At 43.4% G+C, this 57,671-nt stretch carries 46 protein-coding genes, 1 other RNA gene and 2 pseudogenes (2 of these 49 only partly in view); 32 read left to right on the top strand and 17 right to left on the bottom strand.

All coding sequences use genetic code 11. From position 1 onward, the window contains the following. Positions 1–406 carry the start of a sensor histidine kinase gene (locus CKQ84_RS01365; protein ID WP_105249830.1) on the bottom strand. It extends 803 nt beyond the left edge of the window, so the window shows 406 of its 1,209 coding nt (coding positions 1–406); the start codon lies at positions 404–406; the stop codon falls past the left edge of the window. 183 nt (positions 407–589) lie between these two features. Here CKQ84_RS01365 and CKQ84_RS01360 point away from each other — a divergent pair, with 183 nt between their 5' ends. Both CKQ84_RS01360 and CKQ84_RS01355 read left to right on the top strand, forming a co-directional pair. Further along, positions 590–1,096 (top strand): DUF2141 domain-containing protein, encoded by a 507-nt coding sequence (locus CKQ84_RS01360; protein WP_105249829.1) that lies wholly within the window; start codon positions 590–592, stop codon positions 1,094–1,096. Positions 1,097–1,111: 15 nt separating this feature from the next. Next, entirely contained in the window at positions 1,112–2,776 is a 1,665-nt protein-coding gene (locus CKQ84_RS01355) for a carotenoid oxygenase family protein (RefSeq protein ID WP_105249828.1), read from the top strand. Positions 2,777–2,841: 65 nt separating this feature from the next. On the opposite strand, the gene CKQ84_RS01350 is transcribed toward CKQ84_RS01355, so the two are convergent. Further along, positions 2,842–3,564 (bottom strand): YebC/PmpR family DNA-binding transcriptional regulator, encoded by a 723-nt coding sequence (locus CKQ84_RS01350; protein ID WP_105249827.1) that lies wholly within the window; start codon positions 3,562–3,564, stop codon positions 2,842–2,844. A gap of 435 nt (positions 3,565–3,999) precedes the next feature. On the opposite strand from CKQ84_RS01350, the gene CKQ84_RS01345 reads away from it, so the two are divergent. After that, on the top strand, positions 4,000–5,568 hold the full coding sequence (locus CKQ84_RS01345; RefSeq protein WP_105249826.1) for a methyl-accepting chemotaxis protein: 1,569 nt from the start codon (positions 4,000–4,002) through the stop codon (positions 5,566–5,568). 332 nt (positions 5,569–5,900) lie between these two features. Further along, entirely contained in the window at positions 5,901–6,125 is a 225-nt protein-coding gene (locus CKQ84_RS01340) for a TIGR02922 family protein (RefSeq protein WP_028760777.1), read from the top strand. A 176-nt stretch (positions 6,126–6,301) separates the two neighbouring features. On the opposite strand, the gene CKQ84_RS01335 is transcribed toward CKQ84_RS01340, so the two are convergent. Continuing rightward, on the bottom strand, positions 6,302–6,883 hold the full coding sequence (locus CKQ84_RS01335; RefSeq protein WP_028760776.1) for a TetR/AcrR family transcriptional regulator: 582 nt from the start codon (positions 6,881–6,883) through the stop codon (positions 6,302–6,304). A gap of 133 nt (positions 6,884–7,016) precedes the next feature. On the opposite strand from CKQ84_RS01335, the gene CKQ84_RS01330 reads away from it, so the two are divergent. Further along, positions 7,017–8,084 (top strand): alkene reductase, encoded by a 1,068-nt coding sequence (locus CKQ84_RS01330; protein ID WP_028760775.1) that lies wholly within the window; start codon positions 7,017–7,019, stop codon positions 8,082–8,084. Between the two features lie 76 nt (positions 8,085–8,160). Here CKQ84_RS01330 and CKQ84_RS01325 read toward each other — a convergent pair whose 3' ends face one another. Beyond that, the gene (locus CKQ84_RS01325) at positions 8,161–10,578 is read right to left on the bottom strand and encodes a Lon protease family protein (RefSeq protein ID WP_105249825.1); all 2,418 of its coding nucleotides are present in this window, start codon (positions 10,576–10,578) and stop codon (positions 8,161–8,163) included. A 519-nt stretch (positions 10,579–11,097) separates the two neighbouring features. Here CKQ84_RS01325 and CKQ84_RS01320 point away from each other — a divergent pair. Beyond that, a complete protein-coding gene (locus tag CKQ84_RS01320; RefSeq protein ID WP_105249824.1) occupies positions 11,098–13,818 on the top strand; it encodes a bifunctional diguanylate cyclase/phosphodiesterase in 2,721 nt (906 codons plus the stop codon). A 99-nt stretch (positions 13,819–13,917) separates the two neighbouring features. Further along, positions 13,918–15,156: a DEAD/DEAH box helicase gene (locus CKQ84_RS01315; protein ID WP_105249823.1), complete on the top strand. Its 1,239-nt coding sequence runs from the start codon at positions 13,918–13,920 to the stop codon at positions 15,154–15,156. A 346-nt stretch (positions 15,157–15,502) separates the two neighbouring features. Here the strand turns inward: CKQ84_RS01315 and CKQ84_RS01310 are convergent, their stop codons facing one another. After that, positions 15,503–16,117, bottom strand: a complete 615-nt coding sequence (locus tag CKQ84_RS01310) for a hypothetical protein (protein ID WP_105249822.1) — start codon at positions 16,115–16,117, stop codon at positions 15,503–15,505. A 128-nt stretch (positions 16,118–16,245) separates the two neighbouring features. Here CKQ84_RS01310 and CKQ84_RS01305 point away from each other — a divergent pair, with 128 nt between their 5' ends. From CKQ84_RS01305 to CKQ84_RS01265, 9 genes are all read left to right on the top strand, one after another. Next, positions 16,246–17,637 carry a hypothetical protein gene (locus tag CKQ84_RS01305; protein ID WP_158682984.1) on the top strand — a complete coding sequence of 464 codons (1,392 nt, stop codon included), beginning with the start codon at positions 16,246–16,248 and terminating at the stop codon, positions 17,635–17,637. 376 nt (positions 17,638–18,013) lie between these two features. After that, a complete protein-coding gene (locus CKQ84_RS01300) occupies positions 18,014–18,673 on the top strand; it encodes an inovirus Gp2 family protein (RefSeq protein ID WP_105249820.1) in 660 nt (219 codons plus the stop codon). A gap of 427 nt (positions 18,674–19,100) precedes the next feature. Continuing rightward, positions 19,101–20,504, top strand: coding sequence for a SpvB/TcaC N-terminal domain-containing protein (locus CKQ84_RS01295; RefSeq protein ID WP_158682982.1), 1,404 nt, complete (start codon positions 19,101–19,103; stop codon positions 20,502–20,504). After that, positions 20,480–26,155, top strand: a complete 5,676-nt coding sequence (locus CKQ84_RS01290) for an RHS repeat-associated core domain-containing protein (RefSeq protein ID WP_105249818.1) — start codon at positions 20,480–20,482, stop codon at positions 26,153–26,155. Before CKQ84_RS01295 ends, CKQ84_RS01290 begins: the two co-directional genes overlap by 25 nt. Beyond that, the gene (locus CKQ84_RS01285) at positions 26,155–26,859 is read left to right on the top strand and encodes a hypothetical protein (protein WP_105249817.1); all 705 of its coding nucleotides are present in this window, start codon (positions 26,155–26,157) and stop codon (positions 26,857–26,859) included. Before CKQ84_RS01290 ends, CKQ84_RS01285 begins: the two co-directional genes overlap by 1 nt. A gap of 46 nt (positions 26,860–26,905) precedes the next feature. Beyond that, positions 26,906–27,244, top strand: coding sequence for a hypothetical protein (locus CKQ84_RS01280; protein WP_105249816.1), 339 nt, complete (start codon positions 26,906–26,908; stop codon positions 27,242–27,244). 32 nt (positions 27,245–27,276) lie between these two features. Beyond that, on the top strand, positions 27,277–28,107 hold the full coding sequence (locus CKQ84_RS01275; RefSeq protein WP_158682980.1) for an ankyrin repeat domain-containing protein: 831 nt from the start codon (positions 27,277–27,279) through the stop codon (positions 28,105–28,107). A 155-nt stretch (positions 28,108–28,262) separates the two neighbouring features. Continuing rightward, positions 28,263–28,925 (top strand): hypothetical protein, encoded by a 663-nt coding sequence (locus CKQ84_RS01270; RefSeq protein WP_105249814.1) that lies wholly within the window; start codon positions 28,263–28,265, stop codon positions 28,923–28,925. A 75-nt stretch (positions 28,926–29,000) separates the two neighbouring features. Next, positions 29,001–29,387, top strand: a complete 387-nt coding sequence (locus CKQ84_RS01265) for a hypothetical protein (RefSeq protein WP_105249813.1) — start codon at positions 29,001–29,003, stop codon at positions 29,385–29,387. Positions 29,388–29,481: 94 nt separating this feature from the next. Here CKQ84_RS01265 and CKQ84_RS01260 read toward each other — a convergent pair whose 3' ends face one another. From CKQ84_RS01260 to radC, 5 genes and pseudogenes are all read right to left on the bottom strand, one after another. After that, positions 29,482–30,042 (bottom strand): tyrosine-type recombinase/integrase, encoded by a 561-nt coding sequence (locus tag CKQ84_RS01260; protein WP_105252973.1) that lies wholly within the window; start codon positions 30,040–30,042, stop codon positions 29,482–29,484. Between the two features lie 122 nt (positions 30,043–30,164). Next, entirely contained in the window at positions 30,165–30,578 is a 414-nt protein-coding gene (locus CKQ84_RS01255; RefSeq protein ID WP_105249812.1) for a DUF2787 domain-containing protein, read from the bottom strand. A 144-nt stretch (positions 30,579–30,722) separates the two neighbouring features. Then, positions 30,723–31,103 (bottom strand): annotated as a pseudogene (locus CKQ84_RS01250) (type IV toxin-antitoxin system YeeU family antitoxin). Positions 31,104–31,246: 143 nt separating this feature from the next. Continuing rightward, positions 31,247–31,609: a hypothetical protein gene (locus CKQ84_RS01245; RefSeq protein WP_105249811.1), complete on the bottom strand. Its 363-nt coding sequence runs from the start codon at positions 31,607–31,609 to the stop codon at positions 31,247–31,249. A gap of 47 nt (positions 31,610–31,656) precedes the next feature. Continuing rightward, a complete protein-coding gene (gene radC / locus CKQ84_RS01240) occupies positions 31,657–32,163 on the bottom strand; it encodes a DNA repair protein RadC (RefSeq protein WP_158682978.1) in 507 nt (168 codons plus the stop codon). A gap of 480 nt (positions 32,164–32,643) precedes the next feature. On the opposite strand from radC, the gene CKQ84_RS01235 reads away from it, so the two are divergent. From CKQ84_RS01235 to CKQ84_RS01205, 7 genes are all read left to right on the top strand, one after another. Then, entirely contained in the window at positions 32,644–32,844 is a 201-nt protein-coding gene (locus tag CKQ84_RS01235) for an AlpA family transcriptional regulator (RefSeq protein ID WP_105249810.1), read from the top strand. Positions 32,845–33,321: 477 nt separating this feature from the next. Next, positions 33,322–36,171, top strand: coding sequence for a DEAD/DEAH box helicase family protein (locus CKQ84_RS01230; protein ID WP_105249809.1), 2,850 nt, complete (start codon positions 33,322–33,324; stop codon positions 36,169–36,171). Then, the gene (locus CKQ84_RS01225; protein WP_105249808.1) at positions 36,168–37,937 is read left to right on the top strand and encodes a restriction endonuclease subunit S; all 1,770 of its coding nucleotides are present in this window, start codon (positions 36,168–36,170) and stop codon (positions 37,935–37,937) included. Before CKQ84_RS01230 ends, CKQ84_RS01225 begins: the two co-directional genes overlap by 4 nt. Beyond that, positions 37,937–39,691 (top strand): AAA family ATPase, encoded by a 1,755-nt coding sequence (locus tag CKQ84_RS01220; protein ID WP_105249807.1) that lies wholly within the window; start codon positions 37,937–37,939, stop codon positions 39,689–39,691. The genes CKQ84_RS01225 and CKQ84_RS01220 overlap by 1 nt, the downstream gene beginning before the upstream one ends. Then, positions 39,688–40,563, top strand: a complete 876-nt coding sequence (locus CKQ84_RS01215; RefSeq protein ID WP_105249806.1) for a hypothetical protein — start codon at positions 39,688–39,690, stop codon at positions 40,561–40,563. The genes CKQ84_RS01220 and CKQ84_RS01215 overlap by 4 nt, the downstream gene beginning before the upstream one ends. A 272-nt stretch (positions 40,564–40,835) precedes the next feature. After that, positions 40,836–42,374, top strand: a complete 1,539-nt coding sequence (locus CKQ84_RS01210) for a class I SAM-dependent DNA methyltransferase (protein ID WP_105249805.1) — start codon at positions 40,836–40,838, stop codon at positions 42,372–42,374. Between the two features lie 94 nt (positions 42,375–42,468). After that, a complete protein-coding gene (locus CKQ84_RS01205) occupies positions 42,469–43,365 on the top strand; it encodes a hypothetical protein (protein ID WP_105249804.1) in 897 nt (298 codons plus the stop codon). A gap of 174 nt (positions 43,366–43,539) precedes the next feature. Here CKQ84_RS01205 and CKQ84_RS01200 read toward each other — a convergent pair whose 3' ends face one another. Together CKQ84_RS01200 and CKQ84_RS01195 are read right to left on the bottom strand one after the other, a co-directional pair. Next, positions 43,540–43,860, bottom strand: coding sequence for a hypothetical protein (locus CKQ84_RS01200; protein WP_105249803.1), 321 nt, complete (start codon positions 43,858–43,860; stop codon positions 43,540–43,542). Between the two features lie 124 nt (positions 43,861–43,984). Then, positions 43,985–44,176, bottom strand: coding sequence for a hypothetical protein (locus CKQ84_RS01195; RefSeq protein ID WP_105249802.1), 192 nt, complete (start codon positions 44,174–44,176; stop codon positions 43,985–43,987). A 196-nt stretch (positions 44,177–44,372) separates the two neighbouring features. Here CKQ84_RS01195 and CKQ84_RS01190 point away from each other — a divergent pair, with 196 nt between their 5' ends. The 3 genes and pseudogenes from CKQ84_RS01190 to CKQ84_RS01180 all read left to right on the top strand — a co-directional run. After that, a complete protein-coding gene (locus CKQ84_RS01190; RefSeq protein WP_105249801.1) occupies positions 44,373–44,621 on the top strand; it encodes a helix-turn-helix domain-containing protein in 249 nt (82 codons plus the stop codon). A gap of 454 nt (positions 44,622–45,075) precedes the next feature. Beyond that, the gene (locus tag CKQ84_RS01185) at positions 45,076–48,606 is read left to right on the top strand and encodes an AAA domain-containing protein (protein ID WP_105249800.1); all 3,531 of its coding nucleotides are present in this window, start codon (positions 45,076–45,078) and stop codon (positions 48,604–48,606) included. Positions 48,607–48,783: 177 nt separating this feature from the next. Continuing rightward, a pseudogene (locus tag CKQ84_RS01180) lies at positions 48,784–49,100 on the top strand (helix-turn-helix domain-containing protein); the annotation flags it as partial. A 251-nt stretch (positions 49,101–49,351) separates the two neighbouring features. Here CKQ84_RS01180 and CKQ84_RS01175 read toward each other — a convergent pair. The 4 genes from CKQ84_RS01175 to smpB form a co-directional block, all read right to left on the bottom strand. Then, positions 49,352–49,603 carry a helix-turn-helix domain-containing protein gene (locus tag CKQ84_RS01175; protein WP_105249799.1) on the bottom strand — a complete coding sequence of 84 codons (252 nt, stop codon included), beginning with the start codon at positions 49,601–49,603 and terminating at the stop codon, positions 49,352–49,354. 301 nt (positions 49,604–49,904) lie between these two features. Then, positions 49,905–51,152 carry an integrase domain-containing protein gene (locus CKQ84_RS01170; RefSeq protein ID WP_105249798.1) on the bottom strand — a complete coding sequence of 416 codons (1,248 nt, stop codon included), beginning with the start codon at positions 51,150–51,152 and terminating at the stop codon, positions 49,905–49,907. Between the two features lie 268 nt (positions 51,153–51,420). After that, positions 51,421–51,776, bottom strand: a transfer-messenger RNA (tmRNA) gene (gene ssrA, locus CKQ84_RS01165). Positions 51,777–51,847: 71 nt separating this feature from the next. Next, positions 51,848–52,339 carry an SsrA-binding protein SmpB gene (smpB, locus tag CKQ84_RS01160; protein ID WP_006080832.1) on the bottom strand — a complete coding sequence of 164 codons (492 nt, stop codon included), beginning with the start codon at positions 52,337–52,339 and terminating at the stop codon, positions 51,848–51,850. Positions 52,340–52,617: 278 nt separating this feature from the next. Between smpB and CKQ84_RS01155 the strand changes: the two genes are divergently transcribed. Then, positions 52,618–53,055 carry a type II toxin-antitoxin system RatA family toxin gene (locus tag CKQ84_RS01155; RefSeq protein WP_028760728.1) on the top strand — a complete coding sequence of 146 codons (438 nt, stop codon included), beginning with the start codon at positions 52,618–52,620 and terminating at the stop codon, positions 53,053–53,055. Further along, on the top strand, positions 53,045–53,377 hold the full coding sequence (locus CKQ84_RS01150; protein ID WP_006080834.1) for an RnfH family protein: 333 nt from the start codon (positions 53,045–53,047) through the stop codon (positions 53,375–53,377). Before CKQ84_RS01155 ends, CKQ84_RS01150 begins: the two co-directional genes overlap by 11 nt. A gap of 89 nt (positions 53,378–53,466) precedes the next feature. Here the strand turns inward: CKQ84_RS01150 and CKQ84_RS01145 are convergent, their stop codons facing one another. Further along, positions 53,467–53,958: an outer membrane protein assembly factor BamE gene (locus tag CKQ84_RS01145; RefSeq protein ID WP_028760727.1), complete on the bottom strand. Its 492-nt coding sequence runs from the start codon at positions 53,956–53,958 to the stop codon at positions 53,467–53,469. Between the two features lie 428 nt (positions 53,959–54,386). On the opposite strand from CKQ84_RS01145, the gene CKQ84_RS01140 reads away from it, so the two are divergent. From CKQ84_RS01140 to CKQ84_RS01125, 4 genes are all read left to right on the top strand, one after another. Then, positions 54,387–55,178, top strand: coding sequence for an SAM-dependent methyltransferase (locus CKQ84_RS01140; protein ID WP_105249797.1), 792 nt, complete (start codon positions 54,387–54,389; stop codon positions 55,176–55,178). Positions 55,179–55,236: 58 nt separating this feature from the next. After that, positions 55,237–55,449 (top strand): hypothetical protein, encoded by a 213-nt coding sequence (locus tag CKQ84_RS01135; protein ID WP_105249796.1) that lies wholly within the window; start codon positions 55,237–55,239, stop codon positions 55,447–55,449. A gap of 63 nt (positions 55,450–55,512) precedes the next feature. Then, positions 55,513–57,246, top strand: coding sequence for a GGDEF domain-containing protein (locus tag CKQ84_RS01130; protein WP_105249795.1), 1,734 nt, complete (start codon positions 55,513–55,515; stop codon positions 57,244–57,246). Positions 57,247–57,577: 331 nt separating this feature from the next. Continuing rightward, a protein-coding gene (locus CKQ84_RS01125) for a monovalent cation:proton antiporter-2 (CPA2) family protein (protein ID WP_105249794.1) crosses the window boundary here: on the top strand, positions 57,578–57,671 show its 5' end (the start). 1,676 nt of this gene lie beyond the right edge of the window; the window shows 94 of its 1,770 coding nt (coding positions 1–94); the start codon lies at positions 57,578–57,580; the stop codon falls past the right edge of the window.

Genomic DNA, 57,671 nt, shown 5'->3' with positions numbered 1-57,671 from the left:
TGCTTTGTTCATGCAATTGCCATTGCTGCAGTAGGTAATAAACAACATTGACCAACACTAGCTGTGAAATGGCTTGGCGACGACTAAAAAACTCAGGCAACAGTGACGCCCAAATGACGAAGAGGATAGGCAGCAATGCGTTGTTTGCTGTGAGCATTAAGCTCATCACGGTCAACGGCATCACTAGCGTGGTTATGCGGCGAAGTTGAATATTATTATGCGCAACTTTATCGGTAGCTATCAGTATAAATTGCACTAAATACAGCCCATAAAGCGTTGCATTGAGCATGCCTTGCCATGTATGCAATGCGGCTTGGTTTATCCCAACCCAAGCGACTAATGCCCAAGTGAGCACTCCTGCAGCAATCAACATGTTTTCTTCTTTCGCTAATCGATTTTCTAGCACGAATGACGATTCCTTAATCCAATTCTGCCGACCATTCTAAGGTATCACCGCCAGATGTCACTATGCCAAAAGTCATGTTGTTATCATTTTGTTTCATGACTTTTGGCACCTGTTTTTCGTCCTGCGATTTTTTAAGCTAACTCCATCGCAGTTACTTATCAGCGCAAATAACAGGAGTAAGACATGAAACACGTGAACTCGGCTATGACAACTCAGATTCGCCAAGCAAATATGACCAAAAGGACGTTATCAGCGATTTGGGGCGCAGGCTTAGCTTGCTCGCTCTTGTCGGCAGGAAGTGTGTCGGCAGGAAGCATGTCGGCTGAGAGCCAGGCACATACCCTGACTGTGGATATCGATAATATTCAAGTACAAACCGGCGCCTTGATGGTGGAGCTTTACGCCAATGCCGAGGATTACGCCGCAGGCCACAATCCTAGTGCGTCTATGATAAAACCCGTCACTAAGACAGAGCATAGGCTGGTATTTAGCGATCTCGCTGATGGCCAATATGCGGTCAAGGTCTTTCACGATGAAAATGGCAACCACAGCTTAGATACCAATATGTTAGGTGTGCCGAGTGAAGGCTATGGTTTTAGCAATAACGCCGGCAGTTTTGGACCTGCGAGCTTTAAAGACGCCAGCTTTAGTTTGCAGGCCGATGCGCAAATCACTATACACATTCGCTAAGAGGGGCGCTGCACCATGGATAGACGTCAATTTCTAGCAGGCTCAGCCGCCCTCATGACGAGTGCAGTTTGGGCCAGTTCAGTGGATAAATTGCTGGCGCTGGATAACGCACAAACGGTCGCACGTGAGCCATGGGCGATTGGATTTAGTGGTGCTGAAGCTGACTATCAGCCACTGACTATGCAGGTTTCAGGCGAGTGGCCAGCGCAGTTGAGCGGCAATCTATATCGTAATGGGCCAGCGAAAATGTCTCGGGCAGGTAAGGCATATCAGCATTGGTTCGATGGCGATGGCATGGTGCAGCAGTTTAGTGTGAGCAATAGGCAAATTCAGCATCAGGCTAAGTTTATCCAAACAAAGAAGTTTAAAGTGGAAGAGGCCGCTGGCGCGTTTAAGTACACGACTGCAGGCACAGTGATCCCCAATGCTTTACCTATTCGAAATAACGACGATTTGAATGTGGCCAATACTAGTTTATTGCCGCGCCACGGCGAGTTGCTCGCTTTATGGGAGGCGGGTTCACCCTATCGACTTGATGCTCAGACCTTAACCACGCTTGGCGTGAAAAGCTTTGGTGACAAATTTAAGGGCTTGCCCTTTTCTGCTCACCCACTCGATGACGGACAAGGTGGACTATGGAATTTTGGCGTCTGGTATGTCGGTGGTGAGAAGCAATTACTTGTGTATCAAGTGGCAGCCGATGACAGCATTGCCAGAATGGAAGTGATTGAATTACCTCAAGCTAGCTATTTACATGCCTTCGCGCAGAGTGAGAATAAGCTGGTGTTTTACATTTCATCTTGCGTGTATGAAGAGGGCGAAACCTATATTGATGCCTTTAAATGGCGCCCCGAATTGCCATCGCAATTACTGGTTATCGACAAAGCCGACTTTAAAGCGCGCCAGTTACACCCGTTGCCTGCGGGGTTTGTGTTTCACTTTGGTCAAGCCATTGAGAAGAATGACGAACTTTCGGTGCAGCTTTGCCTCTATCCCAATTCAGCTATTTTAACCCAAGGGATGAAGGGGTTACTGACGGGGGAGCGTAAAACTAAGACACCCCATGCAGAGTTAGTGACTATCACAGTACCGCTCACAGTAGCACTTACAGCAACTAGCAAAGCGCAGTTTGCGGAGACCTTGTCTTCCTCTGCACGTATTAACCGCAGCGGCGTGATGATGGAGTTTCCCCAGTTTTCGCAGCACATTATGGGTAAAAAACAAACTAGCGGTGAAAAAACGTTTGCAGAGAAAACAGGCGGGGCTTCGGCGTTTGCTCCGTTATTTGGCGTTGGAGCAAGATCAGATTCAGGTGTTAACTCTGGCTCCAGCTCTAACTTTAAATATGAAGCAGAAGCCGAATCTGAATCAGGGCTAAGTAACACTCTGTATTGTATTCATAATACAAAAGACAGCAGCAAGCACAGTGCGGATACACTTGGCGACGCGAGCTATAGCGAGTTTTATCTTGGCAAAGGCAAAATTGCCGAAGAGCCGCTCTATATCCCCGCCACTGAGCAGCACGAAGCCTATTTACTGATGACTTGGCTCGATTACCATAATGCACAGTCTGGTTTGTCTTTGTTTCGTGCCAGTGATATCAGTGCGGGCCCCATCGCTTCGGCTCAAATGAACAGAGTATTGCCACTAGGGTTCCATGGTTGCTTTATTGAAGCTTAATGTTTTGATCTATAAATAAAAAACGCAGCTCTTAGCTGCGTTTTTGTTTCAGGCGAAAGAAACGTTTAGTCATCAATTTCCGCATTGTGATAGACGTTTTGTACGTCGTCACAATCTTCAAGTGCGGCAATAAACTTTTCAAACATAACGACATCTTCACCTTCAACTTTAGTCATGTCCTGCGGTACGAAGGTGATATTGTCAAATTCAAAGTTAACATCTGGCATCGCTTCGGTCAGCGCAGTTTTGACTTTAAAGTATTCAGTGTGCGGCGCGTAAACTGTGATTAAGCCATCTTCCAGCTCAACATCGCTTACATCAACGTCAGCCATCATCAGCAGTTCTAAAATCGCATCTTCGTCATCACCCGCAAACACGAACACGGCTTGATGATCAAACATGTGGCCAACTGTACCTGGGCCGCCGAGTTTGGCATCGTTTTTCACGAAGGCTTGACGCACTTCGGTGAAGGTACGTTTTACGTTATCGGTTAAGCAGTCAACAATGACCATGCAGTTGCCAGGACCAAAACCTTCGTAACGGGCGGTATCGTAATCTTCACCACCGCCGCCTTTGGCTTTTTCAATTGCGCGTTCAATAACATGCGCAGGCACTTGGTCTTTCTTAGCGCGTTCAATTAAGCGACGCAGTGATAAGTTTCCATCGGGCTCAACGCCGCCTTGCTTAGCGACAACGTAAATCTCTTTACCGTAGCGTGAATAAATGCGGGTTTTTTGACCGGCTGTTTTCGCCATGGATTCTTTCTTGTTTTGATATGCTCTGCCCATCTTGATCTCGTTAGCTCAAAAAAATTGCGCCGATATTAGCAGTTTTCTTGGCATAAGTGCAGTCGTCCCTATGTGATTTATTACCTAGAAGGCGACGGGGCACGCATTTCAGGGCAAAGTTGGTTTTCTCAAGGAAGATCCGCTTTTAGATGGACTAGGACTATATCTCGATAGATTAATACTAATGTCTAATGCCATACGCTCGTGAGACTGTTGATGATAGCTAACTTCTACTTTGTTTATTTAGCGAGATAAATTATCTAGCTTATTCAGAGAAATAGACTAAAACTATAAATCTTGAGCGCTATCATAGTTAGCCCTCCCTCGTCAGTTGTAAGCAATAGCCGCTGTAATTGATAGCAGCTGAACGAAGGCTAATGATTCGACTCTTAGCATTTCCCTTTCATTTTTACCTTGCGCAGTTACGGGAAGTATATGGAAATACAGCACAAAATTTTAATTTTCATCAGTTTCACGCTGGTCACTCTGGGGAGTTTATTATTTGAGGGACTGCATCTTCCGAGTATTGTGCAGGCATTGATCTTGGGCGTTCTTGCCTGTGGCTTAGTGGTGTGGGTGTGTTTGCGCGCATCTAAGGCTAAGCTCGACACCGATGAGGCAAACATTAAGGCATTACAAGAGCAAAGCATTCCCGCCCACGACATTAGTGTGCAAACCAGCAAAATGGCTATCGGTTCGGCTGAGGTGTCGCATTTTATTGATTTATTGAATAAATCAATTGAATCAAATGGCGAGCATGCCAGTGCCATTGCGGTTGCTGCAGGGCAATTGAGCCACACTACGGCCCAACTTGGTGATAATGCCGCCGATATTTTAGGCCAAGCTCAAGAGGCTGAGCGCGTTAGCGTGCAGGGACGAAGTCAAGCTCAGAAAGGTGTTGCAGCCATTCGTTCACTGAGTACGGATATTGATACTGCCGCTGAGCAAGTGCAGGCGCTTAAATCAAGAGCCGAAGAAATCCAAAAAATTACCGAGGTGATTAACTCCGTTGCCGAGCAAACTAATCTGTTGGCGTTAAATGCGGCCATCGAAGCGGCTCGTGCGGGAGAGCAGGGGCGAGGTTTTGCGGTAGTGGCAGACGAAGTACGCAGCCTTGCGGGTAAAACGGCGGGTGCAACCCAAGATATTGGCAAAATGCTATTAGAAATCCGCAGTGAAACGGATAAAACTTCTGGGCTGATGGAAAGGGTCGTAACGCAAACCGCCGATGTGGTCGCCGCCATGGGCGAGTTAGACGCGCACTTCACTGAGATTTCGGCTTCTGTGACCCAATCGGCCCATGCCTTAGGTGATATGGAAGATTCACTCAAACAATATAACAACACTACTAACGACATTAGCCGCTCGGTGACTCAAATACGTGACTCGTTAAATTCGACGGGTAAACAGAGTCATAGCGTATCCGAGCAGGCCTTTACTTTATCCTTGACCACTGAGGGTATTTTTAAAGCGCTGTCTAAATGGGATACACAAACCTTCGATCAGCAGGTTTTGCAATTGGCGAATGTTGCCGCTAAAGCGTGCGGTGACAAGTTAGCACAAGGTTTAGCCAGTGGCAGTTTTAGCGAGGCGGATTTGTTTAATCCTAAATATCAACCTATTGCCAATACTCAGCCACAGAAATACAGCACGGCTTTCGACCGTTATACCGATCAGCATTTTCCAACAATTCAAGAGCCCATTCTGGCAAAACACAGCGAAATTATTTATGCGGGAGCCGTTGATAGGAAAGGTTATTTTCCGACCCATAATAAACGCTTTAGCCAAGCACTGACAGGCAAAGTTGAGGTTGATATGGTGCACAATCGAACCAAACGCTTGTTTAATGATCCGACAGGGATCCGTTGCGGCGCCCATACTGAACCTGTGCTATTGCAAACTTATAAACGCGATACGGGCGAAGTGATGCACGACTTGTCGGTACCCATTTTTGTAAACGGTAAACATTGGGGCGGATTTCGAGTGGGATTTAAAGCTAAGTAGATTACTGATAACTCAAATTTAGGTTATTTACTCTAAAAAATGCATAAAAACGCATCTTTATTTGTGTCTTATATGTGATCGATAGTGGGTAATTGATTAACATAATAGAAATAGATTGGCATCTTTTTGCCGAAGTGCTTAAATAGCCCAAGGTGTACAGTATAAGACAGTATTGTATCCAATAAAAAATCATAAAATTTGAATAAGACCTTAAGCAATTGATTTAAAATGTTTAAAATATCTTTCTGGATATTTTAAAATGTTAAGGACAGGGAGCTCTCTTGCGACGTAAATATAACGCAGTAGATGCTGCTTAATGTGAGTTAAATGTGATGCAAGCAAATCAAGCGACTGTAACTGTTTTATATTATGATGCGCCCGTAGGGTTAATTATGCACAACGCCGTATTAGGTAATTTGCCAGTGAGTGAAGCTGGGCGTGTGATGATACCTGCAAGTTTCCGCAAGGGAAAATCTATCATTGCTGTACTTGAAGGTGAGTGTAAGATATTGAATTCATTAGGCGAGCGAGTGTTTGCTCAAGCTAATATAGGTTAACATTTTAAACTAATCGTCATTCTTGGGACGAATAATTCGCTTTGCTAAATTATCGTCCCGACATCTTCTGCAAAAATTCTATTCAATCCATCTATTTCTATTAATGTTAGCGCTTGTTCGCCTAATCATATTCGGTTAGTCATTCAGATATTTACTGTCCCACAAATTAACGCACTTTAATGGCAGACTTCTGCCAATAATTGGTCTGCAAGGTACTGTAAGGTTTCGGCATTAGGATGGGTGTGGGCGAAGGTTCTTAAACCATAAATTCCCATCATTAAATATTGGGCTCTTTGCTCGCTGCTGCGATTGCCTTGGAGGAGTCCTTGTAACGTTGCGGTGGCAAATTGTAGTGTGAGTGCTTGCTGCCAAGATTGTAGATACTGATTGATGATGTCCCGGATCTCAACATCTTGCTCTGCAATTTCATTTAACGCTTTTGTCAGTAAGCAAGCTTGGGCGCTATCGCAACTCAGACATTCAATAACGAGATGATCTAAGTAGGTTTTCAAATTAGTCAGCACATTCTCGCCATTGCCGAATAGATTGTTGAATTGCTCGTTTCTGTCGAGTTGATATTGCTCAATGGCCGCGATTAATAACCCGCGTTTATTAGTGAAGGCGCAGTAAATCGACCCCGGATGTAATCCCGTGGCTTGAGTAAGATCTTGCATGCTCGTTTTGGTGTAACCCTTGTGCATGAAGGCGGCCATAGCGCCGCGAAGTACCTGTTCTCGGTCGAACTCTGCATTACGCATCGAATTTAATTCACTTGTATAGAAACGCTTAGGCCAGATTCTACCTAAATTTGAACAAACATTCAAAAATGAACTTGAATGATCGTTCAAATAATAATATCTTGAATGCATATTCAAGAATGGGACTGAGAAAATGACCACACAAACCACGCCAAATTCATTGGTAAATCTGTTCGATACCTACTCACTTAATGACACTATTACCTTAAATAATCGTATCTTAATGGCACCTTTAACCCGTTGTATGGCGGATGCCGATTTAGTGCCGACCGATGATATGGTTGCCTATTATGCACGCCGCGCCGAAGCGGGTTTGATCATCACAGAGGCGACGATTATTCGTCCCGATGCCCAAGGTTATCCAAATACCCCTGGTATTTTTACTCAAGCGCAAATTGCTGGCTGGCGTAAAGTGACCGATGCGGTACATGCCAATGGCGGTAAGATTTTTGTGCAGTTATGGCATACGGGCCGTGTTGCTCATCCACACTTTTTCGGTGGTGGTGATGTGCTTGCGGCATCAGCGCAGAAGATTGAAGGCAGCGTGCCAAGAATGCGCGAACTGACTTATGTCACGCCAAAACCTGCCACACTTGAGGATATTCAAGGCCTAGTGCGTGATTACGCCAAAGCGGCGGAAAATGCCATTGAAGCTGGGTTCGATGGCGTCGAAATCCACGGTGCAAATGGTTATTTGATTGACACTTTCTTACACCATGACAGCAATCGCCGCACCGATGAATACGGTGGCACTCCAGCCAATATGTCCCGTTTTGCGCTTGAGGTTGTCGATGCTGTTGTGGCTCGTATCGGCAAAGACAGAACCGGTTTACGGATTTCTCCAGGAGCTTATTTCAATATGGCGGCAGATAGTCGTGACCGCGAAGTATTCGATTACTTCTTGCCTGAGCTGGAATCCCGCGATATCGCTTTTGTGCATATTGGGATTTTCGATGACAGCATGGAATTCGATTATCTTGGTGGCAGAGCTTCAAGCTATGTGCGCGCACACTATGGCAAAACCTTAGTGGGAGTTGGAAGCTACAGCGCTGAAACCGCCAGTGAAGCGATTGCGGCGAATAAGTTTGATTTGATTGCTATCGGTCGCCCATTCATTGCCAATCCTGACTATGTTGCTCGCGTGCGTGATGGCGTTGAACTTGTTCCTTACAGCGATGAAATGCTTACAAGCTTAGTGTAGTTTCGCTTAATAGCTTTATAAAGAAAGGGTTAGCATTGGCTAACCCTTTTTGTTTATTTTATCTCGTGCCTTTTATTTAATCCGTTTTAACTAAGGATCTGAGTGCGGTGAGCTTTTGCTGAGCGATGCCAAAAATGCTCTCGGGAGAATATTGCCCTTGGCTAGGTGCGGCCGTTTGCGGCAAACTTCCTGCGGTTTTACCGAGCAGTAATTCCATTGCTTGAGTCACATGGGTAATAGCCCAAATATGGAATTCCCCCTGTGCCACTGCATCGACAATGTCTTTGCGCAGCATAAGGTTAGCCATGTTCGAGGCAGGAATAATCACCCCTTGTTCCGGCGTACGGCCTTTTATTTTGCAGACATCGAAGAAGCCTTCAATTTTTTCATTCACGCCGCCAATGGGCTGAGCCTCACCAAACTGGTTCATCGAACCTGTGATGGCAATATCTTGCCTAATTGCTTGCTCGCTAATAGCCGAGATAATGGCGCAGCATTCGGCCATTGACGCGCTGTCACCGTCCACACCGCTGTATGATTGCTCAAAGGTGAGGTAAGTGGTGAGCGGGATTTGCGCCGTCTTACCTAAAACTGAGGCTAAATAAGCGGTTAAGATCAACACGCCCTTAGAATGGATGCGGCCCCCAAGTTTGACTCTGTGCTCGATATCCATCACTTCACCCTTACCAAACGCAGTGGTTGCTGTGATGCGATTAGGCATACCAAACTGATGATCTGAGGTCGAGATTACGGATAAGGCATTGATTTGCCCAACCACTTTGCCCTGAGTGCTAATCAAGGTCGTGCCGTTGGTAAAGCTTTGCATTATGTTGTCGTGCAGACGCGAGACTCTTTGCTCTTGATTTCGCAGTGCTTGCTCAACGTGCGGCACTAAAATTTGCTGACTGCCCGAAGATTTAGCGCAGTAGTTTGATTCCCGCAGTAAGTTGGCAATATTCGCCGAGTGTAGCGACAGTTTTTGTTGGTCTTCGGCTTCCCGCGAGCTGTATTCGATGATGCGTGCTATAGCCGCACGGTCGCAATGTAGCATGTTGTTGTCGTGAACTATGCTCGAAATAAAGCGGGCATAGTGCGCCTCAGAAGTTGAGGTTCTGTCCATCACATCTTCAAAATCGGCGGTAACGCGGAATAACTCACTGAAGTCAGGATCATAGTGCTGTAATAGCTGATAAGTTTCATGATCGCCAAACAGAATAATTTTCACATCTAAGGGGATAGGCTCAGGCGCCAATGAAATCGTGCCCGACAGTGACACTTCCCGTTCGAGTGAACTTAAATCGAGTTTGCGTGAACGCAGGGCGCGTTTTAGTCCGTCCCACACGTAAGGGCGCTCTAATACTTTAACGGCATCCATTAATAACACGCCGCCGTTAGCTTTGTGCAGACTGCCGGAGCGGATAAGTGAGAAGTCGGTGAACACTGTCCCCCTGAAGGTGGCATTTTCCACATAGCCAAATAGGCTGTGATAACTTGGGCTTTCTTCTACGACAATAGGGAATTTTTGAGTCCCTTGAGCGACCAAAACGTTAACTTGGTAGCGGCGGGGCATTTTCTTTTCAAGGGAAGCGTAGGCTAGGCCCAGTTGTTCTTCACTTTCTTCTAAAAAGATATCTAAATTGTCTAAGATATCCGCCTGCATACCGGTTAAGAAAGTCCGCGCTTCGGGCTGGTGCTTGAACTTATCTTTGAGTGGCTTAATAAAATGGATTAATACTTCTTTGGCGACTTGTTCGTCGTGCTCTTGCTGCTTGTCGCTGAATTCTTCTTCCCATTCAGTGATTTGGCGAATAATACCGCGTAGTTTAACCTCTAGGCCATTGATATTACTTTCAAATTGACTACGTTCAGTCTCAGTCAATGCTTCGAATGAAGCTTCGTCATGGGGTTCTTCACCATTGAGCGCTACCATTTGATAGTCGCCCTGCATGGTTAAACTGAGGCTGATGCCTTTTTGTTTCGCTTCTTCGGTTAATTCAGTGAGTGCGACTTCTTGCTTCTGTGATAATTGGCTTTTGAGCTTTTCGGTGCGGGCATAATACATTTCATTATCAAAGGCTAAAGGCATAGCTTTGACAAGTTTAAGCATCAACTTTTCGACGGCTTTTTTAAATTCAAGCCCAGTCCCTGCGCTCAGTTTCAGTACTTTAGGGCAACGGGTATCATCGAAATTAACCACATAGCACCAATCGTACAGGGTATGGTCGTTTGGCTCGTGACGGCTTAGGTAACGCAGCATCATGGTCCGTTTGCCGAGGCCGTTCTGACCTATGGCGTAGATGTTGTAACCCTTTTCTTTAATTCCCATTGCAAACTCTACCGCTTGCTGGGCGCGTTCTTGGCCGACAATATCATTGAGAGGTGTGAGTTCTGCTGTCGATTGGCAATCTGTGCTTAATTGGTCGAGTTCGCAAATGCGATATAATTGTTTACTGTTGAGCAGGGTAGCTTGGCTTGATACGACGTCAGTGGGCATAAATATCCTTGGTTTTTCAGCCTTATTATTTCCATTGTAGACAATAAGATAGCATTTTTGTCAATCAAAACCCTGTTATTGCTGATATATGTCTTTAGGGATGGTTTTCTCTCGCTAAGAAAGTGCTGAATTATCGGGGGAAGACTTAATTGATTAAGTCTAACTAATTGTTACTCAATAAACTTATCGCGATACTGACACTAAAATTTTGTGCTAAAGTAGCAAATGCAATGTTAGTTGGATTTACCCGTGCAAGCAGTCTGCTGGGTGTGAGTAAGTTAGTGTGAATTTTGATGGTTTGACCTCTACCACCCTAAAAGGTGGATATGATGGAGTAAGTTTTAGATCCAACCTTAGTGCCAATTGAGATGTATTGATTTGATGTTAAACGTAAAATTTTATGAGATTTTACTGCTTGGTTAACGTTTTCCCTCTGTAGCAATATTGGGCATGTGTTTAAGGTCTTACGGTATTCTCGCCATAGGCCGATTGAGCAGTAACGAGATCTGAGTTGGCAAGATGATGATAGATGTACCTATTACGCAGCAACAGCTGGATAACTGGTTGAGTGACTTAAATTTAGTCGCTGAGATATCAAGCAGTAAAGCAATGTTATTAGCATGGAATGCTGCGGGTGAACTTAGCAGCATGTTAAGTTCAGACTCTGCGGCTGAAAGTGAAATACAGGCAATACTCAGCCACCTAAGTGGCAATCATTTGGCTAACCCCCAGCCTGCTATAAGCCAGTCCGTTGCGATGCCGTCAATGGTCACACCATCCGAAATCGTTCCTAATCCCTTTGATATAATTGATAAACCTACTATTTCCCCGCTAAGCAATGCTAAGTTGTACAGCTTGAGCGAGCCGATTTCAGCATTGCCGCGATTAGGCAGTCATCAAATCACGGCTGCATTATCTGTATCACAGCTAACTGAGCAGGTACGTGAGCCTCTGTTAATTATGGATACTCTGCAGCACTCAGATTGGCACACTTGTAGCGCAATCGGCAGCGTGATTTGTTTGTCTCTCGCTTGGCCATCTGGGGCTAATTTTGGCTTTTTATGCTTCTATCATAACAAGGCTCACGGCGTAGATTCAAAAACGCTACAACTCGCTAAGCTTATCAGCGATAGCATTCAATACCAGTTAGGCGAGATATTGAGCCAACATAATGCGGCTGAAACATTAAGCCGAGGTTCACCGAGTCGTGTCGATACGGTCGATTTACAAACTTTTATCGATAGTTTTGACGAACATATTTGGATGAAAAATGCCGCAGGCATTTACACTCTTTGCAATCGTAGTGTTGAGAATGCGTGGGAAATGCCCCGCAGTGAGATTGTTGGTAAATCCGATGTTGAACTCTTTGGTGCTGATATTGCAGAGATTTTTCTAGAGGGTGATAGGCTCGCTATCGAGTCTGGTACGCCTATCATTGTCGCTGAGTGTTTAGATGGCAGTGAAGCTAAAAATCATCTTTGGTTAGAAACGCTAAAACTCCCAACACTCAATGCCAAGGGGGAGCTCGTGGGCGTTATCGGTATGACTCGCAACATCTCCAAGCATAAAGCAGTTGAAGAACAGCTGACACTGGCGACCAATGTGTTTAAAAACTCGGTTGAAGGTGTCGTTGTGACCGATCGGCATGGCAATATTACCGACGTTAACGGTGCATTTTTTGAGATCACAGGTTATGTGAGGGAAGAGTTACTCGGCCAGAATCCTCGGATTTTTAGTTCGGGTCGGCATGATAAAGATTTTTTCGATAAACTCTGGAATACCTTGTTTACTCAAGGTAAATGGAATGGCGAAATTTGGAATCGGCGCAAGAACGGCACGATTTTTCCGCAAAATATCACCATAAGCACTATTTATGATGACGTTGGAGATGTGCGTTATTTTGTCGCTGTGTTTGCCGATATTTCAGCCCAGAAAGAGAATGAAGCGCAACTCACGCACTTAGCGTATTTTGACCCGCTAACGCATTTGCCCAATCGCATGAAGTTCATGATGCAGCTTAAGCAAGAAGTGCGACAAGCTAAGCGGCTGAATTTGCAATTAGCGACTGTGATGATTGATGTCGATCTGTTCAAGCATATCAACGACAGTTTTGGCCACAGTATAGGCGATGAAATGTTAGTTGAGCTTGCCAAGCGTTTACGCAGCCAAGTAGGCGATCAGGATGTGTTATCACGGATTGGTGGCGATGAGTTTGTGGCATTGATTTCAGGGATCGACAATAGTGCCGATGCCGCAGTTGCCATAAATCAATTGCGCCAAGTGTTTGAGCAACCTTTTATTGTGAGCACGGGCGACCACTTACGTTTAACGGCGAGTATGGGCGTTTCTTTGTATCCAAATGATGGAACCGATGCGGACACTTTACTGCGTAACGCCGATGCGGCCATGTATCGTGCCAAAAATGATGGCCGCAATAATTATGCTTTTTATACTGAGTCCTTAACTCAACAATCTTTTGAGCATCTTAAGCTGCAAAGTGCCCTCTATGGCGCGATTGAGCAAAATGCTTTGTACTTAATGTACCAGCCAAAACTCGATTTAGTGACTCGACAAACCGTTGGATTTGAAGCGCTACTGCGTTGGCACGATCCTCAACTGGGTTTGATTTCGCCCGCGGTATTTATACCTGTGGCAGAAAAAATTGGTCTTATCCATGAGATAGGTTTATGGGTGTTAGAAACCGCTTGCCGTCAGGGAATGCGTTGGCTTAGTGAAGGCAAACATTTTGGCCGTATTGCCGTGAACGTGGCAGGACAACAGTTACAGCGCAGCTCTTTTGTGGATGATGTGAAACGTGTCTTAGCTGAAACGGGTTTGCCCGCCAAGCATTTAGAGCTTGAAGTGACCGAAAGTGTGATGATGCAGAATCCTGATCTTGCTATCCGTGACTTAAAGCGACTTGGCGATCTGGGTATCGAATTATCGGTTGATGATTTTGGTACTGGCTATTCATCGCTCAACTATTTGAAAAAACTGCCTATTCATAAATTGAAAATTGATCAATCTTTTGTGCGGGACATTCCCTTCGATACCAACAATACCGCTATCGCTAAGGCTGTGATTGCGCTTGGACATGCGTTGAAGCTGGAAATTATCGCCGAAGGGGTTGAAACTAAAGAGCAAGCTGATTTCCTGCAACAAAACCAGTGCGATCAAGCCCAAGGTTACCTTTTTAGTCGTCCGCAACTAGCTGCAGATCTCGACGCATTTTTATCGTAAAACAAGTTTGCATATATCAATAGGACTAGCGCTATGCCGCTAGTCGCTTGGGTTTGTGTCTGCTAAAATTCTAGCCATTATTTTCAGTGGTTAACCGCAATGTCTTTTAGTGCCTTATCCTTAAACTCCACGTTAGTGAATACCTTAGCGGTTCTTGGCTATGAATCGCCAACGCCAATCCAGTTAGAAGCGATCCCTGCCATCTTAGCTAATCGGGATGTGATGGCTGGCGCCCAAACGGGTACAGGCAAAACCGCTGCGTTCGCCTTGCCTATCTTGCATCATTTGATGACACTCAGCCCTTCGCAAGAATTAATAACTGTGAGACCCGTACGCGCATTAGTCTTAGTGCCGACACGTGAACTGGCGGTGCAGGTACAGCAGAGTTTTGTTAAGTACGCTAAAGGGACTGATATTCGTATCGGTATCGCCTACGGCGGCGTGAGTATCGATGCGCAGGTTGCCGTGTTTAATGCAGGGATTGATGTGTTAATCGCAACACCGGGTCGCTTACTCGACCACCTTAGGCAAGGTGCATTAAATCTTAAGCAATTGAGTGTGCTTGTTTTTGATGAAGCCGACCGCATGCTCGACATGGGGTTTATGGATGAAATTCAAGCCGTGCTCAAGCAAGTGCCGAGTGACAGACAAACCCTGTTATTTTCTGCCACTTTAGATGCCGCTATCTTCAGCTTAAGTAAAACTTTACTGCGCGATCCTAAGTTGATTGAAGTTGCCAAGCGCAATACAACCGCTGCCGAAATTGAACAAGTGGTTTATGCCGTCGACGCCGACCGTAAAACCGAACTCGTCAGCCATCTGGTGCGCAGTAAAAACTGGCATCAAGTGCTGATTTTTAGTCGCACTAAGCAAGGCGTCGATAAACTGGTTCAGCAACTCAATAAAGCCGATATTAGCACTCAGGCGTTTCACGGTGACTTGTCCCAAGGCGCGCGCGAGAAGGTTTTGCAGGAATTTAAACAAGGTAAGATCCAAGTGCTAGTGGCAACGGATGTCGCCGCCAGAGGCCTAGATATCGTCGAGCTTAAATATGTGATCAACTTTGAGCTACCCTTTATTGCTGAAGATTATATTCATCGTATTGGTCGCACAGGTCGAGCGGGTAGTGCAGGGCTTGCTATCACCCTCTTTAGTCAAGAGGACGCCCTATTATTGGAAGAAGTTGAAGTTGTGCTCGACAAGCGTCTACCACAACAATGGTTACTTGGCTTTGAACCCGACTTTAATAAGATGGATACCGAACCTAGACGTAACGGCAAAGCGGCTCAGAAGCAAAGAGCGAAGAAACGGGCTTTGGGTGGAAAGGGGAAAAGGTAGGTTTTTAGGTGCGGCGTCTGAATGGCTGAATCTAATAGAGATTAGATCAAGTGGTGACATAATTCATTTATCGACGCCAGTTCAGTTCCCGCCGCCGCATTTTAATCAATAGCTCGAAATGGGTAATAGCCTGAAGGTTCAAACAAAAAGGGCTTAACCTTGCGGTTAAGCCCTTCTGGTAAAATTGGTGGGGCGGCGTCATCTGAATTGGTAGTTTAGTTTTTTGATATTGTTATGTTTTTAGTAATTTGATTTTAGTTGGTGTTACGTTTGGTGTTACTAAAGTCGAGTGCTAGGACATTTATTCAACTAGTAATGATTATGCTCGATGTAACTGTAATGACGGTTATTTACTTTGTTCATTTTTTTTGTTCGTCAATTCGTGAAGCTTCGAGATTCCGTCTGTAAGTTCTTTGTTAATATTCAATTGTTTTGCAAGTTCTGCACATGGAGACTGATGATTACATGCACGAGAAGGTGTCATTATTCGGTTAAATTTATGCTTTTCTTTTTGCATCATTAAACGCTCTTTTTGTTCTGCCTTCTGCTTTGCTAATTCACGCTTTTCGGCTATGTAACTTTGGTAGTTGCCATTTATCAGCTTCGATATAATCTCAGCCTTTTTTTCTCCTTTGCACATCTGCGTTAACCGCTCTGATACTGACCGTTCGATGCTAATCGAAAGCGATACTGTTTCGTTGTTTTTACGGCAATTTTTGACGCGCCATGCGTTTCTCATTTTTCGAGCAAGTTCTTTTGCTTTTGAAAGGCTATAGCCTTGGCGTACTAATTCGTATCCTAACAATATTATAAAATCGTTTGCGTTTACTGTAGTTTCGGGCGGATTAAACCTAATCTCATTTCTTTTTAAATATGCAATTTCCCAAACGAGGTTGAATGTGCTATTAACTTCAATAAATTCAAATAGCTCTGCTGCGGCTCTGGCATTTAGGTCACTCATTGGTAATACCTCATCAGTAATTTTTGATTTTTCATATTACATGTAATGTAACATGTGTGCAATACTGTTGTGCGTACCGCCATTATGGTAATTTTAAAGGCTTTAAAGCTGATTTTTAGGATACTTAATTGAACTTACTGCACTCAATGAAAAATGCTACTTCTGATGCAAAGTTACTACTTCTCCGGTGGGCTGCATCAATCGAATTTTCGAAAAAGGCGTATAACATTGACCCTTTACTCGCTCCAATGGAACCTAAACAATTGGCTCAGACTTTCGGGTTAACTGAAAGGCGGGTAAAGAGTGCACTGATATATCTAGTTCAGGAAGGCTATGTGGATAAATATCCTAATCGTTATCTGAAGCGAGGTGGTGTGTTAGGTCCTCGATTTGAGTATTTTTTAACTGGTGCAGCTTGGCGCGGATGGAGTGAATTAATTGGTGAGTGTCTATTCAAAAATGAATTTATTCATGCACTTCTTGATAAGAACACTACGTTACCACGACAAGAGTTTAGATTGCTTTGGGCTGCTTTGGTCTTATTAGCCGATAGGTTTGGGTATGTCGTCGGGTACAGCGAGACAGAACTAAAAAAAATGTTAGGTATGTCGGATAAAGAATTTAAGCTAAGCATCCAAGCGATAAAACGCACAGACGGTGTTTGTATGCTTGCTAGGGAGGTTAGTCGTACTGATTTATTCACTCGCTTACCTGCAATTTTTCAGATGCGCACTAAAACTTATATCGGGCAATCAGTGCGATTAGGTGTGTCGTTACCATTTGGCTTCTTTAGACAGTTTGATTTCTTAAATAAGTTTTCCATATATCAACGCCGCTCTAGGAAGTTCCGTGCCTTGCGAAAGTTTGCACCTCAAAATTCGGAGCTTACTGATGAGCAGTATTTTAATTTATCGAAAATTTTTACTAATAAGAAGCTCTATGCGTATACACACCACTTTTGTATGTTAACAGTCTGTTCGCTATCACAAGAGTTAACTACTGCCGATATATGTAATTATAAAGGTTTGGAACAACGAGTACGATCTGAATTAGACAAGGGTTTTAATCTGGCCATGTTCGCTTCAACTACTTCTGACAGCGATGACATAAGTAAGTCTAGTAGTGATCTTTCACTACTAAGAGAGTTCACATTTGAAATGATGAGCCGTGAAATCGCGGATAAAATTACTCTGCTTGGTAAGCAACTTAATAGATTTCGTAGCATTTCTGGAGGGGCTATCAATCTACTGTGGCATATACCAAAGCAGCAGATGCGTGCAATTTTTTGGGAGTCAGAAGATCAATCTAAGATTAAAGATGAGGGGAGATCTCTGTTTGAACAAGAAGATAACAATTCCCGCCAAGAGCAGGGTCTTGTATTCACTGCATTGACACTATGTGTAACGTCTAGTAAACAACTTAAAAACTGTGCTGTTTATGGTGAAAAAATCCTCACCACTGATGCTAAGTTAAAGCACCCTTGTGTTGTGCAAGTTGAAAAAATTGAGGTATTCCCATAGCGGCTAGATTTTGCTTGTAGGGTGATAAAGCCATTCGAATGGTCATCTATTTGGATTCGACAACATCACGGGTAAGGCTTTTACTGTGATTTAATCTTCGAGTGAAATGGAACTAGAAAACACTGAGATAGACTAGGGTCATGTATTAATTCTTCCTATAGTTCACATGCCCTCAAGGGAGATGGTTTGTCTGTTTGTTATTACTATCTTCCATTATTGGTTACATTTACTACACCTGAGTTGACTCTACACATGGCTATCCATCTAACACTGAGAAGATACCTCCTCAGGTGATTAACGTTTAATTAGTAACTTCAAAGTTAAAGTTTACACGGACCATTTAGGTTATGAACAATAACCAATATGGAATCGCAGCATGTCAACTTCTAACACTAATCTTACCGTTATCAGCAATGCCCAGTATCAAGGCTTAAAGGTTAACTCTAGACCTTTAAGTGCTGTGTACTTAGACATAATATTGGAGACGATGCAGGCTGCTATTATTGACCATCCAAGAACCTTTATGGTGCGGTTTGATTTACATTTACCACAGCTTAATTTTCGTGATTCACCTGTAGTTTATGATTCAACGGTGATAACCAAGTTCTTTAAATCTCTGAACGCTAAAATACGACATGATAGGTTTGTCAAGGGACGCAAAGGTAAGCGTGTTCATCCTTGCACTCTGCGCTATATATGGGCAAAGGAGCGAGCTTGTGCAGAAACTGACCATTATCATATCGCTATCTTCCTTAATAATGATGCCTATAGCCATTTAGGAGATTTTAATCGGTTTGGTCAAAACCTGAGTACTAAGATTGTTGAGGCCTGGGCCAGTGCCTTAGGGTTAGATTATTTCAGTACTCGGCATTTAGTGTATTTCCCTGAAGATATGCCGGTTTATTACATCAATGGTAATGCCGAAAAGTATCCTCATACCTTCGGTAAGGCCTTCTATCGTTTGAGTTATTTTGCCAAGTTAGAGACTAAGCATTATGGCGATAGAAGGCGCTCATTTGGCAATAGTCGAGTGTAGGATTCGCATTAAGTCAGGCTGCTGGTGGGATTAAATATTGAGTTCTTACACAGCTTGCTCTCGCAGGTTAAAACGCTTGATGTATTTCATTAGACATTTTTATTTTCATGTTGTTGATTATTAACTCTTTAGTATAAAGTCAACCTGATGGGCAGAGGTCTTCACCGCTAGCTAAGTCTTTTTCAGAGGGGCGTTGATATCATTCGTTGGTGCGGATAATAAGTCATCATGCATAGGTTTCAATTATGTTTTCATTTTGTTTATTAATTATTTTATTTTGTAACTTTTTATTTGCGTGTTTATTGCTCACCCTGCATTTTGCAAGGGTTTTATTTGTTATTAGAGCTGGCTTAATTGTTAATCGATGTTGCATTAGATTTTCATAGGGGTTACAACGCGTTATTGCTGTTTCAAATGGAGCTTGATGATGTATACCAATCCCCTCAAAACCCTATTATGTTTCCTCACACTCACCACCACTTTCTCTATTTTCGCAGATACCGAAACAGTGGCATTAACAGGCGCTTTCCGTGTCAATGAGATGGGAGCTGCAACCTATTCTTTGCCTATAGATGCTTCTGCTGGACGAGGTGGAATGAAGCCCTCCGTGGCGATTTCTTATTCATCCTCTGGAGGGGACGGTTACTTAGGCTTAGGTTGGGGAGTGCAAGCGTCATCTGCGATAACTCGCTGCCCTAAAACCATTGAGCAAGATGGATTCCTTCAGGGCGTGCAATTAAAAGACACCGATGGTTTCTGTTTGGATGGACAGCGTTTAATGCTCGTGAGTGGCCAAAATGGCATCGATGGCGCTCAGTACCGAAAAGAAATTGATGATGCCTCTGTCATTACCGTAGTAGGTCAGGCCAATGGCGGTGGCCCTGGTGCATTTAAGGTTGAGACCAAAGCTGGTGAGATATTTTATTTTGGCGATGCGTATACGCAAGCTGGCAAAAACTTCGTTACGACTTCTAATACAAACAACCATGATGATTCATATCAAGTTGCGCTAAGTAATGGCTATGAGGTCATTCATTCTTGGAGCTTGAAAGCCATTGAAGACGTAGTTGGCAATTACATCAGCTTCCATTATGTTAAAAACAATGAAGAACAGTATTTATCCAGCATCGATTACTCGGGGCATGCTAACGGTGCATTACCCTATAAAAAGGTCAGCTTTGAATATACCGATCGCCCTTTTCCTAAAAAGGGCATAGTTTACGGCTCAGCCGTATCACAGACAAAGTTACTCAATAAAGTCTTTCTATCAACAGATAATCAAATTGAGCAAACGTATTACCTAACCTATAAACTAGCGACGTCATTGGCTGAATTTAACTATCTCGATAGCATTCAAGCTTGTGTTGGAACGAATAAAGCGGATTGCACAAGTGTTATTCAGTTTGATTGGGAGCGGAGCAGTGCACCACAATCGCCGACCTATAGGCCTTACACCGGCATTCTTCCTGCAAAAAATCTAAACATTCCTTCTGGTGAGAATTTAACCGCCAATATTTTTGATATGGACGGTGACGGGCTGGCAGATATTGTTTATGTCAGAAGTGGTACTTGGTACAAGCGCTCTATTGCGTCAGGTGTCGAAACGCAAATGACAAGCATAGGTGCATCTCAACATGCTTATGCTCAAACTATCGATTTTGACGGCGACGGGCAACGCGACTTACTTGTCGCTGCAAGCAACACCTCTCCTTGGCAAGTACTCTCTTTCAAGCCGTCAGAAGAAAAGACCAGGGATTGTGAGCCTGATGGTCGTGGGGGCAGCTTTGCATTGATAGCACACGCACGGTGCAATACACCCAAACATCTTTAGGGCGAACAGCGATTGGTTTGAACGGCAGTGCGATGGTCGCCGATGTGAATGGTGATGCCTTAGAGGATATCGTGTTTCTCGATGCAGGCCAGATTAAGTGGTACAAAAACTTGAGCGGCGGGAGTTTTGCTGCTGCGGAGAGTTTGTTTACGTTCCCAACAGGGAGTGATGCAAGTCCAGGTATACCGCGCATAAATCATACGGCAAAAGGCTTTGAATCAAGTGCACTGTTAGATGCCAACGGTGATGGTTTGACTGACCTCATTCTTAAAGTAAAGAAGACCGTTAGCTACTGCTCTACTGGGATGGGGCTTATTTATGATATTTCACAGTCCGAGTGTGTTGCAGATTTTAATGGTCGCTGGGGGCAAAATATCACGGATAACTGGATACTTTATGTATCAACAGGTAGCGGGTATAAGCAACAGCAAATTATCACCATCACATCGGGGATGGATACCTTACGTGCAGCTGATTTTAATGGCGATGGGCTAACTGATATTGCCTATGTCAGTGGTAATCAGTGGTATATCCAATTATCGGATGGCACTGCGTTTCTACCATCAATCAATACAGGGATAACGACTGACGCAGATAAGAAGTTGAACACCTATTTTATTGATATTATGGGTAATGGTCGTGCTGATATTCTTGCTAAATCAGAGTCGCTCAAATCGACACTCTACATGTCTGAGCCAAGTTCAATCAGAGGTGTCTCATCTTGGAAAGCATCCGGGATAATAGACCATGTCATTAATGAACGTTTGTTCTTTGCAGATATTGATGGTGCAGGCAAATTGGACATCGTCGCTAACGCCGGCGGTTGGTTTCGCTACGCTCCCGTCTCACCCAAATACAACAATACTATTAAAGCTATCACGGATGGCTTTGGGGTTAAAACCAGTATCAGCTATGCGTATTTAACTGAGCAAACGAACGGTCAAAGTAACGTCTATAAAACACAAACCTCAAGTAATCTGGACCACTCAAAGAATTTCTCCATTATTGCGCCGCTACAAGTGGTTGCACTGGTGAGTACCCAAGCCAGTAGTACTGGAAGTGTCAGCGTCGCTTATGAGTATGGCGGTCTGTTGGTCAATCGTTTAGGTCGTGGTGTTGCGGGTTTTGAATTGCTCCGAACGATTGATAAACAGTCGGACATCATTACTGAAACCATGTATGACCAAGTATACCCACGTATAGGGCTGCCTATTGCGACCAAACAGAGTTATCAATCACAAGCCCTATCTGAGGCTAGAACGCAAGTTGATTTTGCCCGCGATAGCTTTGGTGTGTATCGGCAGACAAATATGTCCAGTACTGATATTACCCGTCAGTACGGTACAGATGGTGTTGTGAGGGACTTAACCAAAGTTGAAACTCAAAATAGCTATGATGATGCGGGTAACATCGTCAACAGTGAAGTGGTTACTTATGACTTACAGGCTAATGTTGCGGTATCTACAGCTGTCATTACAAATGAGTACGATGGTGCTGGGGGCGGCGCAAGTAAAGGGCGGTTAAGCCATTCGGTAGTAACAAAATCTCGCGCTGGTCAACGAGATAATGTCGCCGATATCACCAATGAGAGTCGTTTTACGTATTATGGCAACGGTTTAATAAAGGACTCTATTGTTTCGCCTAACGATAATCGTTACAAGGTCACCACCTCGGTCAGCTATGATGTTTATGGTAATAAAACCGCTGAATCGATAACGGCTGGCACTAAGGCTGACGGTTCATCTCCTCAAACACGGGTGAATAACAACACTTATGATGGAAGGGGACGTTATTTAAAAACCACCACCAATACGCTCGGTGATGCGGCAACCTATACCTATAACGGCACCACAGCAGATAGCGTGACTGGGCAAATTACAAAAGTTGCCCTAACAGATGCGAATGGCCGCACGTTGACAAAAACAACAGACCAATGGGGAAGACCAATTAGTGAGTTAACGCCTGATGGCGTACTTACACAATTTAGCTATCAGCTTTGTAGTAGTGGCGGATGCGATTTGTTTGCTAATAGTTATTTATTGACAACCAAATCAAAACCAGGAACGCCAACCGAAAACGTTATCACCGATAAGTTTGGTCGGACGATAGGTAATCAGCTCATTGGTTTTGATGGGACGGTCATTATCTCTGCGAAAGAATATGACATGTATGGTCGTCCGGTTAAAGACTATGAGCCTAGTTACTCCTCTCAGTCTCAATATTTTACCGAAGTTAAGTATGACAAATTTGGCCGCGTAATTGCGCAAATCAACCCTAACGGAGGGGAAACATTAAGTGATTTGTTAGGCTTTGAAGCTCTGACGACTGACCCCCTGGGTAATCAAACGTCCGTTGTGGTGGATGCCCTCGGACTTCAATCTGTGGTCACTGACTCATTGAGTAATCAATTAAACTTTGTCTATGACGCGTCAGGAAACCTATTGAAATCCTATGTGTCAGGTAATGGAACAGAAATTGTTAGGACACAGCTGATTTATGACGACTATGGGCGCAAAACTACTTCGATTGATTTAGATAAAGGTACTTGGAAATACACCTATAACGCTTTTGGTGAGCTACTATCTCAGACGAATGCCAATACCCAGTCCACCTTCTTCTACTACGACACTCTCGGGCGGCAAGTGCGCCGAACTGAGCCTGAAGGCTCCTCTTGTTGGGTATACGGCACTAAAGATACAAGTAACGCAGGCTTGCTGGTTGCGGAAAAGCGCTATGATACTATCGTAAGCGATTGCAGCGCTGAAGGTGCTGCACATCAAAAGACCACTAACTATGATGAATTGGGTCGATTAAAATCCACAACCACCACGACAGGTGCATCGAGCTATACCTCAAGTGTCACCTACGATGCTCAAGGGCGGGTCTCTGAACAAATCTATCCTGAAAATCTGCTTACGGTTGTTAACCATTACAATGCTTCGGGCTACTTGTATAAACGTACCGACAAAGCGACGGGTAAAGCCTATCAAACCATCGAGCAAATGAATGCTAAAGGGGGAGTTGAAAAAGTTATCTATGGTAATGGTACTGAGGAGTTAACTGCTTATGACGCTGAGTCGGGTTGGGTGAGTGATATTCAGTTAAAAAATGCAGGTGGAACACTGCATAATTTACAGTACCTCTTTGACGATGTAGGTAATCTAACTTATCGCAAACATGAATTGTCTTCAGCATCAACCACCTTTGCAGAAACCTATAGCTACGATGACCTTTATCGATTGTACGATAGAACAATCAATATCACCTCTGGTGGAGTATCTTTGCCGGGTGATTTCAAACTGACTCAAAGTACTCGCTACGATGATTTAGGCAATATTACTTCCAAAACGGGTGTAGGAACATATAGCTATGATGCGACTAACCCTTACCGTTTATTAGATATTTGTAAAGATGGCGGATGTGGTGCTCTTGAAACACTCGCGGCCAGTAAATCCTGTCCTGCAGGTTATGCACTTAATGCGGCTGGTACAACTTGTCAAAAGAGCGAAAACCAATCCGCATCGCTAAGTTACAACTATAGTTGCCCAAGCGGCTACAGCCTTTCAGGAACGACATGCTCGAAAACTGAAACGAAAGTGGCGCAGGTTAAAACCGAACAAAGTTGCTCTCGAGGGGGAACCTTAAATACCGCTACGGGCAAGTGTTCTCGACGTTTTAGTTTTACAGGGTTAACTAAGCCATCTGGAGCAGGAGTTGTTTGTGATAACGGTGAACCTATGGGCGGTGGACGCCGCCTTTGGGATTGCACTGAAACTTATCAATCAACTGCTAAGCAAGTATATAGCTGTGATGCGGGTTGGACTGTCAGTGGTACTAACTGCACTCGTACCTTGTCTCAGACCGCCATTCAAACACCAGTCTATTCCTGTCCAGCAGGTTGGTCTGTATCAGGGAATACCTGTAATCGGACTCTGACTGCAGCAGTGGCTTACAGTTGCCCTGCGGGTTGGACCCAAAATGGGGCGCAGTGCAGTCGTTTGCGTCAAGCCAGCTATGCCATGACCTATGATAAAAACGGCAATATACGTTCTGACGGTACACGTACATTCACTTACAGTTCCTACGATTTAGTGACCAATATTACCAAAGGGAATGAATCAAGCAGTTTTAAGTATGACTCTGCCAGACAGCGTTATGAACGCTATGATGTCAAATTAGAAGATGGGGTTTTAGCCTACTACACTACCTACTATATCGATGGCGCCTATGAAAAAGTGGTGCGTACCGGAGGCGGTAAAGCAGCGCTCACCGAGCAAAAACTGTATGTGGGTAATTTGGTTATTACTAAACGCAGTAATAACACTTCTGACAGTTTTTATCTGCATAAAGACCACCAGGGTTCCACGACGACCATTACGGATGCCGCCGGCAACAGTGTTCAGCAGTTTGTTTATGACCCTTGGGGTAAGCAAACCGCAGTATATAACACGGGATTGTTAGCAAATTACATCGCGCCAGCCGCCACTAAAGGTTATACCGGCCATGAGCATATCAGCCATTTGGATTTAATCCATATGAATGGCCGTATCTATGACGCAACTATCGGGCGCTTTATGCAAGCAGACCCCTTTATTCAAGCGCCAACTGATACACAAAGCTATAACCGCTATAGCTATGTGAAAAATAACCCGATGAGCTACACCGATCCCAGTGGCTTTTTCTTAGATAAACTCTGGAAAGGGATTAAGAAGTATTGGCGACCCATTGTGGCAATTGTTGCTGCAGTGGTCACTTATGGCGCTGCGTCTGGATGGGCAGGAGCCTGGGGGTGGACAACGACAACAACCCAGTTAGGGACAATTGCTGGCACAGGAGCAACAATCAACTTAACAACTCTATCCGTGAGTGGTTATGCCTTCGCAGGTGCGGCAGCGGGTGCTGTAGCGGGTGGGGTCATGACGGGCAGTCTCAGTGGCGCTGCTAAGGGGGCGTTAACCGGAGCAATTACCGGAGGCGTAGCTGGAGCCTTAAGTAGCACAGGTACTGGCTTATCAGATTCTATTTATCGATTATCGCTCTCAGCAGTCGGGGGATGCGCTGCTGGCGCTGCATCGGGAGGTTCTTGTAACCAAGGGGCTAAGTTAGCGGTTATCGCTCAAGGGCTAAAAATCGCAATGGATAAATACTCAAGCTATGAGTCTTCATGGGAAACCTCAAAAGGTAACGCCGTGATTAAGCTTAAAGGTAATGGTGTTGAAAATAGCAGTGTGACAAATACTGGGACGTCTGTTGAAGTTACTGCAACCTCAGAGGCTTTTAGAAGAGGGCTTGTTGGACGGGATGTATTATCGCTTAATCCTAGTGAACTAGAGGCATTGAAAAACTCTTTAGTTGACAAAAGCAGAATGGATTTTTATAGCTGGTCAACTACTTCAAATCGTGTGGTGTTTGATACATCCAATATAAACTATTGGATGTCAGAGAATTCTCCAATCTTGAGCTGGTCCTCTGAGAATATTGGTGGGGTCCGAGCATTTTCTGTGTTTCATGACAAATGGATGGCAAAATGGCAAATAGAAAACAGTTTCATTTTGGCAGGCACTATTGCGCCAGCAATGGCGGGACAATATTACGCATTAGGCGTGGGTAACTACCACTATTATTTGACCAATTTTGAGAGGAAACGCTAATGCGAAATGCCTATATAGTGTTATTGGTGTTGCTGATAACAAGCCTAGTGCAAGGATGTGCCTACTATAGTTACAGTACTCGCACTGCTTACGGTGTGCAAAAAGTGGATATCGAAGAGTATTTAGGGCCAATTGATATAGGATATGATTCTCCCATCTTAAGCCCTGTCATCACTTTTGATAATGGTGTGCAAGTCAAGTTTTATATTTCTGGAGCGTATAATTATCCACCCAAAAAAACTGATTCAGAATATTTTAATAACGCAAGAATTGAGATGTTTATCACTTCATTAAAAGAAGGGATACAGCTGAATACAAAGCGTATCATTCTAGACCAATACCGTATTGGTAAAAAAATACCCGTTAAGTTTATAGAAAAAAAACGTTATCCAAGTTTGGCGAGAAACCAGCATGGACTATTGGTTTGTACATATCCAGAATTGAGCCAGAAGGCTTTTTATGATTTTTATAAAAAGGAGAGTATTGAGGTACCTTACATGACTAATCTCAAGTTAGAGTTAATAAAGGGTAGCGGTTTGATATCAAATTCCAATATTCTCTGTGGTGAATTAGTCGCGATGGATACTAGCTTTGCTGGCGAGCAAGGATATTTTACCATTACACTGCCCTTTATCGAGGCGGGAAATACCAAAGAATACACAGTGCATTTCTATCCAGTAGGGACTCGTTACACTATTAAGTAACTCGCCCCTAGTTATGATTAGATCAATTCTCCCAAAAGGAATGATTATGAATAGGAACTGGGGATGGGGATGGGGATTAACTCTAATGTTACTCAGTTGTACAAGCATCGAAAATGGTTTTTCTGAATTAAACAGTAGCCACCCGTTCAAAAAATGGTTGATTACATTGAATAGTGACTATGGTAAAGGGCGGTATTATATGTTTTCCGCTGTCGATTTTACTGAAACGGGTATTAGGCACCCAAGTTTAGAACGGCTAAAAAAACTGATTCGCTTACATGCGAACATCCCTGAAGATTGTAAAAAAAATATGGAAATCATCGATAGCACAAGGAATTTATATGAGGGTGGTGGAGAAAGCATAATCATCAAGTGTAGTGAATGATAGGATAAAATCACAGTTACATGAGCAGGCCTATGTTGAAACGAGTTATCAGTTATTTGATGTTTGCATGTTTACTCAGTGCCTGCGCTTCAGATCCACGTTTTCGGGCTTTGGAAGACGCCGAAAAAGCACATAATCAGAAACAGCGAGAAACTTCGTTAGTGCTAATGGATTTGGATGAGATATTCCCTGATCCTCAAGTTCGTGGATTGGCGAAAGCGGCAGGAAAAGGCGATATCAAAAAAATCCGTGAGTTAGTGGCAAATGGGGTCGATATCAACGCTCAGGGAAGGTCGACAGGCACGCCCCTGTTTTGGGCAATTTATAAGGGTAACCTTGAGGGCTTTGAAGAATTACTAAAACAAGGCGCCACACCCAATGTCAAACTTGAGGGCTCTAGTACAGTGATGCATTGGGCGACTAGAAATAAAGATAGTCGCTTTTTACAGTTGGCATTAGCCTATGGAGGCGATCCCAATCTTAAAGGGGGAATGTTTGATGCCCCACCTATTGAGGAAACCGTGGAGCTAGGCGGAAAAACGATACCCAGAAATTATTATCTGCTCATTGAAGCTGGCACAGATCTTAATATAAAAACAAACACAGATGCTATCTTGTTAACTCAAGCGGCTGGTAGACGTCGATACGATGTTGTTTTAGATCTATTAAATCGAGGCGCAGAATTTCAAATGGTTAACGGAATAGGACGCGTTGGTCTGTATTATTGGTTAGCCGAGCATGAGCGGGTGATGGATAAAAATGAAGACGCCTATAAACAGAAGAAAAAAGTTGAACAGTGGTTACAAGACAGAAATATTGACTTCAGCATAATCACTCCAGGCTCAAAGGGGAATTCTGGCTAATAGTGTCCGAGGATTTTTTGAGTGGTAAAGCCAAGGCGTTAACCATGTATTTTTATCTACTCAGTAAAGCCCATTAAGTCACTTGGGTTGATTCGGTTGATGTATTGGCTCAATTAGTTTTGAGCAGTTATGGGCAAGAGTGTAAGGAATGAGTGATGAAGTATTTGTTACTGCTTATCGGTCTTTGCTTGTGTGGCTGCATTTCCACGACTCTGGAGGTGGCCAGTGTCCCTTCAATCAAGCCGTGGGATTCTGTTCCAGATACGAGAGAATATAAGCAGAACAAGAGTCTTGATAAGTACATTGAGTTTTCTAGCGTCCATCTCTCATTGTTGTTGACCAATTATGAAACCAAGTACCGCGGTAATGCCATGCTGGGTATAGAGATGAACCGTTGGCGTGATAGTCAGTTTAATAATGATGAAATCATAGTCGCATTGGGGGTAAAACCCTTGAAGTTGGATGTTGAGTTAATAGCAAACAATATCGTACTAATCATGAAAGTTAATGGTGTTGAACAGCATTTCAAACCATATAGGGTGATGAAATTTAAAGACTATGATCCTATCTTTTGTGGTTCTGATTATTCTTTAGGTGCTGGATGGGGTACTCGCAGTATAGACATTGCCGATAAAAATGAGAGTTTACGGCTCGGCAGTGAATTTGTAGATAACTGTTATAACTTGTACTTTAAATTCCCTGAAAAGGTCAAAGATGTGGATTTTGCTCTCGATTTTTCCGACTCCCTGCTACCTCTGGATAATCATAAAATCATCTATTTTCATAAGAAACTGATTAAGTGGATGTCATCTAACTAAAACGGACTAACTTTTTGATTTTACGAAAGACCTAAGTACATCTTGAAAGCTAGTCCCTTATTGAGAGCAGATTTTATGAGAATTTTACATGTGTTACTTAAAACGGTTGCTACTGTGCTTACTAGCTTAAGTTTGGCGGGTTGTCCTACTCAATTTAATGTTGAGGTTTTGAATGAGAGCAGTAGTACCATCCACATTCTGTCTGGCTATTCAGATATTGAGTTGTCTCGGATTGAACCAGGTGAAGCAACCCAAGTTGCATATAACCTTGATTGTTTTAGGGTTAGGGCTGGAGAGCAGATTTATGAGTACAAACCTGTGATGCCACCAGCTCAGTATGTTCAAAATGGATTGTTTAGCTCGTCATTTAAAGCTGTTTTCACTAGTGCTCAGGAACTAAAAATTTATGTTGATGGTGAAAAGCAAAATGAATCGCTCTACCTAGTTCAAGGTTATAAGTAATGTAAACACATTAAGCCGTAACTCTTTTGCGTTGCTGTTTAAAAATAAAGTCGTTTTTGACAAAAAATAAGGAGGGTGCTCACCCTCCTTATTGTTAGATTTCCAGCTCGACAAAGTCCTTATCGATATCGTCTTGCTCAATACCGATATACCGAAGGGTAGTTTCTTCGGCGCTGTGCCTGAGCATCTTCATTACTCGGCCAATATCTTTGGTTTGTTGATACAGCAGATAGCCACGGGTTTTGCGCATCGAGTGGGTGCCTAAGGCTATTTTGAGTTCTTCTCCAATCATCGCTAGGGCGCGGCAAATATAGCGCCGTGACAAAGGCGCAGGTTTGATGTGCTTCGCCCGTTGATTACGGTAGGACTGGAACAGGTAGATGTGATTCGGATGCTCGCGTCGAATACGCTGTATCCGTTCTAGCGTTTTTGAGTTGAGTTTGATATTGGCGATTTTGCCAGTTTTAGATTCCTTAATGATGAGTCTGTCGCCGTGGATATCACTGAACTTAATTGAGAGTAAGTCGGAGATCCTAAGGGCGAGATTAAGGCCGATATTCCATACATCGGCCAGTTGCTGGCTAAACTGTCTTTCGAGCAGATAGCTGATAAGCTTAACTGTGTCTTGATCTTTAACGGCTTGAACTTCAGGCATGGTCATGTTCCTCTTTTTTGCTATAGCGTATTTTTGGGCACTTGCGTTGTTGAGAGTCGCATGGGGCAAGGGTTTGAGTGTTCCCGTTTTAGGATTCTGGGAACTTGATTTGGCTAAGAGCGTTAATCCAAACTGACCTTCACCTTGTAAACCCCCATATCGAAATAAGTGGCAAAGTTTTGGGAAAATAAATCGATTAATGCTCTGCATTCCCGCTCCCCAATCCAGCCACTAAATAGGCTATAGACCTGCTTGCTGTTAAAGCAGATATCGATGTCTTTAACGAGCTCAGGGAAGGGATGACCGCGAAAAGCAAAGTCGGTGACGTACACTAAGCGCCAATGTTCTTGCTGTTTCTCAAGCCGCACTTCGACGGGATGAAAGCCGCCCGCTTCGGCGCTGTAGTCTGGATCTCGAAAATTAAGGGTGATGGCGTTGGCGTCTTTTGGATCGACGTTAGCCAGTTCCTTTTCAATCACTTGGTAAAAACGATCTGGCATCGCTGGCTGTTGGTTACGCTTGATGGTTAATGTCATGGGATATTCCTTCTTTGATTTACGCGCACACGCAAGAGCCTAGGAGCTACAACTCCTGGGCTCTTGCTGTGTTTGCTGGTGGGGTAAAGATTGCGTGAAACGAGTCTGATGGAGCGTGATGAGGTATTAGGATGCGCTTTGGTATTACAAGGTTATCGAAGGGCTGTGTGTTAATGCGGCTAGTGGTTTGTCAGCGGTTTGATAGACAGCAATATACAAATAACCATGGCTGCCTAAGGCATCGGCCTCACAGGTAAAGTCATCGTACTCAATGGTGACGCAGTGCTACTCTCTTGCATCTATCTCACCGGTTACGACTAACCGCTCAAGTTGTTTAACCAATTTCGGAAAAGCATGATTGAAGCGTTTGCGTACTTCAGGGGAAAACTCACCGACAAAACTTGCTCTGTCATTGAGATAATCCAAATGCAGACCACGCAAAATCAATCTGGCACCAAAGCGGGGAGATACTTTACGAGGCAAGCCCCAAGCGTGCTCAATATCGAAAAGTTTAAGGGTTGTCATAGGAACCTCTATGGTTATGGTTGAAAGGGCGAAACTTAGGGAGTGGGTTGCTTGTTAGCTGGCGAGCTAAAGCAGTGATAAATACAAGTGGCTAATACAAGTGATTAGTGGACTAGATGACGTTTCGGTAACGGTTTGCAAAATTAGGTATGGACGCTCCAATTGGGCTGCTCATTGCTGCCATGGTTAAAGTACACGCCGTTGATCACCCGTTGCCATTCACCCACAGGCACACCATAAGTGTCACAGGGGCAAACATAGCGGCAAAAGCTGATCTCCTTGGGCAAGTGCTCAACCACATCACGGTGAAAAACAAATAATACGGTTTTATGTAGCTCGCGGTGTGGTGCAACAACAGGCTTGCCAATCACTTGGCCCATGGCATTAAGCGGCCGCACAAACATCGGCAAAATTAATTCAATCGCTAAGCGGTTTCGCAGTTCAGGAAAAGCTGCGCAGGCCTCAGCGACACAGGCCTGTGAAAAGCTGTCGGTAAATTCAATCATGTTGGACTCCTTGATTTGGGGTGATGAAAGGCGACTTGAATGCGGGACTAGAGTAAGCCTCGTTCAGCAAAGGATACCGGTGTACGGCCAACCACAATATGGTCAAGCACGCGCACATCAATAAGTCCCAGTGCATCGGTTAGCCGTTTAGTTATGTTCTTATCTGCAGCCGAAGGTTCAGATTCGCCGGAAGGATGGTTATGGGCAAAAATCACCGCAGCCGCATTAACGGCCAACACAGCTTTAACCACTTCTCGGGGATAGACGCTGGCGGCATCTAAGGTGCCAAAGAACAACTCTTTAAATTCAAGTAATTGATGCTGATTATCGAGCAGCATCACCGCAAACACCTCCCGCTCATAACCGCCCAGTTTGTAAGTTAAAAAATCCTTAGTGGCCTGAGGGTTGGTATAGGCATCCTTCTTCACATAGCGTTCGGCAATGATATTGGCGGCAGAGGCTAGGATCGCTTCGGCAGTCTGCGGCCACTGGTTGTTCGGCTGGTCTATCGAGTTGTTTGGTTCAGTTTTGGTGTGCATCGCTTTTGTTGACATATCAGGCTCCTTGAAAGCGTTAATGGGCTTATGCACTGGAGTGATATATAGCTAAAAAAAGTTCGAAACAGACATAAAAGCCAAGGTGCTTGTGGGCACCTTGGCTTTGTGAGGACATGAATAAACTAGTCTACATACCTTTGTTTTTCGCCCAGTCGTAACCAGCAATCACGCCGAGAATAAATAACTCAGCCAAGGGTCTATTCATGAGCAGGCTAAACATAGTCCTTCTCCTTTAAGCTGCGGTAAATTCCAACGCCAAGCATAAAGCCGGCGATAAATGCGATAGGCATAAAGCCTCCTTGGTTCAAATAGATAGATTTGCCACTGGTCGCAATCGCTTCCAGTGGCGGGATGTGACAGTAATGGGTTACTGCATCTCATTGATATAGATGTGAAAAAGGTTGGAGACCGCTAAATTTCACAGTTAAAGATAACCGTCACTCCTCATGGTTTGAACTAAACCAGAGGATTGAAAAAATGAGATTAATCAGACTAAAAGAAGTTATCGACTGTACAGGCCTTGCCCGTTCAACCATCTACAAATACATCGATGAGGGCACTTTCCCTAAGTCAGTCTCGCTAGGCGATAGAGCAGTTGCATGGGTCGAAAGTGAAGTGCAAGAATGGATATTGGAAAGGATAGCGCAGAGGGATGGTGCGGTGACAGAATGCCTTTAATAAACTGCATAAAAAGGTGAAGGCTAGTGAAAGCCTTCACCTCATCAAGTTAATTGAGTTTATTTGTCAGATTGCGCTAGATAGCAAAGGCGGAAGCCTATTTTCATCCCCTTATAGCGCATAGTTGAGGTTGCCGGGCATAGATCTCTTTCTATTGCCCTCCAATTTAATGAGGTCGCCGGGCATAGCGTTTGTGGTTGTAATGAAATCCCGAAGTATAAAGACTGTGTGCTATCTCACTGGATTAGATGGATCTTTTCTGACACAATCCTAAAAATTATTTGCATCAATCTAAATGGTCTAATCGCTTAATAAATCTGCTTTGAACATGATATTTGAAAGCTTTTAGGCGATTACCGTTGTAGTTTTGCCACAAGAATAATAAGAGGTGAGGCACAGGGATGGTCGATACAATTCCAAGCTATGAAGAGATGACGCCCGCAGTGCTAAGCTCACCTTTAAATATTAGGATTTCAAATGGACATTGACGGTTTAAAACCAGAAACCCAGGCCCGTTTATCAATTGATAAGCAGCTTAAGCTTGCTGGTTGGAAAGTACAAACCTGGCCAGCAGCTAATCTAGGTGAAGACTTAGGTGTCGCAATCCGCGAATACCCTACCGATTCTGGCCCTGCCGACTATATCCTGTTTGTTAATCGCAAAGCCGTTGGCGTGATTGAAGCCAAAAAAGATGACAGCATATTATCGCAAGTTGAAGATCAAACCCTTCGTTATGCGAGTAGTAAAATTAAGTTTCAAAATAATCAAGAACCGCTGTCATTTTTGTTTGAAGCCACTAGCCAAGTTATTCAGTTTACCGACCTTCGAGATCCTGCCCCTCGATCTCGGGAAATCTTCAATTTTTTTAAGCCAGAAACCCTTCAAGACTGGATAAAGCAAGCAAGCTCATTGCGCATGCGCTTAAAATACAAGATGCCTGAATTGCCCAAAGCAAACCTGCGCGAATGCCAAATTAGTGCGATTACTGGGCTTGAGAAATCATTAGCAGCAAACCATCCACGCTCACTCATCCACATGGCAACGGGTGCAGGTAAAACCTTCACTGCGATTAATGCCGTTTACCGTTTGCTAAATCATGGCGGTGCAAAACGTATTTTATTTTTGGTTGATACCCGCAACTTAGGTAAACAAGCACAGCAGGAGTTTCATGCCTTTAAACCGCAAGGCAAACAAACCTTTTTCCATGAAAATCACATCGTTCAGCACTTAAGTAGCAGCACTATCGACAGTGCTGCCGAGGTGTGCATTTGTACTATTCAGCGTATGTATTCGATTTTAAGTGGTAAGCCAATTGATGAAAGCGCCGAGGACATTTCACTACACGAAATGAAGCAAAATCAGCAGCAAGCCAAGTTGGTCAAATACAACCCAGCCGTGCCCATTGAAACTTTTGACTTTATTATTGTTGATGAATGCCACCGCTCTATTTACAACTTGTGGAAGCAAGTGCTCGACTACTTTGATGCCTTCATCATTGGCTTAACCGCCACGCCCGATAAACGCACCTTTGGCTTTTTTAAGGAAAATATCGTTGCTGAATACAGCTATGAAGATTCAGTGCTTGATGGTGTTAACGTCGGTTACGACGTCTATGAAATTGAAACCGAAATTGGTAATAAAGGCGCAGAGTTAAAAGCCAAAGAGTGGCTCGATCACCGCGACAAACTTACCCGCAAAAAACGTTGGGCGCAGGCAGAAGAAGACAACAGCTACACCAGCAAAGAGCTAGACCGTTCAGTCGTTAACGTCAGCCAAATTCGCCAGGTCATTAAGGCGATGAAAAAGGCCGTTGAAACCGAGATTTACCCAGAGCGTAAAGAAGTGCCCAAAACACTGATTTTCGCCAAAACCGACAGCCACGCCGACGATATTATTCAAATCGTGCGTGAAGTGTACGGCCAAGGAAATGACTTTTGTAAAAAAGTCACCTACAACGCTAAAGATCCTGATGGCATTTTGAATGATTTTCGTAACGACTTTAACCCGCGCATTACCGTAACGGTAGATATGATTGCCACAGGCACAGACGTAAAACCGCTCGAAATATTGCTCTTTATGCGCGATGTGCGCAGTAAAGGCTATTATGAACAAATGAAAGGCCGTGGAGTTCGGAGTTTAAGTTATGAAGACCTACATAACGTCAGCAAAAGTGCTACCAGCGATAAAGATCGCTTTGTGCTGATAGATGCCGTTGGCGTTGAAAAATCGCTCAAAACCGAAAGCCGCCCACTTGAGCGCAACCCTAATCTGTCAATGAAAGACTTGTTGCAAGGTGTAGCAATGGGCCACCGCGATGACGACACCATTCAAAGTCTTGCCAATCGTTTAACCCGCTTAAGTAAACAACTTGATAAACGCGGGCTAGCCGAGGTTGAAAAGCTAACCGGTAAACCACTGCCACAAGTGGCGAGAGACTTACTCACCGCCCTCGACCCAGATGCAATAAACACACAAGCCCTCGCCAATGCTAAAGCAGCCGGTATTACCCGCAGTGCTGAGTCTTTAACTGAGAGTGAACAGCAAACCGCTAAAGAGCAGTTGATCGATAAGGCTTGCCAAACCTTTGATAATCCGGCCACGCGTGAAGGCATTGAATCGGCCCGCCGGCAACGTGAGCAGCTCATCGACCATATCAACTTAGATACGGTGACCTATTCGGGTTACAGCAGCCAAGCCGCCGATAATGCCGAAAAAGTCATTCAAAGCTTTAAAGATTTTATCAAGCAGTATAAAGATGATATTCAAGCCTTAAGTTTTTTTTATCAGCAGCCGTATCAGCGCAGGGGATTAACCTTTGCCATGTTAGAAGAATTGCACCAAGCGTTAAGCAAGCCACCTTTGCTGCTTACCACCGAAAAGCTGTGGAGTGCTTATGAGCGCCTCAATCAAGGCAATAACCAAGCAGCGGCTAAAAAAACCAACAGCAACAAGGGCAAAAAAGTGAGCAGCCAAAGGCATCTGACTGATATCATCTCACTGATCCGCTTTGCCATGGGGTTAGACGCCGAGCTCAAACCCTTTGCTGAACAGGTTGATGCCAAGTTTAAAAAGTGGATTTTCCGTCATAATGCCCAGCGTTCAACCGCATTTACCGAGCAGCAAACCCAGTGGTTACGTTTGATCAAAGATCATATTGCCGCCAGCTGCGCTATAGAGCGGAATGACTTTGACTACAGCCCCTTTGCCGACCACGGCGGGCTGCAAAAAGCCTGGAGCTTATTTGCTGTTAGCAACCCAAACAGCAGCGGCCAGGATAACGAATTAGATAGCCTATTGGCTGAAATGAATCAGGAATTAATCGCGTGAGTGAAGTAGAAAAATTGCCTAAAAGCTGGGAGATTACCGAGTTAGGAAATTACGCATGGGTAAGAAATGGTTTCGCTTTTAAAAGCAGTTTATTTATCGAGGAATCAAATAAGTCTGCACCAATAATTCGTATTTCAAACATTAAAAATAACAAAGTTAATTCAAATAATTCAATGCACTACGAAATTGAAAATATCCCAGAAGGTTATGCCATAGAAAGTGGTGATTTACTTATTGCTATGTCTGGTGCCACTACAGGGAAAGTTGGTATTTATTATGGTGAATTAGCTCATCAAAACCAACGCGTTGGCAATATAAAACTACTATCTGAAAAATATGGTAATAAAAAGTATCTTGGCTACATATTAGAAACTTTAAGTGAAGAAATTCAAAAAAAAGCACATGGGGCAGCACAGCCTAATATTTCCAGTAAAGCAATAGAAAGCTTTTTAGTATCTATTGCACCTCTCTCAGAACAAGACCGCATTGTCGACAAACTCGAAGAACTGTTCTCCGAGCTCGATGCTGGTGTTAAAGAACTTAAAGCCGCACAAACCAAACTAAGCCAATACCGCCAATCGCTGTTAAAAAGTGCGGTTGAAGGTTCACTGACCCAGCAATGGCGTATTGAAAATAGCACCCAAGTGCAAGAAACCGGCGAGCAATTATTAGCCCGTATTTTAAAACAGCGCCGCGAACAGTGGCAGCAACAAAAACTCGCCGAGTTTGCCGAAAAAGGCAAAACACCACCGAAAGACTGGCAAGATAAGTACCCAGAACCCGTGCAACCCGACACCACCGATTTACCCAAACTGCCTGAAGGGTGGGTTTGGGCGAGCATGGCGCAAATATGTCAAATTCAAGGTGGAATCCAAAAGCAACCTAAAAGAAGACCAGTTGAAAACAAATACCCGTTTCTTAGAGTCGCCAATGTATATAGAAATGAATTACGGCTAGATGAAATCCATGAAATAGAGCTATTTGGGGATGAATTACAGCGTTTATCTCTGTTAAAAGGTGATATTTTAATTGTGGAAGGAAATGGTAGTAAAAGCGAAATTGGTAGGTGCGCAATTTGGAATAATGAGATTGAAAATGCAGTTCATCAGAATCATTTGATTAGAACACGACCAATTTTAGCACTGAGTAAATATGTGGCACTTTGGCTTAACTCTCCGGCTGGAATGGATATTATGTCGACTTTAGCCGCAACAACTAGTGGTCTATACACGCTAAGTGTATCTAAAATATCTAAAATTCCTGTGCCAATACCTTCACTGTCTGAGCAGAAAGTGGTCGCAGATAAAATTGATAGTGAATTTGACTCGATTGACAGACAAATTGAAGCAACGGCACTTGGCCTAAAACAATCCGAAGCTCAACGAAAAAACATCTTAAAGTCAGCGTTTTCAGGGCAATTGGTGCAGCAAGATCCTAATGACGAACCTGCTTCAGTATTGCTTGAAAAAATCAAACAAGAACGTGAAGCCTTGGCGAAAATGCCTAAACCTCGTAAGCCGAGTCAACCAAAAAAAAGAGTTGAGCTGATGAATACCTTACTCGAAGTGTTAACCGCTGAAAACGATTGGATTGATGCCCAAGACGCCTTTCAAAAATGTGGCATTGTTGATGGTACTTCAACGGATCGTATTGAAGAAATTTACACCGAACTGCGTAAATTAGAAAAAGCTGGCAACATCCAAATTCAGCGCCAAGGTAACTTCGACCAATTAAAATTGACCAAGCCAGACGTTAAGGAAGACTAATGCGCCTAGCCTCATTTACCTTAGGGTCCGATCGCGAAGGTGAACGCCAGCGATTTAAAAATCTTAAAAATGTCACTATCGACTTTGAAGAACAAGAGTGGATCACCTTAGTTATTGGTTGGAATGGCACAGGTAAGTCAAATGTACTTGAGGCATTGGCCGTATTGTTTCGTGATTTGCTCATGGGCAAGAATGACAAAGGGGAAAAAGATAAACCCTCTTTTACCTATACCCTGAGGTATTTTTGCCATCATAAAGAAATAGAAATCAGCGCTGATCCTGATCGCGCTAAAGATGCCTATTTGGTGAGTTATCGCGACTTAGGCGAAAATAAAAACGATGCCACGTTACAGGCCGATTTATTAAGTGCGTTAGCTGAAAAACCTACACTCGCAGCGCTTAAATTTAATGAGTTCAAAAAGCGCCAAGATGAATTTTTACCCAAATATGTATTTGGCTACTATTCAGGCCATAGTGACCGGATGCAGTCGGTCTTTCGCCCTTATCTTCAGCAATATGATAAAAAGCTACGCAACTCAAAGTCGGAAGATCCAGGGCTAAGACGCCTGTTTTATGCCTTGCCTGTGCATAGCCAATTTGTGCTGTTAGCCTTTGTGCTTAACCAAGATGATTTAGTCAGGCATTTTTTAGATACTCAGCTCGGCCTAGAAACGGATGAAAATGCTGAAAGTATCGACTCGGTGTTGCTGGAACTCAATGAGCCCTCATGGAACTTAAATAAGAGTAAAGAGCCCAAAGGCACTTATGGTGCATGTAAAGACAATCCCGATATTTTTTGGGGCGCGGAAGGTGTGGTGCGCGATTTTTTAAATCGAGTTCATAAAGTGGCTACTGCGCCAATTAAAATTAGCCGTAAAGATGATGCGACCTTATGGAATAAAAAAGGTCGTGAATACTTGTATATGTTTATCAAGGACGTTACGCGACTCACTGAGCTAGTTAGTGACCAAGAGCCAAGGCAGTTTTTCCGCGACCTTGAAAGTACTTATGTTTCAGAACTTATCAGCGAAGTGCGTATTCGGGTTAAGCTTAAAAAGAACGATGGTAGCGTGACCTTTCGCGAACTTAGCGAAGGCGAACAGCAGCTATTAACTGTGCTAGGGCTACTGAGATTTACCGCCGAAGATGAAAGCCTGTTTTTACTAGATGAACCCGATACCCACTTAAACCCTAAGTGGAGCGTAGATTACATCGATTATCTCAATAAGTTTGTTACTTCTGGCTCTAAAGGCGAAAACAACAGCCATATCGTGTTAACCACCCACAACCCGATTGCTATCGCCGAATTAACCCGCGATCAGGTACAAATTTTAAGCCGTGATGATGAAACCCGCACCATTGCGTCGCATAAGCCACACTATGATCCTCAAGGCATGGGATACGCAGGCATCATTACTAGCGATATGTTTGGGTTAGGCTCAAGTCTCGATAAGCGAACTCAAAAACGGCTTGAAACATATCGAGCATTGGCAAGCATTGAAAATAAAACAAAATTTGAAGCACTTCGTTTTCAAGTCATTTCCGAATGGTTGGATAATGATAGGTTTAGCATGTCTCAACGTGACGATGATTATGAGCGCTATATTAAAATCAGAAACTCACTCTTGAAAGAACAATCTGGAGTGGATGATTACCAGCAGCTAGTAAACTTCGCCCTAAGTTTATCGCAAGAAAAACGTGATGAAATTGCGAAACAAGCTATCACAAAATTGCTGCAAGAGGATCAGCGATGAGATTTGTTGATAATGCCTTTATTGATTTACCTGACAATTGGGAAGATAGGGCAGAGACTGCCACAGATGCGTTATTGGCTGGTGAGATTGTTGCAGATGATCGTAGTGCCATCTGGAAAGACTTAAAAGAAAGCCTAGAGACTCTATCAAATGGTAGGTGTTGGTATTGCGAAACAAATATCCCGAGAACCGATAATGCAGTCGATCATTATAGGCCTAAAGGCAAGGTTCAGGGTGTTGCATTAGCAGATGAAGGTAAGTCTTTAACCAGATATGACATTGTACCTGAACACTCTGGTTATAAGTGGGCAGCCTTTAAGCCTGAAAATTTTCGTTTTTCTTGCCAACACTGTAATGAGTACAGGAAAGACCTACAAGGCACCGCAGGCGGAAAGTGGAACTATTTCCCTCTAGTTAATGAGCCCCTTAGGGCTTATGAAGAGTTAGATGAAGATAATGAAGTACCTGTCTTGCTCGACCCATGTAAGAGACTGGAGTGGCGATTACTCTCCTATGATAAATCAGGCGTACCATTCTCTCGATTTGAAGAGGGCTCGTCGGAAGATATCAAAGTTAAATTTTCTATTCGTTTGTACCACCTTGATCAAAAAAGATTAAATGAAGGACGTATTGCCCAGTGGAAGCTTTTTAAACCACTGATAGAAGATACAAAGAAGTGGTATTTAAAAAAGCTTCGACAAGATCAAGGTGCAGATGCTTGTTTTGAAAAAGAGCTTCGAAAAGTAGGTCAATGGTTTCATCCTAGAAGTAAGAATACTTACTTAGGATTTCTTGTTTATCAACTTGAACAAGACAAAGATAAAGATGTGCTTCACCCTTGGATAAGCGAACTTATTAGAACTGTAGGATAAGCAAGATCATTGTTACTAGTGCTGGGTTGTTTGGTGAAGACGACCCCTCTTCACCCAAACCAAGCAACGAACGGTTATAGTGGACTATGCCTTGCTAATCATGATGTATTGGCAAATAGATTTTGCCTTCACTGTGTTCAAAAGTTAGCCAGAGCCCTCTAAGCAGCTGAACCGCGTATAAGACACGATTAATTCTGCCAAAAATCTGTATAATCCCACGCTTTTAGACTGCAATAATCCTAAGCGCAGTCAATCAGGTTTGGATAGTAAAAATGAACGCCCCAGCATTAGTACAAAAAGTTTGGAATTATTGTCATACCTTACGTGATGATGGTGTTGGTTATGGTGATTACTTAGAGCAGTTAACCTTCTTGCTGTTTCTCAAAATGGCCCATGAATACTCACAGCCTCCTTATTCACGCGATACCAAAGTACCGAGTAACTATAACTGGGATTCATTAACAGGCCTGACCGGAGAAGCGCTGGAAGATCAATACCGTAGAGTATTAAAAAAACTTGCAGATGCTCCTGGCATGTTGGGAGCTATTTTTTATAAGTCTGAAAACAAAATCCCCGACCCAGCTAAGTTGTCGCGCATTGTTAAAATGATTGATGAAGAGAGCTGGATCAGCCTGGATGCAGATGCCAAAGGCGATTTATACGAAGGCTTGCTGCAAAAGAACGCCGAAGATACTAAAAGTGGAGCAGGTCAGTACTTTACTCCACGTCCATTAATTGATGCCATGCTGGCGTGTGTGCGCCCTGAGCCTAAGAAAACGATTTTAGATCCTGCCTGTGGTACGGGCGGCTTCTTTTTGAGTGCCAGTGATTGGATCACATATGGTGATAGTCAGTGGATTGAAAAAGGTATGAGCCACTGGAACCCTGCTAAAGATAACGCCAGCACGATTGCCAAATCCAAGCTCAACAAAGACCAAGTGAAGTTTTTACGTGATGATACCTTCTTTGGTAATGAGATTGTGCCTTCAACTCGCCGCATGTGTTTAATGAATTTGTTTTTACACAACATCGGTAGCATTGATGGTGAGCCGAAAGTGGAACGCGCGGATGCCTTATTGACGGCAATCAAAGGTGACGACAAGGTTGATTACGTTTTAGCCAACCCACCGTTTGGTAAAAAAAGTAGTATGACAATTACCAATGCTGAAGGTGGTGAAGACAAAGAAGCCTTAACCTATGAGCGCCAAGACTTTTGGGCGACCACCACCAACAAACAGCTTAATTTTTTACAGCATATTGTCTCGAGTCTCAAAGATACTGGTAAAGCCGCCGTTGTATTACCTGATAACGTTTTGTTTGAAGGTGGCGCAGGTGAACGTATTCGCCGTAAATGGCTAAATAACTGTGATGTCCACACTATTTTACGTCTACCAACAGGGATTTTTTATGCCAATGGCGTGAAAGCGAACGTAGTGTTTTTTGATAACGCTGCCCGTGATGAAAAAGTGCACACCAAAGGTATTTGGTTTTATGACTTAAGAACGAATAAGCATTTCACCCTTAAACAACGCCCAATGATGCTGAGTGATCTTAAAGAGTTCATTCAATGTTATAAACCTGAAAACCGCCATGAACGTGAAGAAAATGAACGTTTCAAGTATTACAGCTACGATGAACTAATCAATCGCGATAAAGCGAGTTTGGATGTGTTTTGGCTTAAAGATGACAGCTTAGATAATTTGGACAACCTGCCAGCACCAGCAATCCTGCAACAAGAGATAATTGATCATTTAGAAGCTGCGTTAGCAGCGTTCAAAGATGTTGCTGTTGGATTAAGTTACAAAAAGTAAGGCTTTTTACGGCCTTGTAACATATCAGTAGTTTCTTAGCCTTCGCATATGCGGAGGCTTTTTGTACTAAATCTTTCTAAATCAGGGAGTGATGATGGCGATAGGGATTAGTGAATTTTTAAGCGGTTTACAATTTGCTGAAAAGATTGCTCATTACATCAAAAAGTTTTTAAAGCAAGCTGAATCAGAGACTTCTGCCAGCCGATTTCTTGCATTATTCAATGCCCACGGTGTCAAGCCAAGTCAAATTCCCGATTTATTTGGCCATGGTCTAAGCATTGCCGATTGTCACTGTGCAGAATCACTTACTAAGGTCTTAACTTCTGATCTGATGGAAAAAGCGGCGCAGCTTTTTGGTATCAATAGAGATTGGTTGGATTGCGCTAGTGATGTGGTTTACGAGCCGCATTCCTTTTATAAAAATCCTCAAGGATTTGATGCCTACCTAAAAAGTATTGCACTTAAATCGCAACTACCTTTGCGGGCAACCTTGTACATGCCCACCAGCAGTAACTTATTTTATCCTGATGACTCTGGGGTATTGGTGATATCTGTTCCCGTGGGAGAGGTTAATCAACGCAATATATATCGCTTTGAATTGGTCCATTATGATCGTATTTGTTACTGGCACTGTAGAGGTTATTTGGCCGCAAATTTGGCTTCCATGCTGAGAAGGTATGCGATCGTTTATGGTTCATACGTAGCACCCAAAGTGCTTGAGCCTGTTGCGCAAGGGCAAAAATTGCCAGTTTACGATTATGGGTCACAAGACGCTTTCCGGCTAAAGGTAAAAGGTCGTGTTTCAATTGAAGAGTTAATTTCCAACCCTGATAAATATTTGGAGGGTGTCGATCCTGAAACCGACAAATTTGGGCACCGTGCCGCTATTGATCTATGGCTGAATATGGCTGATCAAATGCGTACTCAAAGTCACGCGGAGCATTCTCGCATAGTGTTGAAATTCGAAGAGGCACTTAAGTCTTTAACATAGAGGATTACACCGTTATTGTTAGAAATATTGATTATAAGCGCATGAAAATTATTGTTTTTAAGATGTTAGGTTTATTGAGTGACGCTTGTAAAGTGATTAGGGCGGTATTTAATCCAGTAATAAAGACCCACTAATAGGAAGTGCCTACATGTCCAATTAGTGGGTAATGAGATATCAAAACGTAACAGACCAATCGCCATCATCGGTAAGAACATCGACTTGTTTTACATCACAATTACCATTGGCTATCACTGAAATCGATTCTCCAAATTTAAGTAATTTAGGGAGTCCCGACATTATGGTGCCGCCACAATTTCCCCTGTTTATGATAACTTTGTTTATCGTTACAGTATCGCTAATTGCTTTGACGTTGATACTTGGGTACGTATAGCCAAATGTTGTTTGATATTCGTAAGTAATTTCAATGGTAGGCTGCGAGTTCCCACAGCCAAAAATCATCAAAGTAAAAGCTAAAATAACCAATGTTTTATTCATATAAACCACACTTTTTACTGTATGTCAGAGTATCGTTGAACTCTATCAACCTGTTTTAAACCAAATTGATTTTCAATGTCCTAGACCTACGCCCTTTGCTTTACCAAAGGACGTAGATGAATCATTACAAGGCACTATTAGTGAGCTTTTTGGTTTGGACGAAAACGGTGATTGAGTATCCAATCCCGTATAACGCTGAAAATATCCCCCATCCGGCAGAAGCTTCTAAATCAACTTCCGCAAATGCAGAGGCAAGAATGAGGCATAAAGGGAAAAACACCATTCCTATGATTGACATGGTTTTTACGACAGACATGTATAACTCCTTTTAAAAATCGTGTTTAACGACATCACAGGTCTTGAAAGAAGATGCTTACTTGCAATAGAAGCATTTTCTAGACATTAAATATCAAAATGACATCTATACAGGTCTGAATGTATCCTTTGTAGCGTGGTTTGTCTATAGGTAGTGCTTGAGAATTATCCAGTATTCAATGCCCTGGAGTTCTCAAGTGAATGATGATGAAGTGTTAAAGATGGGGATGGCCTTCGGCCGAGCGGTTAAGTTGCGTCGTGTCGAGTTAGGTTTTAACCAAGAGGAACTAGCGGATAAGGCTGAACTTGCTAGATCATTTGTATCGAGTGTTGAACGCGGTGTGGCTAAGGCTTCTATAGCTTCAGTGTGGAAACTGGCCCAAGCGCTAAATTGCAATCCATCGGATTTATGGATAACGGCAGAGAGGCTTTATGGTTTGCACTGAAATTGATACTTTATTTACCTGTAATTTACTTTGATACGTCTTGGAATATTGAATATTCAGGCTTTCGAAAGGCAAAACTAGTTTATGTTTGAGTTGAGAACTATATATTGGCTTCATTCTTGGTTGGCCTTATAGCCAAAATCACTGTGATCACATATGTTCGTTTTCCTTATTCTGAGATCTTAGTTTTTGGTGATATTGATAAGGTCTTACTTCACTTCACATCTACTTGTACATTTACTCTAATAGTGATGTGACATAATTATTGGACTGACTGCTACGGTTTAGTTGGATAATATGCAAAATTAATAAATGCTGTGATAGTGATTTTCGCTTTATTCCTTCATTTTATGCAGATATTGACGCAAATATCCTGTTGCGGTTGTATTTGATTTAATGAAAATATGCGAGAATATTTTCATTAAATCAACAGATTGTAGTCGTTGGATAGTTAATGGACCAAAATACACAGGGATTCACTTCATACTGGCGTAACACCTTAGCTGATGCCGAGTCTGGAAAAGGGGCATTTGAGCGTAAAGATGTAGATATATTCACACCATGGACTGACACAGCGACGGGAAGGTTAGATGAGGAACTTGTTCAATCGTTCTTCGTAGGTGAAAGCGATGAGGTTAAGACTGTCAAAGTGTTGTTACGGCCACAGGTATGGATCCGCCTGTTAAAACATGGCAAAGAAAGAGCTGCAGGCGCTCCGGGAATTGTTACTCCCCTGGTTACCTTCGCTCTACTAAATCGTGAAGGTTTTTTGTTCCCTACATCTTCCGCCACTATTCCTCGAGATTTGCTTGAGCCTCTTCCCCAAGGCACTTTCTCTATTGGTGATATGGAGCTGTATGACAAATACAAAACCACACATGATTCAATCACTATTGCTCCCGATGATGAAGATGCACAACGTGAGGAAACTGACGAACAAAGGGCGGAACGACATGCCCGATATCAACAACTGTGGCAAACATACCTCAAACAGTCAGATGAACTTTTAAAAAATGTTTCCGGACAATGGCTTGCTTCACCTGATCAATATGAACAGGCGGGATATGGATATGTAATTAAGACCAACCAGCCCGGTGGGGCCAGTATCCATATTCTGCCCATGTACGATCATCTGCTGTCGTGCAAAAAAGAGGTTCCGTTACTGACGCGCTTTGCTTCAAAAGAGATGCCTCCTGTCGAGCCACTCCTTACCAGTAATGCCATGTTCAGTAAGCGTCTGGGGCATGCCAGTGATAAGTTTCCGTTGGCTGTCGCACAGCGTGACGCCCTGAGCCATTATCTCACTCAACAGTCGGGCGATATATTGGCTGTGAATGGTCCTCCGGGTACCGGAAAAACGACGCTGGTACTCTCTATTATTGCTACTGAATGGACAATGGCGGCGCTTAATAAAACCGAACCGCCAATAGTGATTGCTACTTCAACCAACAATCAGGCGGTAACCAACATTATCGAAGCTTTCGGTAAAGATTTTTCTACTGGCATAGGACCAATGGCCGGACGTTGGCTACCTGACGTAAAAAGTTTTGGCGCTTATTTCCCATCTTCAGGCCGCAGGGCTGATGCGGCGAAAAAATATCAGACCGAGGACTTTTTTAACCGTGCTGAATCTTTGGAATATATTGAAGATGCGCGGGTTTATTATCTTGAAAAGGCAATGGCGGCCTTTGCTGGAGAGGAGTTTCGTACCCCTGAACAGGTTGTGGCTCTCTTACATGCGCGTTTAGCTGGGCTCTCTGTACAGCTTAAGTTGATCGAGCCCGCATGGGACTTGCTTAATGGTATCCGCCAGCAACGTCGCGTTATCAGCGACGATCTCGAGCAGTATATTCAGGACAAGAGCACGTTACTGCGCAATAGCACCAGTGAAATCTCGCTATTAACACAGGGCAAAAAACAGTGGCAGCAATATCGCGCTGGTGAGTCGATGATGTTCGCACTTTTCTCCTGGCTCCCCGCTGTGCGCACCAAACGTCACTATAAAATGAGCCTTTTTTTGGATGCTACTTTTGGTGCAAGGATGGCAGCATTCCAAGGCTCTTTGCCTGATGGAATAGATGTATTTATTGATGGTCTGATTGCCCAAGTGCTTAAAGAGCAGGCTGAGTACCAGCAGCTGATTGATGTAGCTGAGGACATTTCCCGACGTGAAAACGAAGCGGCCATACGCTGGCGTGGGCTTGCCCATTCACTGGGATATGCCGACGAGGCGGAGCTGAGTTTGAGCGAAGTCGATGAACTTGCCGATACCCAACTGCGATTCCCTGCGTTTCTGCTGGCGACGCATTACTGGGAAGGCCGCTGGTTGATGGATATGGCTGCAATCGATAATCTTCAAAAAGAAAAAAGGCGTACTGGTGCTAAAAGTGTTAAGGCCCGCTGGCGGCGAAGAATGAAGCTTACTCCTTGCGTGGTGATGACTTGCTATATGTTACCTAGTCATATGAAAACTAGTGAATTTGCAGGAGAAGGGAAGCCGTATAACGCAAGCTATTTTTATAACCTTGCAGACTTACTCATTGTTGATGAAGCGGGACAGGTGCTTCCTGAGATCGCGGCTGCTTCCTTCGCGCTGGCGAAAAAAGCTTTGGTTATTGGTGACACAGAACAGATTGCGCCTATCTGGAACAGTCTGCCTGCCATTGATATTGGCAATATGGTTGAGGAGAATATCCTTCCACGAGGTACTCAGGAAGAACTTATTGAAGCTTATGCACTGGCGTGTGACTCAGGAAAAAGCGCTGCGTCTGGCAGTGTCATGAAGGTCGCCCAATTCAACTCGCGCTATCAGTACGATCCGGACCTAGCGAGGGGGATGTATCTGTATGAACACCGACGCTGTTTCGATAATATCATTGGCTACTGTAATACCCTTTGCTATCACGGTAAGTTGCAGCCCAAACGAGGGGAAGAAAAAAGAACGATATTCCCTGCCATGGGTTATTTGCACATTGATGGTAAAGGTATGCGGGCAAGTGGCGGAAGTCGCTACAACGCTTTTGAAGCTGAGATGATAGCAGCTTGGCTTGCGGCTCATAAAGACGAAATTGAACGCTATTATGATAAACCTTTACATGAATTAGTCGGCGTTGTAACTCCATTTTCGGCGCAGGTCAGCACGATTAAATCGTCACTACACAAACTAGATATTAATTGTAATGACGATGAAAATTCGCTGACCGTGGGAACTGTTCATTCATTGCAGGGGGCGGAACGGGCGATCGTGCTGTTCTCTCCCGTTTATTCGAAACATGAAGATGGCTGGTTTATCGATAGCGACAGCAGCATGCTGAACGTCGCTGTTTCACGTGCTAAAGATAGCTTTCTTGTCTTTGGTGATATGGATCTGTTTGAAATCCAACCTGGATCTTCCCCGCGTGGATTGTTGGCGCAATACCTGTTTGCTTCCACCAGCAATGCCTTGCAGTTTGAGTTCCCAAAGCGCCAGGATTTAAGTTCATCACAAACGCAGGTTTCTACTTTGCATGGGGTGGAGCAACATGATGTGTTTCTGAATCAGACTTTTGACGCCATTGATAAGAGCATTACTATCGTTTCCCCGTGGCTCACCTGGCAAAAGCTGGAGCAAACCGGTTTTCTGGAATCGATGGCCCAGGCACGTGATCGAGGCATCGATATTACTGTGGTGACGGATAAAAGCTTTAATATCGAGCATGCCGATTATGAAAAACGCAAAGAGAAGCAGCAGCGCCTGAATGATGCCGTAATGAAACTGAGCGAGATGGGAATTGTGACGAAGCTGGTTAACCGCGTACACAGTAAGATTGTGATTGGTGATGAGGGGTTACTGTGCGTAGGTTCCTTTAACTGGTTTAGCGCCTCTCGGGAGGAAAAATACCAACGATACGACACATCGATAGTATATCGAGATGCAATGTTGAAAGGGGAAATCAATATGATCTGTGCTAGCTTGGAACAACGTTATGTAAAGAATGACAATTAAATTAGGTGTTTATATCACTTTGAATTTTTATGGAAAATATTTAAGTGGTGAAACGTGGGTACTTACCAAATAATTAGTTGTATTAGTTCAGATTAGATCTGACACATCATCTTGAAAAGATGAGAGTTACCCACTTTGACAAAGGTGTCGAAACTTTAATCAAAATGGGTAACTCTCATGCTTCATACTAACAATCCCATAATTAAACACAAAGCTGGTTTGCTCAATCTCGCTGAAGAATAGGGGAACATGTCTAAAGCTTGTAAAGTCATGGGGCTTTCCCGTGATACTTTCTACAATATCAAGAGCTGGTTGAAAACGGCGGTGTTGAGTCGTTGATAAATCAGTTCAGAAGAACACCTAACCTCAAGAATCGTGTTGATGGTACAACCGAAAATGCTGTTTTAACGCATGCTGTCGCGTTTCCTGCCCATGGGCAGTCTCGCACCAGTAACGAGCTTCGCAAACAAGGGATTTTTATCTCCGCAAGTGGCACACCTTAAAAGGTGAATTGGACATTGGGCTACTTGCAGATTTATTAGATGTTGATTGGGTTCGTATGAATCTGCTTGCAGGGAACCCATGTGTGGTCACTTTAATAAGGCGTTGGAAAGAAATTAATGCCATTGAAAATATTAGAATTCATAGTCATTAAGTTGCACTATTCAAAATTTGTGACTAAGACGCAAATTTATTATTTTACGAGAAAATAGATATAAATAAAAAGCCCCTTGATTGGGGCTTTTTATGCGTAAGTGACTGGATATTCCTCACTAAAGCCTTTCAAAAATGTATGTGCCGATGTGCCACAGGCAAGGCAAACCTGCTCAAGCTCTAAGATTTTGAGTTGACGTTCCCCGCTCTCATACTTGGATACGAAACTTTGGGGCTTTCCTAATTTAAGAGCAAGTTCACTTTGATTGAACCCAGCCATTTTACGCATGGCTTTCAGTTCATTACGCAAAGCTTCTTCGCGATCCGACCATATTTTTTTCATGCTCGGATATTAGAGTAAGTTGCAAGATATCCCATTTTGGGATATTTTGTTTTTACATTAAATGAAGGAGTAGGAATGTATGAAAGTGATCAGGATAATTAAACAGTGTAATGCTCGGTACAGTATGGTTTGTGAGGATTGTGGTGCAACATTCTTCTCTGAGAGCCAGAATGCTCGATGCCCTCAGTGTGGTTCTTTGTCTACCCACTAAGGTTATTTGATAGTGGAATACATAAGTAAGGGGCTGCCATATGGCAGCCCCTTACTTATGTTGTAGCTTTAAATAAAGGAAAGAGCTATTTCATTGGGCTACAAGTCGCAAGTTTCTGGCATTATGCGCAAGGCTTACGTTTCCTTTAGCTGCATCCATGATGTACTCACTCCACCATGTCATCATCACTCGGCGGCGCTCAAGGTAAATACTGCGGTTATAGGCACTACGTACTTGGTTTTTATCCGTGTGAGCAAGGGCCGCCTCTATTACGTCAGGATCAAATCCTTGCTCATTGAGTGTAGTACTGGCAAGCGATCTAAAACCATGAGCGGTTGTTCTGTTCTTTAATCCCATCCGTACTAAAGCTGCATTGGCTGTTTGTACATTACAGTGAGTTTTTGGGTCTCTTTCTGCAGGAAAGATAAATTCTCTATGTCCTGAGATTGGTTTAATTGCTTGTAGTAGGGCTAATGTTTGCTCTGTCAGTGGAATGATGTGATCACGACGCATTTTCATTCTTGTCGAAGGGATATGCCAAATACGCTCTTCAAAATTGATTTCATCCCAACGAGCAGCAGCCGCTTCGTTTGGGCGAGTCATGGTGTGTAGTTGCCATTCAATTAAAAAGCGTGTCACTTTTTTAATGCTTGCGTTGGCAATTGCTTGCATTAATTCGGGTAATTCACTTGGCTTCATAGCTGCTAAGTGTTCTTTGCGAGGCTTTTTGAAAATGGCCTTAATTCCTGACAATGGGTTTGCAGGAATTAACCCTGTATTGACGGCATAGATCATAACTTCATTAAGCCTCTGCGCGAGTCGCTTTACCGTTTCTAAATTTCCCTTTGCTTCTATTGGTCTTAGGAATGTAATAACCATAGGGGCAGTAATTTGACTGATAGGAATGTCTTTTAGTGAAGGCAGTAGGTGACGTTTAAAGGAACGCCAGGTCGCTGCCGCGTGATCTTCTGTTATAGCGTCTTTTTTTTGATCAAACCATTCAGTGGAAATTCTGCCAAAAGTATGCTCGACTATGGCCGCTTTTGCTGCCATTTGCTCTTCTCTATGGGCTTTAGGGTCTGTGCCATGGGCAATAAGAGTTCGAGCTTCTTGTGCGAGCTTACGAGCTGATAATAGTGAGATATCAGGATAAGAGCCTAGGCTAAGGTTTTGGCGTTTTTTCGTTATTGGGTGTGAGTAGTTAAGTAGCCAGAGTTTCGAGCCATTTGGCTTAATTCTGATTTGTAGACCACTACCATCGGCAAGGTTGTATTCCTTATCTTTTGGTTTAGCAGTTTTGATCTCTGTATCAGATAGAGGCTTAGCAAGTCTTGCCATAACAACACCTTAGCACCAGTATTTTGTTGATACTCAGTGTTACTAAAATTAATACTTATATAAGGTATTGATTTGTAATAGATAACACCATTTTTAGTAACACCACGCTTTAAGGTTAAGTACTGGTGTTACTTCTGATGTTACTAAAAAGCATGGATGTTACCAACCATTATTGGACGTCTATGGACTGCAAATTAAGCTAAGTCATTGATTTTATTTTTATTCAGGCAAGAAAAAAGACGTCCTGAGACGTCTTCGTTCTTATATTTGGTGGAGGCGGCGGGACTTGAACCCGCGTCCAGAACACCTACATCCAAGGCACTACATGCTTAGTCTCTCTTTTAATTAACCCGAATAAACTCCGAAAGACAGGATTTCATCGGGCGAGTCCGGTACTATTTCGCGGTTCACCCCCGGACGGAGTTCCCTCGCTATCAAATGTAGGATGACCATCTGTATACACTGCCCATTTGAGAGACCTGTGTCAGATGGCTAGCTAGCCTAAGCTGCTAGTTTGAGGTTAGAGTCGTTTGCAACTATAACTGTGCGGCTTTTTACGAGGCCAACCGCCCCTCGGCATGCTCCCAGGGTTTCGTGAATCCTGTCGAATCCAGAATCGCCCCCAAGAATTTGATTGTAACCCGTAGCACTATGATCACCTAGCATCATTTGCTTCAAGTTCAATCGTTTGTTCATTATCCGTGCGTTTTTTCTTTTTTCATCACGCGGGCTTTTTCAACTTCCCATTCACGCGCTTTAGTATCTTCGCGCTTATCGTGATCTTTCTTACCTTTACCTAGGCCAATTTCCACTTTTACCCATGCACCTTTACGCCAGTACATTGAGATAGGAATAATAGAGTAGCCTTGGCGCTCAACTAAGCCCGCTAGTTTATCTAGCTCTTTACGGCTGAGTAGCAGTTTTTTCAAACGTAGGGGATCGCAGACAACGTGTGTCGATGCTGTATTCAAAGGAATAATGGTGCAGCCATGCATAAAGGCTTCGCCATTTTTCAGGAATACGTAACAGTCGGACAAGTTGACCTTACCCATACGGATAGATTTAACTTCCCATCCCATTAGGGATAGGCCGGCTTCCATTTTCTCTTCGAAACGGTATTCGAAGGTTGCGCGCTTATTACGTGCGATAGTCGCAGGCGCGGCTTTGCTTGAATTTTTCTTTACCATAGTGGCGCCATTATACGCACGGTGATTCAATTTGGTATTGATATAAGGTTTTATTTAGTTAATTTCAAGCCTCTATCGTGTTGTTGCTTGTTTTTTGAACGCCATTAAGGGGTTGAGTATCAGCTTAAGTGCACAAGGGGTGCGTTTTTTACGTATCGTGATAAAATCCGTGCAAATTTTGATTGCTTGCCTAAGTTGTTTATTGCACGTGCGTTATTTTCGTGCGTTTGAGTTTGCTTAGGTCGCTGTGAATACGTTAGTGAAGAGTACTAAGTCCTATGCCGCAAATTTCTCGAAGTGTGTTAGTCCGTTTTAGTGCGATGCAAATGTATGACTTAGTGAATGATGTAGAGTCGTATAAGGAATTTTTACCCGGTTGTGTGGGTGGTAAAGTCTTAGAATTTGATGGCAAGACTATGCTGGCATCTGTTGATGTGAGTAAAGCGGGGATCCGTAAGACATTTACGACTCGCAACCAAGTGGTTCCTGGTAAGAGTATTGATTTAACATTGGAAAATGGGCCCTTTAAGCATTTATTGGGGCAGTGGCGTTTTACTGAGCTGACTGAAGAGGCCTGCAAGGTAGAATTCGAGCTGAGTTTTGAGTTTTCAAGTTCGTTAGCCGATATGGCCTTTGGTAAAGTGTTTAATGATCTTATGGTATCAATGGTGACGGCATTTACGAGTCGCGCTAAGGTGATTTACAGTGACAAATGAGACAGATAAGTTTGTAGTTGATGTGGTTTATGCCTTGCCTACACAGCAAAAAGTGATTTCGGTGAATGTGAATCCCGGCACGTCAGCGATTGAGGTGGTGCGTTTAAGTAATATAGTAAGCTTTTTTCCTGAGATCGATTTAGACACGGTTAAGCTTGGTGTGTTTAGTAATGTGGTTAAACATGACCAAGTGATTTTACCGGGGCAAAGGGTTGAGATTTATCGTCCTTTGATTGCTGATCCTAAGGATGTGCGTCGTCGCCGAGCAGATAAAGCTAAAGATGAAGGCCGCGCGAATAAAGTGACGGGTGGACGAGCTTAAATATTGACATCATAGCTCAATAAAAAAGCGCCCTTGGGCGCTTTTTTATATTTGATTGACTGAGAAGAGCATAAGCAAAGTTTAGGATATTACTTAATTGGTTTTTGAACTTGCGCTTCAGCTTGATTTTCTTTAACTAATGGCTTTTCATCGGCGCGCTGTGCTGGAATTTGTGGCACTAGTTCAGTTTTATTACCTGTTGGCAAGCTGCTTTGCTCTAGCGGCGTACTAAATTCTTTGCTCAGTTCATAATCGCCTTTTACTGAGGTAAGTTTATCGCCCGTAAAGTGCAGTATGAGTTCTTTATGCGTAATGCTGGCATCACGCCCACTCTTGTAGTGATACACATAGTACCAAGTATCGTCAGCAAAACTATCTCGTAATACCGGACGGCCGAGAATGTATTCGGCTTGTTCTTTGGTCATGTCAATGCGCAACTTTTCAACTTGTTGCGGTTCCATGTAGTTGCCCTGTGGAATGTCGGGCTTATAAATCAACCAATCGAACACGCTACAGGCACTGAGCGAAACAGAGAGCGCCACAGCGCCCAGTAGGGTAAGACTTTGCTTTTTATTGATCATTGTATGCGCTACTTCTGAAAATCTGGCGGCCATAATACCCAAGCATTCCCCCTTATGACAAGGGCAATCGGGCTTTGCAACCGTCATAGATCGAATTGTGTGACTTTTCGACCCAGTATGTTGGCTTTAGTTCTCAATCTTTAAGGATATTTATTCGCTAAAGTCATATGGGGCTAAGAGTATGATTTTCGGCTTCTAGAGCCGTACAGGTTTACTGTTGGCTGGATTGGGAAAGAGTAAATGTGAGCGATTTCTTCTTTAAAGCCAAGCAATTAGTTAGCAAGTCGATAGGCAGTATGTGTGGCGATAAACATAGTAATCTCATTAAAATCAGATTAAAGTTACCGATATGTTTTTATTGTGTTCTTGTACTGTGGCTTTTTGCTGTGAGTTTGCAGTGTTAGAAATAAAATAGTGGGATAGATGCATTGGGTTCTTTAGTTTGCGTAGGTACGGGTTTACAACTGGCCGGACAGATCAATGTGATGAGTCGTAGTTATATTGAGCACGCTGATGTCGTGTTTTCACTCTTGCCCGATGGTTTTTCGCAGCGTTGGATCCAGAACATTAATCCCAATGTCATCAATTTACAGCCGTTTTATGCACAAAATGGTGAAGTTAAAAATCGCCGAGAAACCTACGAACAAATGGTTAATTCTATATTGGAGGCCGTGAGGGCTGGCAAAAAAACCGTTTGTGCGCTCTATGGTCATCCTGGAGTCTTTGCCTGTGTTTCCCATATGGCGATTACGCGGGCGAGGGCAGAAGGGTTTTCAGCGAAGATGGAGCCGGGGATTTCGGCTGAGGCGTGTTTATGGGCTGATCTGGGTATTGACCCCGGCAGCTCTGGGCATCAAAGTTTTGAAGCTAGCCAGTTTATGTTTTTTAATCATGTGCCCGATCCGACAACCCATTTATTGTTATGGCAAATTGCGATTGCTGGTGAACATACCTTAACTCAGTTCCATACTACGAGTGACAGGCTGCAGATTTTGGTTGAACAACTGAATCAATGGTATCCGCGAGATCATCAAGTGGTGATCTACGAAGCTGCTAATCTGCCAGTTCAAGCCCCTAGAATTGAGTATTTGCCGTTGAGTAAGCTGCCCGAGGCAAACTTGTCTCCGATCAGTACTTTACTGATCCCGCCAGCAAAAAAACTCGAATACAACTATGCTATTTTAACTAAATTAGGCATTAGACCTGAAGATTTAGGCTAATTGTGAGTGCTGTACTTCTGAGCTGAATTCGGGAGTCATCTTATAAATAAGGAAAGGTATGTCTGCATTATCGGATTTTTTTACCCAGTTAGGTCAAGATGCACAACTGATGGAAGCGTATCAACAGGACCCGGAGGCCGTAATGCGCGCCCATGGGTTAACTGATGAAGAAATTAGCGCTGTAATGACAGGGGATATGACAAAACTAAAAGTTTTGAGTGGCGACCAAAATTATCAAACATTTGTTTTAGTCAATCATGGTAATAATTAACTAATCTTGAAACGGTTACGTTGTGCCCTATTAGCCATCTTCGCCTTGTGTTCGACAGCTTTGATGGCTAACTCTCTCGATTTTGATCAGGCACTCAATGAGCTTGATGTATTACTGCAATCTGATCTTAGTGCTGCGCAGAAAAAGCTTGCCGAATATGAGAAAGAATTCAGTCGTTTAACTACAATACAACAAGGACGACTGAGGATAGATAGAGCGATAGGTTATTTTTTCACTGGTGAATATACTAAAGCGTTAGATGATCTACACCAAGCCGAAACCTTAGTGCCAAATACTGATTTATTGGCGTCAGTTTATAGTTACAAAGCCACGGTATATATAGGTCTGCGTGACTATGACAAAGCCTTGGCTGCAGTCGCTCAAGCATTAGCCCTAGTGGTGAATATTGATGATGTTACGATTAAACGGCACTCATATCTAAGAATTGCCAATATTTATTCCGAAATGGACGCTTATAGCGATATGGGCCTTTATGCCAATAAGGTGCTACAACTCGCAAAGGAAACCGATGTCCGCGATATTTGTCATGCCAAATTGTTGCGCGCTATTTATTTACTCGGCGTGAAAAATCCCGACGCCTTCGATGCCTTCGAAGATAGCCGTCAATACTGTGATGCGAAGCAATTCCCCCTTTTGGCGACTATGTCGATGAAAGGCAAAGCTATGGTTTTGCAGGAGCGGGGCGACTTTTTAGGCGCGAGAGCGATTCTGCTATTAGCTTTAAAAGGGTATGAAGCTTTTCAATTTCAGTTAGAAATTAGCCATGTACATGCACTACTTGCCGAGAATTACTTTGCCATGGGTGAGCAGGTTCAAGCGAAAAGTCACGCAGTTAAAGTGCTTTCATTTCCCGATGATAATAGCTACATCGAACATAAGCATATTGCATATAAGGTATTTGCCGAACTGATGGCGGCGGATAAACAATTTGAGCAAGCCTATGAATACACAAGAAAAGAACAATATTATAATCAATTGATTTTTGACCAATCTAGAATGAAAACTCTCGCTTATCAGGCGGCTAAGTTTAATGCCGATGAACAGGCGCGTGAAATCAACTTACTCAATAAAGAGCGTGAACTTTACATCGCTCAGCAAATGGTAAAAGAGCGGGAATACACCAATATGCTGATGTTTATCACTATTCTAGTGGGTGGGCTATTCTTCCTTGGGATTTTGTTAGCCGTAGGTCAGATGCAGAAACGTAAGTTTATGCGTATGGCGAGAATGGATGCCTTAACAGGCATATTGAATCGTGGTGCAGGGCAAGAGTTGGGAGAAAACCTTTTTGTGCAAGCCACGGCGCGTAGCGGGGATTTCTGTGTCATTTTATTCGATTTAGATTTCTTTAAACGTATCAACGATTCTTTTGGTCATGGAACTGGCGATTGGGCGCTTAAAAAGGTGGTTGACTTCCTTAAATCCCATATCCGAAATGGTGATGTTTTTGCTCGTATCGGCGGTGAGGAGTTTGCAATTTTATTACCCTATGCCGATGAAGAGAAAGGCATGGAAGTGGCGGAGCAATGTCGAGCTCGTATCGAGGCCATTGATACCCAACATTCAGGGCATAAGTTCGTCATAACGGCGAGTTTTGGCGTGAGCGGTTTAATGGCTGATGATCTGAGTTTGGATCCATTATTTCACCGAGCCGACATGGCGCTCTATGCCGCTAAGGCCAATGGCCGCAACACCGTAGTACGCTATTCTGACATATTAAAATGTGACAAGCAGGCGACTGATTTACGGCGTCATATTGCATCGCCCTCTGTGTAATATAAGTCGAGTGAGCATTTAGTCTCATCCAGAGTTGGCAAGCCCTTACTGGTTTTATCCTTCTTTAGTTTATTGCTCGCTTTTTATTTTGTAGCTACTCACAAAATGCGATAACAGTTTAAGGTGTCTCTAAGCGCACTTTTACTCTGCTTTGTTACTCCAGTTGATTTCCCCTACGCTTAAGTGTTTTTCGTATCAAAAATTTCTCATTTTTAATGAATTGCCTTGACCTTGTTAATAAATAAATGGGATATCATAGCTGATAATTGCCTAGCTATTGCTGGGTCCTTACATAGAACAATGCGCATTCCCTTTTTCCGTTGGAGCCTTCATGGAACAGTCGAGTTTACTCACGTCGGTGCTGCTATTTTTATTGGCGGCGGTTATTTTTGTTCCTTTGGGTAAACGTTTTGGCGCGGGCCCTA

Origin of the sequence: Shewanella sp. WE21, from assembly GCF_002966515.1 — a bacterium.
Lineage (GTDB): Bacteria > Pseudomonadota > Gammaproteobacteria > Enterobacterales > Shewanellaceae > Shewanella > Shewanella oncorhynchi.
The sequence above is the reverse complement of the archived record's forward strand: the minus strand, read 5'-3'. Positions and strand labels throughout refer to the sequence as shown.

What these genes read in the sequence shown, in the direction of transcription:
- CKQ84_RS01360 (WP_105249829.1), top strand. Translation starts at nt 590, where the DNA reads ATGAAACACGTGAACTCGGCTATGACAACTCAGATTCGCCAAGCAAAT.
- CKQ84_RS01355 (WP_105249828.1), top strand. Translation starts at nt 1,112, where the DNA reads ATGGATAGACGTCAATTTCTAGCAGGCTCAGCCGCCCTCATGACGAGT.
- CKQ84_RS01350 (WP_105249827.1), bottom strand. Translation starts at nt 3,564, where the DNA reads ATGGGCAGAGCATATCAAAACAAGAAAGAATCCATGGCGAAAACAGCC.
- CKQ84_RS01345 (WP_105249826.1), top strand. Translation starts at nt 4,000, where the DNA reads ATGGAAATACAGCACAAAATTTTAATTTTCATCAGTTTCACGCTGGTC.
- CKQ84_RS01340 (WP_028760777.1), top strand. Translation starts at nt 5,901, where the DNA reads ATGCAAGCAAATCAAGCGACTGTAACTGTTTTATATTATGATGCGCCC.
- CKQ84_RS01335 (WP_028760776.1), bottom strand. Translation starts at nt 6,883, where the DNA reads ATGCGTAATGCAGAGTTCGACCGAGAACAGGTACTTCGCGGCGCTATG.
- CKQ84_RS01330 (WP_028760775.1), top strand. Translation starts at nt 7,017, where the DNA reads ATGACCACACAAACCACGCCAAATTCATTGGTAAATCTGTTCGATACC.
- CKQ84_RS01325 (WP_105249825.1), bottom strand. Translation starts at nt 10,578, where the DNA reads ATGCCCACTGACGTCGTATCAAGCCAAGCTACCCTGCTCAACAGTAAA.
- CKQ84_RS01320 (WP_105249824.1), top strand. Translation starts at nt 11,098, where the DNA reads ATGATGATAGATGTACCTATTACGCAGCAACAGCTGGATAACTGGTTG.
- CKQ84_RS01315 (WP_105249823.1), top strand. Translation starts at nt 13,918, where the DNA reads ATGTCTTTTAGTGCCTTATCCTTAAACTCCACGTTAGTGAATACCTTA.
- CKQ84_RS01310 (WP_105249822.1), bottom strand. Translation starts at nt 16,117, where the DNA reads ATGAGTGACCTAAATGCCAGAGCCGCAGCAGAGCTATTTGAATTTATT.
- CKQ84_RS01300 (WP_105249820.1), top strand. Translation starts at nt 18,014, where the DNA reads ATGTCAACTTCTAACACTAATCTTACCGTTATCAGCAATGCCCAGTAT.
- CKQ84_RS01295 (WP_158682982.1), top strand. Translation starts at nt 19,101, where the DNA reads ATGTATACCAATCCCCTCAAAACCCTATTATGTTTCCTCACACTCACC.
- CKQ84_RS01285 (WP_105249817.1), top strand. Translation starts at nt 26,155, where the DNA reads ATGCGAAATGCCTATATAGTGTTATTGGTGTTGCTGATAACAAGCCTA.
- CKQ84_RS01280 (WP_105249816.1), top strand. Translation starts at nt 26,906, where the DNA reads ATGAATAGGAACTGGGGATGGGGATGGGGATTAACTCTAATGTTACTC.
- CKQ84_RS01275 (WP_158682980.1), top strand. Translation starts at nt 27,277, where the DNA reads ATGTTGAAACGAGTTATCAGTTATTTGATGTTTGCATGTTTACTCAGT.
- CKQ84_RS01270 (WP_105249814.1), top strand. Translation starts at nt 28,263, where the DNA reads ATGAAGTATTTGTTACTGCTTATCGGTCTTTGCTTGTGTGGCTGCATT.
- CKQ84_RS01265 (WP_105249813.1), top strand. Translation starts at nt 29,001, where the DNA reads ATGAGAATTTTACATGTGTTACTTAAAACGGTTGCTACTGTGCTTACT.
- CKQ84_RS01260 (WP_105252973.1), bottom strand. Translation starts at nt 30,042, where the DNA reads ATGCCTGAAGTTCAAGCCGTTAAAGATCAAGACACAGTTAAGCTTATC.
- CKQ84_RS01255 (WP_105249812.1), bottom strand. Translation starts at nt 30,578, where the DNA reads ATGACATTAACCATCAAGCGTAACCAACAGCCAGCGATGCCAGATCGT.
- CKQ84_RS01245 (WP_105249811.1), bottom strand. Translation starts at nt 31,609, where the DNA reads ATGATTGAATTTACCGACAGCTTTTCACAGGCCTGTGTCGCTGAGGCC.
- radC (WP_158682978.1), bottom strand. Translation starts at nt 32,163, where the DNA reads ATGTCAACAAAAGCGATGCACACCAAAACTGAACCAAACAACTCGATA.
- CKQ84_RS01235 (WP_105249810.1), top strand. Translation starts at nt 32,644, where the DNA reads ATGAGATTAATCAGACTAAAAGAAGTTATCGACTGTACAGGCCTTGCC.
- CKQ84_RS01230 (WP_105249809.1), top strand. Translation starts at nt 33,322, where the DNA reads ATGGACATTGACGGTTTAAAACCAGAAACCCAGGCCCGTTTATCAATT.
- CKQ84_RS01220 (WP_105249807.1), top strand. Translation starts at nt 37,937, where the DNA reads ATGCGCCTAGCCTCATTTACCTTAGGGTCCGATCGCGAAGGTGAACGC.
- CKQ84_RS01215 (WP_105249806.1), top strand. Translation starts at nt 39,688, where the DNA reads ATGAGATTTGTTGATAATGCCTTTATTGATTTACCTGACAATTGGGAA.
- CKQ84_RS01210 (WP_105249805.1), top strand. Translation starts at nt 40,836, where the DNA reads ATGAACGCCCCAGCATTAGTACAAAAAGTTTGGAATTATTGTCATACC.
- CKQ84_RS01205 (WP_105249804.1), top strand. Translation starts at nt 42,469, where the DNA reads ATGGCGATAGGGATTAGTGAATTTTTAAGCGGTTTACAATTTGCTGAA.
- CKQ84_RS01200 (WP_105249803.1), bottom strand. Translation starts at nt 43,860, where the DNA reads ATGAATAAAACATTGGTTATTTTAGCTTTTACTTTGATGATTTTTGGC.
- CKQ84_RS01195 (WP_105249802.1), bottom strand. Translation starts at nt 44,176, where the DNA reads ATGTCTGTCGTAAAAACCATGTCAATCATAGGAATGGTGTTTTTCCCT.
- CKQ84_RS01185 (WP_105249800.1), top strand. Translation starts at nt 45,076, where the DNA reads ATGGACCAAAATACACAGGGATTCACTTCATACTGGCGTAACACCTTA.
- CKQ84_RS01175 (WP_105249799.1), bottom strand. Translation starts at nt 49,603, where the DNA reads ATGAAAAAAATATGGTCGGATCGCGAAGAAGCTTTGCGTAATGAACTG.
- CKQ84_RS01170 (WP_105249798.1), bottom strand. Translation starts at nt 51,152, where the DNA reads ATGGCAAGACTTGCTAAGCCTCTATCTGATACAGAGATCAAAACTGCT.
- smpB (WP_006080832.1), bottom strand. Translation starts at nt 52,339, where the DNA reads ATGGTAAAGAAAAATTCAAGCAAAGCCGCGCCTGCGACTATCGCACGT.
- CKQ84_RS01155 (WP_028760728.1), top strand. Translation starts at nt 52,618, where the DNA reads ATGCCGCAAATTTCTCGAAGTGTGTTAGTCCGTTTTAGTGCGATGCAA.
- CKQ84_RS01145 (WP_028760727.1), bottom strand. Translation starts at nt 53,958, where the DNA reads ATGATCAATAAAAAGCAAAGTCTTACCCTACTGGGCGCTGTGGCGCTC.
- CKQ84_RS01135 (WP_105249796.1), top strand. Translation starts at nt 55,237, where the DNA reads ATGTCTGCATTATCGGATTTTTTTACCCAGTTAGGTCAAGATGCACAA.
- CKQ84_RS01130 (WP_105249795.1), top strand. Translation starts at nt 55,513, where the DNA reads ATGGCTAACTCTCTCGATTTTGATCAGGCACTCAATGAGCTTGATGTA.